Source organism: Pandoraea commovens (assembly GCF_902459615.1).
GTDB classification, from domain to species: Bacteria; Pseudomonadota; Gammaproteobacteria; order Burkholderiales; family Burkholderiaceae; genus Pandoraea; species Pandoraea commovens.
Window position 1 is genome coordinate 632309 of record NZ_CABPSA010000002.1, and the last position, 55801, is coordinate 688109.

The window sequence follows — 55801 nt, forward strand, 5'->3', positions numbered from 1 at the left end:
ATCTCCAGGATCTTCGGTTTGAGACATTCAATAAAAATGCGGCTAAAGAGGTCGTTCGCGCACCCCGCCGTTTTTCCGTCGACCCCTTTTCCCGCACAGTTCAGGACATCGTCCGTCGATTCGTATTGACGATGACGCTGACCCCGGCATGTTTCGGACAGGGATTTATGGAATCTTCAATCGGAATCGTCACGCCGCAGCGGATGCATTTCGCTGAGCCGCTGGCACTGCAAAACGGCAGCACCCTCGCAGGCTACGACCTGATGGTCGAGACCTATGGCGAGCTCAATGCCGATCGCAGCAACGCCGTGCTGGTGTGTCACGCGCTCAACGCGTCGCATCACGTAGCGGGCATCGCTGCCGACAACCCCAAGGACATCGGCTGGTGGGACAACATGGTCGGTCCGGGCAAGCCGCTCGACACCAACCGCTTCTTCGTCATCGGCGTGAACAATCTCGGTTCGTGCTTCGGCTCGACCGGGCCGATGAGCCTCGACGAAACCACCGGCACGCCGTACGGCGCGCGCTTCCCTGTCGTGACGGTCGAAGACTGGGTCAATGCGCAGGCCCGCGTGGCCGACGCCTTCGGTATCCGCAAGTTCGCCGCCGTGATGGGCGGCAGTCTGGGCGGCATGCAGGCGCTGGCGTGGAGCATCATGTATCCCGACCGGGTGGGGCACTGTCTGGTCATTGCGTCCACGCCCAAGCTCTCGGCGCAGAACATCGCCTTCAACGAGGTTGCACGCTCGGCAATTCTTTCCGATCCCGATTTCCACGGCGGCGACTATTACGCGCACGGTGTGGTGCCGCGTCGAGGCTTGCGCGTGGCGCGCATGATCGGGCACATCACCTATTTGTCCGACGAGGACATGGCGACCAAGTTCGGCCGTGCGCTGCGACGTGCCGAAGCGCTGGTCGACGAGGTGAAGGACGGCAGCGGTAACGGTAATGGCAACGGCAAAGACGACGGTTATCGCTTCAGCTTCGACGTGGAGTTCGAAGTTGAGTCGTACCTGCGCTATCAGGGCGACAAGTTCGCCGAGTACTTCGACGCCAACACCTACCTGCTGATCACGCGCGCGCTCGATTACTTCGACCCGGCGCGCACGGTCGGTGGCGATCTGGCGAAGGCGCTATCGCACACGTCCGCGAAATATCTGATCGTGTCGTTCGCGACCGACTGGCGTTTCGCCCCGGCGCGTTCGCGCGAGATCGTCAAGGCGCTGCTCGACACGCGCCGCACCGTGAGCTACGCCGAGATCGACGCTCCGCACGGTCACGACGCCTTCCTGCTCACCGATGCGCGCTATCACAATCTGGTGCGCGCTTACTACGAACGTATCGCTCAGGAGGTCGGCGTATGAGCCAGTCCACCGCCCCGATCGACAGTGCGCAGGCCGCGCAACTGGCGGCGTCGCGTCATCGCATTTCGGCCTCGCTCGCGGATCGCCCCGACTTTCGTGTCATCGCGCGATGGATCGAGCCGTCCTCGCAAGTGCTGGACCTCGGTTGTAGCGACGGGTCTTTGCTGCGTCTGCTGACCGACGAACTCGACGTGAGCGGCTACGGTATCGAGATCGACGACGCGGGCGTGCTGGCGTCCGCGCAGCGCGGCATCAACGTCATTCAGCAGAACATGGAAGACGGCCTGAAGCTGTTCGAAGATCAGAGCTTCGATACCGTCATCCTGTCGCAGACGTTGCAGACCATTCACCGCACGGCGGACATTCTGCGCGAGACGGTGCGCGTGGGACGCGAAGCGATCGTGTCGTTCCCGAACTTCGGCTACTGGCCGCATCGGCTGTCGGTGTTGCAAGGACGCATGCCGGTGTCGAAGAGCCTGCCGTTCCAGTGGCACAACACGCCGAACGTGCGGGTGCTGACGATCAAGGACTTCGAAGCGCTGGCGCCGGACGTCGGTGTGAAGATTCTGGATCGTGCGGTCCTGCACAATGGGCGACTGGTCTCGGTGGGGGCGAACTGGCGTGGTAGTCTTGCGGTCTATCGCGTCAAGCGTTCCTGAACCGACGGCAGCTTGCGGGGCAGCGTAGCGCCGGACCCCGCGTAGCCATAGACGTCGGGGGGCCGGGCGCCGTGCATCGCAGGCGGCTGGCCCCAATTGTCCTTTCCATGACCGATTCGCTGCGGCCCGACGACGGGCGCGTCTTCCACCCCACGCGGATGCTCATCTGCGTGATTCTCGGTTTTACCTCCGGCTTGCCGCTCTTCATCCTGCTCAATCTGGTGCAGGCATGGTTGCGCAGCGAGCACGTGGATCTCAAATCGATCGGCCTGTTCGCGCTGATCCAGTTTCCTTACACGTGGAAGTTTCTGTGGGCACCGCTCATGGACCGCTTCGCGCCCAATTTTCTGGGATGGAAGCCGGGGCGGCGTCGCGGGTGGATGTTCGTCACGCAATTGCTGGTGGCGGGCGCGGTCGCGATCATGGGCACCTATTCGCCGCAGCGCGATCTGATGACGATTGCTGCACTGGCGGCGGCGCTGGCGTTCTTCAGCGCGAGTCTGGACATTTGTCTGGATGCCTACCGACGCGAGTTGCTGTCCGATCGCGAGCAGGGGCTGGGCACGGCGATGCACGTGAACGCGTACAAGGTGGCGGGGCTGGTGCCGGGGTCGCTAGCGCTGATCATGGCCGACCATCTGCCGTGGTCGCAGGTGTTCTTCGCGACGGCGGCGTTCATGCTGCCGGGCATCGTGATGACGCTGGTGGTGAAGGAGCCGGAGATTCGCGGCACGCCGCCGAAGACGTTGCGCGAGGCGGTCGTGGAGCCGTTCCACGAGTTCGTGACGCGCGGCGGCTGGTCGCAGGCGTTGCTCGTGCTGGCGTTCATCTTTCTGTACAAGCTGGGCGACTCGATGGCGACGTCGCTGGCCACGTCGTTCTATCTGGATCTGGGCTTTACGAAGACGCAGATCGGCGTGGTGGCGAAGGCGACGAGTCTGTGGGCGAGCGTGGCGGGCGGCATCATCGGCGGGATCTGGCTGATCAAGCTGGGCATCAACCGTGGGTTGTGGGTGTTCGGGGTGTTGCAACTGGTGTCGGTGCTGGGCTTCGCGTGGCTGGCCGAGGCCGGTGCGGTGGTGGCGGGACTGGGCGCGGTGATCGCGTTCGAGGCGTTCACGGCGGGGCTGGGAACGGCGGCGTTCACGGCCTACATTGCGCGCACGACGGACCCGCGTTACACGGCGACGCAGTTCGCGCTATTCACGAGTCTGGCGTCGGTGCCGCGCACGTTCGCGAACGCGGGGACGGGCTACATCGTGGACGGCGTCGGCTGGTTGACGTTCTTCCTCATCTGCACGGTATTGGCCGTTCCGGGCATGCTCCTTCTGCCCAAAGTCGCGCCGTGGGGCGCCGACGACGACGGCGGCGATGGCGTGCCTGCTGCGGGTGGGGCGCGGTAAAACCCCGTTCGGCGTCGACAAAACAAAAAGGCCAATCCCTCATCAAGGATTGGCCTTCGCTTTTCCGGCTTCTACGACGTGCCGTGCTTACAGCGCGTGGTCGTAATCGACGATCAGCGGAGCGTGGTCGCTGAACTTGATGTCGCGGAACACCGAGGTCGTCTTCGCCTTGCCTGCGATGCCCGGCGTGGCGATCTGGTAGTCGATGCGCCAACCGACGTTCTTCGCATACGCCTGTCCGCGATTGCTCCACCACGTGTACTGCTCCGCACGCTGATCCAGCGTGCGGAAAACGTCCACGTAGCCGTGGTCGTCGAACAACTGCGAGAGCCACGCGCGCTCTTCCGGCAGGAAGCCCGAGTTCTTCAGGTTGCCCTTCCAGTTCTTGATGTCGATTTCCTTGTGCGCGATGTTCACATCGCCGCACAGCACGACTTCGCGTCCCTCGGCCTTGAGCGCCAGCAAGTGCGGCATGAAGTCGGCCATGAAGCGGAACTTGGCTGCCTGACGCTCTTCGCCGCTCGACCCCGACGGAATGTATACCGAGATCACCGACAGATTGCCGTAACGCACTTCGACATAACGCCCCTCGGCGTCGAACTCGCTGTTGTTCCAGCCGATCACGATGTCGTCGGGCTCGCGTCGCACGTACACGCCGGCGCCGCTGTAACCCTTCTTCTCCGCATAGTGGAAGTAGCCCTGATAGTCGTGCGGCTTGAGGAAGTCCGGCGTCATGTCCGGCAATTGGGCCTTGATTTCCTGAACGCAGAGGATGTCGGCGTCCTGATTGCCGAACCACTCGAAAAAGCCCTTCTTGGAGGCGGATCGCACGCCGTTCAAATTCGCGGTAATGATGCGCATGAGTCTCGATGTGTCGCGCCGCTCTCGCGCCCGTGGAACGCGATGCAACGGCAAAAGGGGGAAATTTATCAGCGGCAAGGATACCGCAATCGCCGATTCCCGTCGGATGACAGCCACGTCCGCTATCCGCGAATCACTTGCGTCGCGCACCACCTGCGATAGCCGCCTTCGTTTCGCCGTCGCCACCCGGCCCGAGGATGTCGCGCGCCAGCGCGAGCCAGCGTCGCGCCGCATGCGACAGATACGAGTCGCGTCGCCATGCCATCGCCAGATCCCACGGAATTTCCGGATCGCGTACGTCCGTCATCACGAAACGTTTCGGGTCCAGCCGCGCGCAGAACGGCTCCGGTAGCAGTGCGATGCCTACGCCGTTGTCCACCATCGACGCAATGAAGTCCCACTGACTCGAGCGTCCCGCGATCTTCGGCGTGAAACCCGCGCGCTGACACGCGGCGATCACCAGCTCCGATAACGCAAACCCCTCGCCATAGAAGACGAAGGGCTCGTCGCGCAGCTCGCCGAGGCCGACAGAGGCGCGGCCCTCCCAACGCGATTCCCGGGGCGCGATCAGACGCAACTGGTAATGACAGACAGGCAGCACATCCAGCACGGTCGGGTCGATGGGCAGCAGCACCGCGCCCAGCTCGATCTCGCCCGCCAGTAACGCCTGCTCGATGGCCCGCGAGCCGGTCTCGAACAGCTTCATCTCGATATCGGGGTAGTGCTGATGGAACGCGCCGATCACCGGGATGAACAGGTCGCCGCCCAATGGCGGGATGCCGATCGACAGCTCGCCGCGCGACACCGTCTCCAGATCCGCCAGCTCCTGTTGCAGACGGGCATGGGCAGCGAGCACGTCCTGACCGCGCTCGAAGACGACGCGTCCAGCGTCGGTTAACTGAAGCCGTCGACCCATACCGCGCTCCTCGCGCAACATGAGCGGTGTGCCCAGTTCGTCCTCCAGCGCCTTGACCATTTTGCTCACCGTCGGCTGGGTGACAAACAAGGCTTCGGCCGCCGCCGTGAAGCTCTGCTGTCGCACAACCTCCACAAATCCTCGCAACGCACGCAGTTCCATTTTGGTTCTCTCGTCTGCACCTCAATGGTGCAATTCCCCCAAAAGCCTCGTCCAGCAAGGCTTTCTTATGCACTATTAGGGTTAATGCTTAAATTATTCCAATTTGGAATCGTTTTAATACGACTAATTCATTATATTTATGTTGCGCCGCTTCCTATACTGCTTTCCATATCCAGGAAAACCCTTAGGGAGTCAGCCATGACCAAGATGATCGCCAGCCGTCTGTACAGCCGTAGCAAAGGCGTCGTTGGTGTGCTTTGGCAAATTGCGCTCCTGACGGGAATCTATCTGGCGGCCGATGCTGCGTCGCGTCATTTTCATCTGCCCCTGCCGGGTGGCGTGCTGGGCTTGCTCGTCGTCGTCGCGCTGCTCATGAGCGGCGTGCTGAAGACGGAGAAGATCAAGCGTGGCGCAGACTGGTTTCTGGCCGAGATGATTCTCTTCTTCGTGCCGCTGGTCGCCGCCGTCATGCAATACACCGATCTGCTGCGTCAGGAAGGCCTGCAACTGCTGGCCGTGATCGGCGTCGGCACCACGCTCGTGATGATCTCGACCGCGCTGGCCGTCGACTTCGCCTGCCGCGCCGAGCGCCGTCTGAAGCTGGCATTCGCCCGTATTCCGGCCCGCCGTGCGCATGCGCACGATGGTCGCTGATGTATTACGTACCCGACGCCGTTCGCGCCGCTATTCAAGCCGATCGCACTCGCAGGGAATTGTCATGAATCATACGGCGCTCCTGCTGCTCGCTCTCACCGTCTTCTTCTATTACGTGTCGAAGCGCCTTTATGCGCGCTTCGGCAAGGTGTGGCTCGGCCCGGCGATTCTTGCGCCGATCCTCGTCATCGGCGTAATGATTGGCGGCGATATTTCGTATACGACGTACATCGCCGATTCCCGCTGGCTTGTGTGGCTGCTGGGGCCGACGACCATCGCCTTTGCGGTGCCGATTTACGAGCATCGCGACATCATTCGCCGCCATGCCTTCGCGTTGACGTTCGGCGTGCTGGTCGCGATGGTCGTGGCGGTGGGTAGTTCCTATGTCCTCGCGAGGCTGTTCGAATTGCCGCCGGAGATGGCGCGCAGTCTGCTTGCCCGTTCGATCTCGACGCCGTTCGCGCTCGTTGTGTCGGATCAGGTCGGCGGTTCGCGCGATCTGGTCGGCCTCTTCGTCATCATCACTGGCCTGATCGGCATGTTGCTGGGCGAGGCGCTGCTGTCGTGGCTGCCGTTGCGTACGCGTATGGCGCGCGGTGCCCCGTTCGGCGCGGGCGCTCATGGCTTCGGCACGGCCAAGGCGCGCCAGATCGGTGGCGAAGAAGGCGTTGTCGCCAGTCTCGTCATGATGATCAACGGCGTGCTCATGGTGCTTGCCGCCCCGCTGATTGCCCATCTTCCCGTCTGACAAAAATAACCCTTCGGACGTCGCTTCTGCCGTAACTTCGCGCATCAGTTTTGCTACAATGCCGGGGTCTTGAGGAGCGTTGCGACAGCCGAAGTGCTGCCAGGCTCAAGATCCTTCCTATTGGCCCCGCCGGCCGCCGGATTACCCCCCGGATCGTTGGCGCGTGGGCCCCAAGAACGGCGCTCACGTCCCAACTATCTAGACTTTAGAGAAAGGAGGCGTGATGAACGCCGTAGTCGATTCGAAATTCTCCGATTTCCACGTTGCCGATATCAATCTGGCGGCATGGGGCCGTAAAGAGCTGACCATTGCCGAGAGCGAAATGCCCGGTCTGGTCGCTACGCGTGCCGAATTCAAGGCCAGCCAGCCGCTCAAGGGCGCGCGCATTGCCGGCTCGCTGCACATGACCATCCAGACGGGCGTGCTCATCGAGACGCTGACCGCGCTGGGCGCCGAAGTCCGCTGGGCTTCGTGCAACATCTTCTCGACGCAGGACCACGCCGCCGCCGCCATCGCGGCCGCTGGCATTCCGGTCTTCGCGTTCAAGGGCGAGTCGCTCGACGAATACTGGGAATACAGCCATCGCATCTTCGAATGGCCGAACGGCGAGTTCGCCAACATGATTCTCGACGACGGCGGCGACGCTACCTTGCTGCTGATTCTCGGCAGCAAGGCCGAGAAGGATCTGTCGGTCGTGGCTAACCCGACCAACGAAGAAGAAGTCGCGCTGTACGCCGCCATCAAGCGTCACATCGAAATCGATCCGCAGTGGTATAGCAAGCGCCTGTCGCAGATCAAGGGCGTGACCGAAGAGACGACCACCGGCGTGCACCGTCTGTACCAGATGGAAAAGGACGGCACGCTGCCGTTCCCGGCCATCAACGTCAACGACTCGGTCACCAAGTCGAAGTTCGACAACCTGTACGGCTGCCGTGAGTCGCTGGTCGACGGTATCAAGCGCGCCACCGACGTGATGATCGCGGGCAAGATCGCCCTCGTGGCCGGTTACGGTGACGTGGGCAAGGGCTGCGCGCAAAGCCTGCGCGGTCTGGGCGCGACGGTGTGGGTCACGGAAATCGATCCGATCTGCGCACTGCAAGCCGCTATGGAAGGCTACCGTGTCGTGACGATGGAATACGCAGCCGACAAGGCCGACATCTTCGTGACGGCGACGGGCAACTTCCACGTGATCGATCACGACCACATGGCCGCCATGAAGCATCAGGCCATCGTCTGCAACATCGGTCACTTCGACTCGGAAATCAACGTGGCGTCGACCCGCAAGTACGAGTGGGAAAACATCAAGCCGCAAGTCGATCACATCATCTTCCCGGACGGCAAGCGCATCATCCTGCTGGCTGAAGGCCGCCTCGTGAACCTTGGTTGCGCCACGGGCCACCCGTCGTTCGTGATGAGCAACTCGTTCACGAACCAGACGCTCGCCCAGATCGAACTGTTCGTGCACGGTGCCAAGTACAAGAACAGCGTGTACGTGCTGCCGAAGCATCTGGACGAGAAGGTCGCGCGCCTGCACCTGGGCCGTATCGGTGCCGAACTGACCGTGCTGAGCGACGATCAGGCGAAGTACATCAGCGTCGACAAGAACGGTCCGTTCAAGCCGTCGCACTACCGTTATTGATCGATTGACGTTGCCGCGCGGGTCGTCGGCACGTTGCATGGAGGAATGCGACGTACCGACCCGGCGCGGTAACGCGTGGTGAAGCCACGGCGGTGCGATGGCGTCAGTTGCCGTTGTGTCCGCCGGAGCTCGCCGGACTCGAATTTCCCACCGCCGGTGCGGGCATGAATGCCGTGCACCGGCAAGTTTTACGGAGCTTGCCATGCGTTTGCTGCTGATTTGGCTCATCAATGCCATCGCGCTTCTCGTTTTGCCGTACATCGTGTCGGGCGTTCAGCTCAAGGGCATCGGCACGGCGCTGATCGTCGCGGTCGTGCTTGGCCTGATCAATGCGTTCCTGCGCCCGCTGCTCGTCGTGCTCACGCTACCGGTCACGGTCGTGACGCTGGGGCTGTTCATCTTCGTCATCAACGCACTGTTGTTCTGGCTTGCGTCGCATGTCGTCAAGGGCTTCGAAGTCTCCGGCTTCTGGGCGGCGCTCTTCGGCTCGCTGCTGTACAGCCTGATTTCGTGGATTCTCTCGGCGCTGGTGTTCGGCGACCGCGTCTCCAACGTGTAAGTGTCGACGGCCTCCCGTCGACGGTTCTTTGCAGGAAATTCGTAGTCATGTCGCAAGCTCTTCGTGCCGATCAGGCCCTCGTCTCCCGAGGGCTGGCGGCGTCGCGCACTGTCGCTCAACGTCTGATCGATGCCGGACGCGTGTATTACACCGGCACCGAGACGGCGCTCAAGAAAGCCAGCCAACCGGTGGCGAGCGACGAAGAACTGGAAGTGCGTGCGGCGGCGGACGGATTGCCGGACGAAGACCGTTACGTGTCGCGCGGTGGCCTCAAGCTGGCTGGCGCACTGACCACGACGGGACTCGACGTGACAGGCCGCGTGGTGCTCGACGTCGGTCTGTCGACCGGTGGCTTTGCGGACTGCCTGTTGCAGGCGGGCGCGGCGCAGATCGTCGGCGTCGACGTGGGGCACGGACAACTGCATCCGCGTTTGATGGGCGAGCCCCGGCTCGCGTCGCTCGAAGGGATCAATGCGCGGCATCTGTCGCGCGAGATGCTAGACGAGCGTTTGACGGACGTTGTATCGGATGGCGGACTGAATGCTGTCCCCGAGGCAGGTTTCGATCTGATCGTGGGCGATGTGTCGTTCATCTCGCTCACGCTGGTGTTGCCCGCTGTAGCGCCGTTGCTTGCGCCGGGGGGCGACCTGCTGATGTTGGTGAAGCCGCAATTCGAAGTGGGACGGGAGCACATCGCACGCGGTGGCCTCGTGAAAGACACCGCGCAGTATGCGCAAGTGGAGACAAAAATCCGCACCGCCTGTGAGGCGCTCGGACTGACGGTGGCCGCGTGGCTCGACAGTCCCATCGCCGGCGGCGACGGCAACCGGGAGTTCTTCGTGCACGCCAGACGCGCGGCATGAACGGCTCCGACGATAACAAGACGATCATGACGCAACCTTCCTTCAGTTTCGAATTCTTCCCGCCCAAGACCGCCGACGGCGCGGAGAAGCTGCGTGCGACGCGTGAGCAACTGTTCCCGCTCGGCCCGAAGTTCGTCTCCGTGACGTTCGGCGCGGGCGGCTCGACGCAGCAGGGCACGCTCGACACCGTCATCGAAATCCAACGCGAAGGCGTGGACGCCGCACCGCACTTGTCGTGCGTCGGCTCGACCCGCGACAACATCCGCGACATTCTCACGACGTACCGCGATCACGGCATCCGTCACATCGTGGCGCTGCGTGGCGACCTGCCGTCGGGCATGGGCGAGATCGGCGAGTTTCGCTACGCGTCCGAACTGGTCGAATTCATTCGCGCCGAGACGGGCGACTGGTTCCACATCGAAGTCGCGGCTTACCCCGAATACCATCCTCAGGCGAAATCGCCGCGCCACGATCTCGAGCACTTCGCCAACAAAGTGAAGGCGGGCGCGAACGCGGCCATCACCCAGTATTTCTTCAATGCGGATGCTTACTTCCGCTTTGTCGACGACGTCGCCCGCCTCGGCGTGAACGTGCCGATCGTGCCGGGCATCATGCCGATCACGAACTACTCGCAGATGATGCGGTTCTCGGAAATGTGCGGTGCGGAAGTGCCGCGCTGGATCGCCAAACGGCTGGAAGGCTTTGGCGACGACCGCGAAGCCATTCGCGCCTTCGGTCTCGACGTGGTGTCGGCACTGTGTGAGCGCCTGCTCAAGGAAGGCGCACCGGGCCTGCACTTCTACACGCTCAATGCGGCGGCAGCGACCAAAGCCATGTGGCAGCGGCTCGGCCTGTAAGGACGGATGGCAAGGAGCGGAAGGGCAGAAATGGGCTAAGGGGCGCGCAATCTTTTCTGCCCGATGACCGATCGGGAAGTCAATCCTAATCAAAATTGAGTGATTTCCTAATCAAAAACGCCACAAATACGCGGTTTAGTAGGGATTTGGCGTGTTGTTACGTAGGTGAAGGTTAAGTAATATCCCTCGTGGGCCCGGTGGCTGATCGTTGCCGGGCGTCAACTCAAAAATACGAGGAGCCTATGAAACAGACTCACACCCTGCGTTTGCTGTTGGCTGCAACCGTGCTCGCCGGAGCGGCAGTGATCCCGCCCGCGGCAGCCGTCGAGCTCCCGAACAAGACCCTCGTCTACTGCTCCGAGGGCAGCCCTGCCGGTTTCGATCCGGGACAACTGACCACCGGCACCGACTTCGATCCCGCCGACGCCATTTACAACCGCCTCGTCGCCTTCGTGCCGGGTGAGACGGGCACGATGCCGTCGCTGGCCGAGAAGTGGGACATCTCGCCGGACAACAAGATCTACACCTTCCACCTGCGCAAGGGTGTGAAGTTCCATACCACCGAATACTTCAAGCCCACGCGCGACTTCAACGCCGAAGACGTGAAGTTCACGTTCGACCGCATGGGCGACCGCGAGATGCCGTTCCGCAAGGCTTACCCGGCGGAATTCCCGTACTACGTGGACATGGGCTTGCAGGCCGACATCGAGCGCATCGAGATCGTCGATCCGTACACCGTGCGCTTCGTGCTCAAGAAGGTCGACGCGCCGTTCATCCAGAACCTGGCCATGTCGTTCGCGTCGATCCTCTCGAAGGAATACGCAGACAAGCTGATGGCGGCGAACAACCCGCGCGACATCGCACTCAAGCCGGTCGGCACCGGCCCGTTCATCTTCCGCAGCTACACGAAGGACGCCACGCTGCGTATGGACGGCAACAAGGAGTACTGGAATACGAACTTGCCGCCGAAGGTGGGCAAGCTGGTGTTCGCCATCACGACGGACGCCAACGTGCGTATCCAGAAGCTCAAGCGCAACGAATGCCAGGTGGTGACGTATCCGCGTCCGGCAGACGTCGACGCGCTCAAGGCCGACATCCAGGCGCAGGGCAAGGCATCGAAGATCAAGATGCCGGACCAGGTGGGCTTCAACCTCGGCTACGTGGCGTACAACGTCAAGAAGGCACCGCTCGATCGCGTGGAAGTGCGTCAGGCGCTCGACATGGCTATCAACAAGAAGGCGATCCTCCAGTCCGTGTACGGCTCGGCCGGACAGTTGTCGAACGGCGCGCCGATGCCGCCGACGCAATGGTCCTACGACAAGAACATCAAGTCGGCCAGCTACGATCCCGAGAAGGCCAAGGCGCTGCTCGACAAGGCAGGCGTGAAGGGTATCGAGATCACGCTGTGGGCCATGCCGGTGCAACGTCCGTACAACCCGAACGGCAAGCTGATGGCCGAGATGATTCAGGCCGACTGGGCCAAGATCGGCGTGAAGGCGAACATCGTCACGTACGAATGGGGTGAGTACATCAAGCGTGCCAAGGCGGGTGAACACGATGCCATGCTCATTGGCTGGACCGGCGACAACGGCGATCCGGACAACTGGCTCGGCGTGCTGCTCGGCTGCGACTCGATGAACGGCAACAACTTCTCGAAGTGGTGCTACAAGCCGTTCGACGATCTCATCAAGCAGGCGCGTCAGACGACCGACGTCAAGGAGCGCACCAAGCTCTACACGCAGGCGCAGGACATCTTCGCGCAGCAACTGCCGTTCTCGCCTATCGCGCACTCGACGCAGTACAAGCCGATGGCCACGAACGTGAAGGGCTTCAAGCTCAGCCCGTTCAGCCGTAACAGCTTTGCTGGCGTATCGCTTGATTAAGCTTGATTGAGCTTGATTAAGCGCGACTAAGCCAGATCACGTTTCAACGACAAGAAGAAAGCCGACTGGCCCGGCCGCCGCGCCCGGGCCAGTTCGCAGCACCCGGACGGAAGATCGTCCATGACTGACAAGATTCACTAACGCGGCAATGCGCCACTTGTCCCTGCGCCGGGGACGGGCGGCGCGCGACGCCCCCACGGAACATTCCTATGCTGAGATTCGTCCTGAGACGACTAGGCATGGTGATCCCGACGTTCATCGGCATCACCGTCCTCGCGTTCGCGCTCATTCACCTTATTCCTGGCGATCCGATCGAAGTGCTGGTGGGCGAGCGCAATCTCGATCCCGTCATGCACGCCGAAGCGATGAAGCGGCTCGGGCTCGACCAGCCGCTCACCACGCAGTATTTCGTCTACCTGAAACACGCCGCACAGGGCGACCTCGGTCGCTCCATCGTGACCAACGAAGGCGTGCTGCATGAGTTCTTCGCCCGCTTCCCGGCTACGCTTGAACTCGCCCTCTGCGCGATGATTTTCGCGCTCGCCGTCGGGTTGCCGGCAGGCGTTGCTGCTTCGCTGCGGCGGGGGAAGATGCTCGACCATACCACCATGGGCGCTGCGCTCACCGGCTACTCCATGCCGATCTTCTGGTGGGGGCTGCTGCTCATCATGCTGTTCTCCGTCGATCTCCAATGGACGCCCGTGTCCGGGCGCATCGGCGTGGAATACGACGTGCCGAGCGTGACCGGCTTCATGCTCATCGACACCTTGCTCTCGGGAGAGGAGGGTGCGTTTGCCTCGGCGGTCAGCCACCTGATTCTGCCGACCATCGTGCTCGGCACCGTGCCGCTCGCGGTGATTGCCCGCATGACGCGCTCCGCGATGCTCGAAGTGCTGCGTGAGGATTACATCCGCACGGCACGCGCGAAGGGGTTGTCGCCGTGGCGCGTGATCGTTGTGCATGCGCTGCGCAATGCGCTGATTCCCGTCATCACGGTGATCGGTCTGCAAGTCGGCACGCTGCTCGCAGGCGCGGTGCTCACCGAGAACGTCTTCTCGTGGCCCGGCATCGGCAAGTGGCTGATCGATGCGATTCTCCGACGCGACTATCCGGTGGTGCAGGGCGGCATTCTGCTCATCGCGACGGGCGTGATTCTGGTTAACCTGCTGGTCGACGTGCTTTACGGCGTCGTCAACCCGCGCATCCGGCACTGAAGGAGGTCAACAATGAGTGACACGCCTGCTACGCTGCCGCCTCCCGCCGCCGTCACGGCCACGCCGCGCGCGCGCCTGATCCGGGAGTTCCTGCGCAGCTTTACCGCTAACCGTGGCGCAACTGTCGCGGCCATCATCCTGTTGCTGATGTTCGCGGCTGCGCTGCTTGCCCCGCTCATCGCCCCGCACAGCCCCATCGAGCAATACCGCGACTTCGTGAAGATTCCGCCAGCGTGGTTCGAGGGCGGCAACGCACGTTTCCTGCTCGGCACCGACGAAGCGGGACGCGACATTCTTTCGCGCCTGATTTACGGCGCGCGGCTGTCGTTCTGGATCGGTCTGTCGTCGGTGGTGCTGTCGCTGATTCCGGGCATTCTGCTCGGGCTGCTGGCGGCGTTTTTCCCGCGCTGGCTCGACACGCCGATCATGCGTCTGATGGACATGATGATGGCGCTGCCCTCGCTGCTGCTGGCGGTCGCCGTGGTGGCCGTGATCGGCCCGGGTCTGGCCAATACGACTATCGCGATTGCGATCGTGACGTTGCCCGCGTACGTGCGTCTGACGCGCGCGGCCGCCATCGGCGAATTGCAGCGCGAGTACGTCGTCGCCTCGCGCATGGCGGGGGCGGGCACGCTGCGCCTGATGTTCTCGACGGTGCTGCCGAACTGCGCGGCGCCGCTCATCGTGCAGGCGACGCTGAGCTTCTCGGTGGCCATTCTCGACGCAGCGGCGCTCGGCTTTCTCGGCCTTGGTGTGCAGCCCCCGCTCGCGGAGTGGGGCTCGATGCTCGCGTCCGCACGCGACTATATGGAAAGTGCCTGGTGGATTGTGACGCTGCCGGGACTTGCGATCGTCATCTCGGTCCTTGCCATCAACCTGGTCGGCGACGGCCTGCGCGATGCCCTAGACCCCAAACTGAAACGCATCGCATGAGCCTGCTCTCCATTCGAAATCTATCGGTCGACTTCGACGGCGCACGCGCCGTCGACGCCATCGACCTCGACGTCGGCCAGGGCGAAATTCTCGGCGTGGTCGGCGAATCCGGTTCCGGCAAGAGCGTGACGATGCTCGCGCTCATGGGCCTGATCGACGCCCCTGGTCACGTCACTGCCGACGAAGTGCGTTTCGACGGCCGCGACTTGCTTCACGCGTCCAAACGCGATCGCCGCAATATCGTCGGGCGCGACGTCTCGATGATCTTTCAGGATGCGCTCACCAGTCTGAATCCGAGCTTCACCATCGGTTATCAGATCGGCGAGGTACTGCGCCGTCACATGGGATTGCGCGGACGGGCGCTGCGTGAGCGGATCGTCGAACTGCTGGAACAGGTCGAGATTCCCGACGCCGCCAACCGGCTCGGCGCTTATCCGCACCAGCTGTCGGGCGGGATGAACCAGCGCGTCATGATCGCGATGGCGATTGCGTGCCGTCCCAAACTGCTGATTGCCGACGAGCCGACGACTGCGCTGGACGTCACCATTCAGGCGCAGATCATGGCTTTGCTGCTGCAACTGCAAAAGGACTACGGCATGTCGCTCGTGCTGATTTCCCACGATCTCGCGGTCGTGGCGGAAGTCGCGCACAAGGTGGCCGTCATGTATGCGGGGCAGGTCATCGAAGTCCAGCAAGTGCCTGCGCTGTTCGATGCGCCGCATCATCCTTACACGGAGGCGCTGCTCTCCGCGATTCCGGAACACAACCGGGGTGTGCGTCGTTTGCGTACGCTTGCGGGCGTGGTGCCGGGGCGCGACGACCGGCCGGCGGGCTGTCTGCTGTCGCCGCGCTGTCCTTATGCCGACGATCATTGCCGCGCAGTGCCGCCTGCGCTGACGCCCTATGTCGGGCCGAGCGCGGTGGGTTCGCCGATGGTGCGGTGTTTCAAGCCGTTGCCGCATGGCACGGGTGAAGTGGCGATTGGACAGTCGACGGGAGGGGCGCAATGAGCGAAACGGTATTTGCGACGCCTCCGGCCAGTCCGCAGGCGAGTGCGCCGGACAACCGCGTGGTGCTGGCTGCGCAGGATCTGACGCGTTTTTACACGGTTAACCGTGGGTTGCTGCGCGGGCAGGCGAGCGTCAAGGCGCTGAACGGGGTGTCGTTCGAGCTGAAAGCGGGGCGTACGCTGGCGGTGGTTGGCGAGTCGGGGTGCGGCAAATCGACGCTGGCGCGGGTGCTGACGTTGATAGAGACGCCCACGTCCGGCAGACTCTTTGTCGACGCGACCGAGACCACGGCGGCGTCGGCGGGCGAGCTGGCGCCGTTGCGCACGCGCATCCAGATGGTGTTCCAGAACCCGTACGCGTCGCTCAACCCGCGCAAGACGGTGGGGCAGGCGCTCGACGAGCCGCTGGCGATCAATACGTCGCTCAGCCGTGCCGAGCGCGGCGAGAAGATCGCCGCGATGATGCGCACCGTCGGCCTGCGTCCGGAACATGTGGCGCGATATCCGCACATGTTCTCGGGCGGCCAGCGTCAGCGGGTGGCGATTGCCCGGGCGATGATCCTGTCACCGGCGATTGTGGTCGCCGACGAGCCGGTTTCGGCCCTGGATGTCTCAATTCAGGCACAGATCCTGAATCTTTTCATGGATTTGCAGGACCGATACGCGACGAGTTACGTATTCGTGTCGCATAATCTCGCGGTGGTCGAGCATGTGGCCGACGACGTCATGGTGATGTACCTCGGCCGCGCGGTCGAACACGGTCCCAAGGCCGCCGTGTTCGGCAAGCCGCTGCATCCGTACACGAAGGCATTGATGTCGGCGACCCCGGCTATCAAGGCGTCCGAGCGGCGGGTGAAGATTCCGCTGATCGGCGAATTGCCGTCGCCGCTGCGCCCGCCTCCGGGGTGTGCGTTTGCGCCGCGCTGTCCGTATGCCGTCGACCGATGCCGTCAGGAAGTGCCGCAATTGCGAGAGATCGAAGGACGTCGGGTGGCGTGCCATCGGGTCGAAGAGATAGAGGGATAAAGAGATTGGGTGGACCACCACGCGCGACGTATGTGCGCCGGGGCGTTGCATTGACCGGCTGGCTGCTGGGTTGCTTGCTGATGACGCTGGCCGTCACGCTGGACGCGGCGACGACTGCCGTTCCGCGCGCGGTGGCGCCGCGAACGTTCCCGTTGGTGGTGCCCGAGCCCGGCGAGCCGCCGCCGGGTGCCAATCTCCCGTTCTACGAAGCACGCAAGGGCGACATGACCATCTACGTGATGGGCACGTTGCACGTGGGCAAACCCGACGACTATCCGTTCCGCAAAGTGGTGGTCGATGCGCTGCGCGTGTCGAAGGTGGTGGCGTTCGAGCTGTCGCCCGACGACCTGACGATGTCGCAGGACGACGTCCAGAAATACGGCATGTGCTCGAGGGCCTGCCTGCCGAAGCTGATCCCTGCGCCGCTCTGGCGTCAGTTGCGTGACCGTCTCAAGGGCAATCCGGCGATGCTTGCCGAGATTCGCCACATGCGCCCGTGGCTGGCGGCGCTGCTCGTCGAGACGCTGGATTCGATGGGCGCCGACCTCCAGACCGAGTACGGCACGGAAAACCAGTTAGAGAACATCTATCGTGGCCGCATTGTCGGCCTCGAGTCGCTTGCCGAGCAGATGGACGCGTTCACCGGCCTGACGGCGGCGCAGCAGAACGAGTTGCTGGCGCAGGAGCTGGTGCTCACGCCGAAGAAGGCGACGGCGCAGGTGGAGGAGTTGCACCGCTTGTGGCGTGCGGGCGATGCCGAGCTGGTGTTCGACTGGTCGCAGAGCAAGGCGCTGCAAGTGCGACGCAATGCGACGTTGGCGGACGCGATCGACGAGCGCATTCTCTACTCTCGCAACCGCCGCTTTCTGGCGCGGATGCTGTTCCTGGCGGATCCGGGCAAGCCGGTGTTCGTCGCGGTCGGCACGTTGCATCTGGGCGGCCCGCACGGGATTCTCCAGCTGCTTCGCGAACACGGGTTTTCGGTCGCGCAGCGATAACTCGGTCGGGTCATCAGAAGAACGGGCGATCCGCTTAGGAATCGCCCGAGAAATCTCCCGCCCCGATTGACTCGCCCCCTTCCTGACGATTAATTTGGCAACACTCGCGTGAGTGGCCCCCCGCCCAAATCCTAGTCAGGAATCACGATGCAGATTGTTGAACAGTACGATGCTCCCTACCCGATCGGTCGCAGGAATTCGAATTACACACCTGTACCTGCGCCGGAAATCCACCCGCTGAGCGCCGAGGAAGAAGCGCAACTCTGGCGTGAGGCGCAAATTCTCCACGACGCGACAGTTCAAGGTCTGGCGGATGTCGCCTCGGGACGAAAGTTGCCGAATGAGGTCATCAAGACCGGATGCTCGATTGATCTCAATCCTGAGTACTTCGAAACGCCGCATGATCCCGATGAAATCGATGTCGAAGAAATCTTCGGGGTGCTCATGGGACTGCGAGATATCGAAGCCGGGCGTACGGTGCCGGATGAAATTGTTAGTGCTGAAGCCGAGGCGTGGGTGCGAATGCTCGAGGAGGAATTGTGTGCGTAACGATTCTTTGGTCGACGCTCGCCCACCGGGACCGCGTCATGGCCAGAACGGGCTTGCTGAATTTCAGTGCGAGGGCCGCGATTGCTTTTGAGAAGTCCGTGGCGCGCACATTGAACATGCTTCGTACCTTTCCCGCGATTGGGCGTCTCGGCCACATTCCAAACACCCGCGAACTTGTCTCACACAAGCGTTACCGACTGATCTATCGACTTAAGGAAAGAGAAGTGACCATCATCAAACTGCATAACGTGAGCCGACCCTGGCCGCCCAAGAACCATTATTTGCACGACTGACATTGAGGTCCAAGTGGCGGCCCGAGTCTCACCTCACGCCAGCATTCCTCGCGCTTCGATGAAGCTGATGATCTCCTGAAGGCCTTTGCCTTCTTTCATGTTGCCCATCACGAACGGACGCATGCCGCGCATCTTCTGGGTGTCGGAGCGCATGATGTCGAGCGACGCGCCGACATAAGGTGCAAGGTCGGTCTTGTTGATCACCAGCAAGTCGGACTTCGTGATGCCCGGGCCGCCTTTGCGGGGAATTTTCTCGCCGCCAGCCACGTCGATCACGTAAATCGTCAGGTCCGACAACTCGGGGCTGAACGTTGCGGCCAGATTGTCACCGCCGGATTCGATGAACACGACGTCTGCGTCCGGGAAACGATCCAGCATGCGCTCCACGGCTTCGAGATTGATTGACGCGTCCTCGCGAATCGCCGTGTGCGGACAGCCGCCCGTCTCCACGCCGAGAATCCGCTCAGGCTCCAGTGCACCGGCGACTGTGAGCAGTCGCTGATCTTCCTTCGTGTAGATGTCGTTGGTGATGACAACGAGATCGTAGCGATCGCGCATCGCTTTACAAAGCATCTCGGTCAACGTGGTCTTGCCGGAGCCGACCGGGCCTCCGATGCCGACACGCAGCGGCGGATTCTTTTTGGTGCGACGGGCGTTGGCGGATGTCGTCATGGCGTATGTCGTGGTGGCAGTGATTGAAAGATGACGCAGGAAATGACGAATAGGGCGACGCGAAAACCTGCGTCTCAAGAACGGAACAGCCGTGAATACTGTGTTTCGTGACGCGACGCCAGAATGGCGAGCGCCGGGGAAAACGTGTTGATCTGATCGTCCGGCAGCGACGCGGCTCGATGGGCGGCGTCGACCACGCGCGGACGCAATGCAACGATGACCCGCTGCGCCGCCAACTGCCCGAGCGGCACCGCCTTGAGCGCACCGGCGACCTGATTCTCCAGCCAACTGAATGCGTAAGCGACGAGCGTGTCGGGCAGCGGTGCGCCATGCGTCAGCGCGGCGAAGGCGAAGGCCGTCGGTAGCGCAATCGGCTTGAGCGACGACAGATGCTCGCGTTGCTCGGCATCGCCCCATTCGAGCGACACTGCCAGTTGGGTGAGTGACCAGCCCATCTGCTCGGTCTCGGCGCGTAGCTCTGCGGTCTCACGCGTGGCGAGCAACCAGTCGTTGATATGGCGTAACGCCGCGACGTCGCGCGCCTGCCAGTGACGCCACTGACGCGCGAGCAGCGCCATTTCACCCGTCGTGAAGACGCCGTCGAGCTGATTGGCGATCCAGCGCTCGGCGCTGGGGGCGTCGTGAATGATGCCGTGCTCGACCGCCGCTTCGAGGCCCTGTGAATAGCTGAAGGCACCGATGGGTAGCGCAGGCGAGGCGAGATGAAGCAGCGCCGCAAGCGATTGCAGCGACGCCGCCGCGACCGGCTCAGTGAGAGGGCTGGGCAGGCTTGCCGTCATCGGTCGGACTCACTGAAGCGGGTTCGTTGCCGCTGCCGCTGCCGCTGCCGGTGCGGGCGGCATGGTCGTGGCCACAATCCGGGCCATGCACATGGTCATGGTCGTGCGCATGGTCGTGACCATGCGAGTGACCATGACCGCAGCCGGGTCCGTGCACATGACCGTGATCGTGGTCGTGACTATGCGAATGCGAGTGATCGTGACCGCAGCCCGGACCATGAACATGTCCGTGGTCATGGCCGTGATCATGATCATGACCGTGATGCTCGTGAAACACGCGCTGTGCGAGTTCGAAGTCTTCGGCGTAGGTCGCGTCGTGACCGTGCTTGTGACCGCCGCCGTACGCACCGGCTTCCGGCTCGAAGGGCATCAATGCTTCGGCGACGTCGACATCGAGGCGCAGCAGCATGTCGCGCAAGACCGGGTCGTATTCGAGCTTGAGGTATCCGTCGCCCACTTCCACCGGGGTATGACGATTGCCGAGGTGATATGCCGCGCGGGTGAGCGCGAGGGCGGTCGGCGCGCTCACGAGCAGCACGGTTTCCGCCGCCGCTTCTACGCGGATGAACTTACCGTCGTCTGCGACGAGCACATCGCCCCCGCGCAACACGGTGCCACGCGGCAAAAACAGCGCGACCTCTTCACCGGTCTCCAGCGTCGCACGAAGACGGCTCTTGCTGCGCGCGTCGAACGGCAGCACGAGCGCCGGGGCGCGGCGCGCGAGCGGGGCGGCGATGTGTCCCGCTTCGAAGCGCTTCTCGACACGACGCAAAGCCGTGGTCGACGACGGAGGGTTCTCGGATGCGGAGAGTTCGGAATCTTGCGACATGGCTCGGCAGAATCAGAAAAGAAAGTAGCGTTGGGCCATGGGCAACACGGTGGCGGGCTCGCACGTCAGCAGTTGTCCGTCCGCGATGACCTGATAGGTCTCGGGATCGACGCTGATGTTCGGCAGCCAGTCGTTATTGATCATGTTGGCCTTGGTCACCTGCCGGATATTGCGCACCGGCACGATGCGTTTGGCCAGCCCGAAACGACCGGCCACGTCGCCATCGTACGCTGCTTGCGAGACGAACGTCAGCGACGTCCGCGCCAGCGCGCCTGCCCGTGCGCCGAACATTTCGCGGTAATGCACCGGCTGCGGCGTCGGAATCGACGCGTTCGGGTCGCCCATCAGCGCCGTCGTGATCATGCCGCCCTTGAGAATCAGCGACGGCTTCACGCCGAAGAACGCCGGTTCCCACAACACCAGATCGGCCCATTTTCCGACTTCGATGGACCCGATTTCATGCGCCATGCCGTGCGTGATCGCCGGGTTGATCGTGTACTTCGCCACGTACCGCTTCACACGGAAGTTGTCCGACGCCGACGGGTCCGTTCCCAGCGCGCCGCGCTGCACCTTCATCTTGTGCGCCGTCTGCCAGGTGCGCATCACCACTTCCCCAACGCGCCCCATGGCCTGCGAATCCGACGAGATCATCGACAGTGCGCCGAGATCGTGGAGGATGTCTTCGGCCGCAATCGTCTCGCGACGAATGCGCGACTCGGCAAACGCAATGTCCTCTGCAATCGCCGGATCGAGGTGATGGCAAACCATCAGCATGTCGAGATGTTCGTCGAGCGTGTTGACGGTGTAAGGCCGCGTCGGATTGGTGGACGACGGCAGCACGTTCGGTTCGCCGCAGACCTTCAGAATGTCCGGCGCGTGGCCGCCGCCCGCACCCTCGGTGTGATACGTGTGGATCGTACGGCCCTTGATGGCCGCAACCGTTGCTTCGACGAAGCCGCCTTCGTTCAGCGTGTCCGTGTGAATCGCGACTTGCGTGTCGGTGGCGTCGGCCACCGAGAGGCATGCATCGATGGCCGCAGGCGTCGAGCCCCAGTCCTCGTGCAGCTTCAGACCAATCGCCCCCGCTTCGATCTGCTCCATCAACGGCTCGGGCTGACTGACGTTGCCCTTGCCGAGAAAGCCGAGGTTGATGGGCCAGCCGTCGGCGGCCTGCAACATGCGTTCCATGTGCCACGGCCCCGGCGTACAGGTGGTCGCGTTGGTGCCTGTTGCGGGCCCGGTGCCGCCGCCGAGCAGCGTCGTCACACCCGAGGACAGCGCTTCCTCGATCTGCTGCGGGCAGATGAAGTGAATATGCGAATCGATGCCGCCTGCCGTGACGATCATGCCTTCGCCAGCGATGACTTCCGTCGCGCCGCCGAGCGGGATCGTCACGCCGGGTTGGATGTCGGGATTTCCGGCTTTGCCGATGCCCCAGATGCGCCCGTCCTTCAGGCCGATGTCGGCCTTGACGATGCCCCAATGGTCGATGATGACGGCATTGGTAATGACGGTGTCGACGACGTCGGCACGCGTGCGTTGCGATTGCCCCATGCCGTCGCGAATCACTTTGCCGCCGCCGAACTTCACTTCTTCGCCGTAGATCGTGTAGTCGCGTTCGATCTCGACGATGAGTTCCGTATCGGCCAGACGCAACCGGTCGCCCGTGGTCGGGCCGAACATTTCCGCGTAGGCGCGGCGAGAGATCTTCATAGCGCCCCCATGACGCGACCCGCAAAACCATAAACGCGGCGGTCCCCCGCCAGCGCGACGAGTTCTACCGTGCGTTGTTGCCCCGGTTCGAATCGAACGGCGGTCCCGGCGGCGATGTTCAGCCGAAAACCGCGCGCTGCTTCACGGTCGAATTGCAGGGCGTCGTTGACTTCATAGAAGTGGAAGTGCGAGCCGATCTGAATCGGACGGTCGCCGGTATTGGCCACGGTCACGCTGACGGTCTCACGCCCCTCGTTGAGCGTGATGTCGCCAGCGGCGGGGAGCAGTTCTCCGGGAATCATGAGCGTCTCCTGGCGGCAGCAACCGGCGTCAGGCCGCTGCGACGAGCAGCGTCACGCCATAGGCCAGTACGCCTGCACCCAGCACGCGCGGCGCCCACACCGTGCGATGGCGCAGCGCCACACCGGCTGCGATGCCGAGGCAGTGCAGCATGCCGGTCGCGACGAGGAAACCGGCCATGTAATGCATTGCGCTCGCTTCGGTGGGCAGCTCGGCACCGTGGGCGAAACCGTGGAAGACGGCAAACGTGCCGACGACCGCTGCGCCTGCCCATCCCGGCAGTTGCGCACGCGTCGCGAGCATCAGACCGAGGACGAGCAACGAGACGGCGATCATCGGCTCCACGCCGGGCAGGGAGAACCAATGCATCATGCCGAGCAGGCCACCGGCCGCGAGCATGGCGACGAACGCGAGCGGTGCCGCCCAGACGCGTTTAGACGTCAGCGAACTCCACAGCCCCACGACGATCATCGCGCAGAGGTGATCCGCGCCGGTCAGCGGGTGCACGAAACCGGCGGCGAAGCTGCTCACGGCGTCGTGACCCGGATGCCCCGGGTGGGCCAGCGCGACACCCGATGTAGCGAGCAACGCAAGGCCGGTCGCCACGCGGGCGCGGACCGCATGGTGGCGAGGACGACGAGCGCCGGTTGAGCGGGCAGAGACGGGGAGCGCAACGTGCGCGTCAATCGAGTTTTCGAGGCGGGCCATGGGGGGCATCCTTAAAGTGCAGCGAAGTGTTGTTGTCTATGGTTACCGATGACAGGCGAAGCGATCGAGGCGGACCGTCACGTCATGGAATCGGGTGATGCACGGTGACGAGCTTGGTGCCGTCTGGAAACGTCGCTTCGACCTGAATGTCGGGAATCATCTCGGGCACCCCTTCCATGACGTCGTCACGCGTGAGCAGCGTTGTTCCGTAGTGCATGAGGTCGGCGACGGTGCGACCGTCGCGTGCGCCTTCCATCAGCGCGGCGCTGATGAACGCCACGGCTTCCGGATAGTTCAGCTTCAGGCCGCGCGCGCGTCGGCGCTCGGCCAGCAGGGCGGCGGTGAAGATGAGCAGCTTGTCTTTTTCGCGAGGAGTGAGCTTCATCTTGACGAGTGAATTTCAGTGCGAACGTTGGGTAAAGGGTGGAACGTCATTGCGCGATGAACCGCTGCAATTCCGGCGTTGCGGGCTGCGTGAAGAGCTGTTCCGGGTCGCCGGACTCCCAGATCTTCCCCTGATGCATGAACACCACGCGATCCGACACATGACGTGCAAAGCGCATCTCGTGCGTGACGAGAATCAGCGTCATGCCTTCGGCGGCGAGGTCCTCCAGCACCTTGAGCACTTCCGCGACCAGTTCGGGATCGAGCGCCGAAGTGATTTCGTCGCACAGTAGCACCGAAGGATGCATCGCGAGCGAACGGGCAATCGCCACGCGTTGTTGCTGACCGCCCGAGAGTTGCGACGGGTAGCTGTCGAACTTGTCGGCCAGCCCCACTTTGGCGAGCATCGTGCGGGCGACTTCGCGGGCGTCGTGCTTCGTCGTCTTCTTGACGACCTTCTGCGCGAGCATCACGTTCTCACCCGCCGTCAGATGCGGAAACAGGTTGTACTGCTGAAACACCATGCCGACCTTCAGACGCAGCGCGCGAAGATCGGTGTCGCGTGCGCCGACCAGCACGCCGTCCACGTCCACGCTCCCCGCATCGAATCGCTCCAGACCATTGAGTGTGCGCAGCAGTGTGCTCTTGCCCGAGCCGCTTTTGCCGATGATCGACACGACCTGACCACGCTCGACTTCCATGTCGATGCCACGCAGCACGGGGTTCTCGCCGAAGCGCTTTTGCATGCCCCGGACCTTAATTAGCGACATGGAGTTTCCTTTCGAGATGACGCGCCCACAGCGACAGCGGGTAGCAGGCAGCGAAGTAGAGCAGCGCGACGAGGCCATACACGGTGAACGGCTGGAACGTCGCATTGGTGAGCATGGTGCCGGTCTTGGTGAGTTCGTCGAAGCCGATGATCGATGCGAGCGCAGTGCTCTTGACGACCTGCACTGAGAAGCCGACGGTCGGCGCAATGGCGATGCGCAGCGCCTGCGGCAGGATCACGTGACGCAACTGTTCGCCGTAACGCATCGCCAGACTGGACGACGCTTCCCACTGACCGTGCGGGATGGCGTCGACGCAGCCGCGCCAGATTTCCGTCAGGTAAGCGCTGGTGTAAAGCGTGAGACACACGGTTGCCGCTACCCACGGCGACACTTCCAGCCCGAGCAACGGTAGCCCGAAGAACACCAGAAAGAGCTGCATGAGCAGCGGCGTGCCCTGAAACACTTCGATGTACAGCGCCACGGCGCGCGCGGCCCATTGCACGCGTCCGACGCGAATCACCAGAAGCAGCAGCGCGACCAGTCCCCCGCACACGAACGCGATAGCTGAGAGTGCGAGCGTCCAGCGTCCGGCAAGGATCAACCCGCGCAGCATGTCCGCTATCGAAAACTCGATCATCGTGCGCCTCCCTTCACCATGCCGCGAAACAGACGGCGTGCGGCACGCATCAGCACACGACGAAGCGCGATGGCGAGTACCAGATAGAGCGCGGTGACGATCAGATAACTCTCGAAGGCGCGGAATGTGCGCGACTGCACGAAGTTGGCTGCATACGAGAGATCGGGGACGGAGATTTGCGAGACGACGGCCGAGCTGAGCATCACGATGACGATCTGGCTGGCGAGCGCCGGGAACACCTTGGCGAATGCTTGCGGCAGGATCACGTGACGCAGGATCTGCCCGCGCGTCATGGCGAGCGAGAGGCCGGCTTCGGACAGTCCGCGCGGCACAGCGCGCATGCCTGCACGAATGATCTCGGTTGCGTACGCACCGAGGTTGAGACTCATGGCGATGATGGCGGCGCTCGTCTCGTCGATATGAATGCCGACGCTGGGCAGCCCGAAGAAGATGAAGAACAACTGAACGATGAACGGCGTGTTGCGGAACAGCTCGACGTACAGTCCGGCGAAGAACCTGAGGCCGTTCGAGCCCTGCTCGCGCGCAGCGGCGCACAGCGCACCGATGACCACGCCGATGACCGTGGAGACGGCCGTGAGCGCAATCGTCAGCGCGGCACCGCGCACGAACAGCGCGAAGTACTGCCGCAGGTCGGCGAAATCAAGGACGTAATGCATTAGGCGGCATGAGGTGAAAGGGGGGGATGCAAAGGATCGGCGCGTCTGGTCAGACCGGTCGATACAGTGAGGTAGCAGGATTCGTGCCTGACCCCATCGAGTGGTGTGCCGCTTTGGCGGAAGTCGCGGCGGGGTCCGTCGGCCAACGCAGCGACCGATGCGCAGACGGACTGGCGACTTTTCGGTGTGCCCGATGTTGGTGCGAAATGGACGGTGTGCTGACGATGCGACCCGGGGTTATCACCGAAATGGTGCGAAATGGTGCGTCGAGGCGGTGTGTGACGCGCATCGCCGCGATGACTTGACGCAGGCGAGCGGGGCGAAGACAGTGACGGCGTTGCGACTTGCTCGCGCGCAGAACTTACCGGAGCTACGAAGATGTCGACGCTGTCATCCCCCCTTCACCTCGATCCCACGAAGACCGCCTTGCTCGTGATGGATTACCAGCACTTCATTCTGCAAAACAATGTGGCCGCCGAGCGTCACGCCGAAGTCATCGGCAAGACGGCGCAACTACTGGGGGCCGCGCGCGCGGCGAAGATGACGGTCGTCTACGTGATGGTCGGCTTTCGCACCGGACATCCGGAGGTCAGCGCGCGCAATCGCATCTTCTCCGCGATCAAGGCCAACGGCGTGCTGACGCTCGATCAGCCCGCCACGGCCATCCATCCCGACGTCGCGCCGCAGGACGGCGAGGCCGTCGTCGTCAAGAAGCGCATCGGCGCGTTCAGTGGTACCGACATGCAGACGCTGCTGCGCTCGGCCAATATCGACACGCTCGTGCTGGCGGGCGTGACGACCAGCGGCGTCGTGCTATCGACCACGCGTCAGGCGTTCGATCTCGACTATCGCGTCGTCATCGCTCGCGACTGCTGCCCGGACCCGGACGGCGAGGTCGAGCAGGTGCTGCTCGATAAGGTGCTGACGCGTAACGCGGATATCGTGCGGTCGCAGGACGTGCTGGCTGCGCTGTCGGCATGACCTTGCATCGGTGATGTGTGTGCGTGTAGCGGCCTCACGTCGCCCAGATTCGAAGCGGCTCGGCCGGTGCTCCATGCACGATCGGGCGCAGCTTGAGCCAATGCGCGATCAGCAGTTGGCGCACCGCCTCCATCTCGCGGCCGAGCACGCGCAGGACGAGGACGTTGCCGGGCAGGCACGTAATACCGGCACGGATGTCCTCGCTGAACGGCAGTCCCTCGGCCAGGGACTCGGCCAACTCGCGCGTACACGCCGGTCCGACCGCCCAGAGCGCCGCGAAGACGGGGAAGCTTGCAAGGCCGGTCGCGCCGGTGCGCTGTGGATCGTCCGCCCCGAGCACCGCCTGCTCCGCCCACAGCAGACGATCCTGCGCGTCGCGCAGTGCGAAGTTCGAACGCCAGCGGCCTTGTGTCCACTGCTCCCCTGCCGCCTGACGGCCGAGCAGCGTCGCGTCCCAGCCGATGACGGTCGCGTTCTCGCCAAGACGCACGGTCACGCGCTGACGCGCATCCGCATGCTCGAACACGATGTTCTCCAGCGGCAGCCAGTCAAGCTTCGCGCCGTCGTGCACCGTCAGCGTAATGTCCTGTGTGCCGAAGCGGCCTTGCGACTTGTACCACTTCGTCGCACCGGGCGTCGTCAGCACGGCATGGCTATCACGACCGACGTCGATATCGATGGACAACGCGTCGCCGCCCGCGATGCCGCCGGGCGGATGCACGACGACCGCATGGCAGATGCCGGGGCCTTCCGGATGTAACGACTTCTGTACGACGAGCGGTCCCTGATGTCGGCGCGTTGCGAGCACCGTGCGGGCGTCATGGCGCTCGAAGCCGAGCGTCAGCTCGGCGTGCCAGCCGGTTTCCGTCGACGCCATCACACCGCCACCATGTGCCGCACGCCGTCGGCTTCCATGTCCTTGCCCAGCCCGCTTGCGACGATGGCGCCGCGGCTCATTACGCGATAGTGGTCAGCGAGTTCGAGCGCGAAGTCGTAGTACTGCTCGACGAGCAACACCGTCATGCCGCGCTCGTCCACCAGACGTCGCAGCGTGCGACCGATGTCCTTGATGATCGACGGTTGAATGCCTTCCGTCGGTTCGTCCAGAATCAGCAGTTGCGGGTCGCTCATGAGCGCGCGCCCGATGGCGAGTTGCTGCTGCTGTCCGCCGGACAGGTCGCCGCCGCGCCGCTGCTTCATGTCGCGCAGCACGGGGAACAACTCGTAGATGTCGTCCGGCACGCCGCGCTTCGCCTCGCGCGACGGGCGGCTCGCGGCACCGATCAGCAGATTCTCTTCGACGGTGAGACGCGGAAAGATCTCGCGACCTTGCGGCACGTACGCCATGCCGCTCGATACGCGCGCATAGGACGGGGCCGACGTCAGCGTCTTGCCGCGCCACGCGATGCTGCCCGACTTCACCGGCACCACGCCCATGAGGCATTTGAGGAGCGTGGTCTTGCCCACGCCGTTACGCCCCAACAGCACGGTGAGTTGCGCGTCGGGCACCGTGAACTCCACGTTGCGCAGGATGTGACTGCCGCTGTAGAACTGATTGAGTGCGTGAATTTCCAGCATGGTCAGCGTCCCAGATACGATTCGATCACGCGTTCGTCGCGTTGCACCGCGTCGAGCGTGCCTTCGGCGAGCACCCGGCCTTCGGCCATCACGGTGACGAGACCGGTCTCCCCCGCTAGCGCGGCGACGAACGCCATGTCGTGCTCGACCACCATCATCGAACAATGCCCTCGCAGACGGTTGAGCAACTCGGCCAGTTGCGCCGTCTCTTCGTCGGTCATGCCAGCGGCCGGTTCGTCGAGCAGCAACAACTGCGGCTGCTGCATCAGCAACATGCCGATCTCCAGTCGCTGCTTTTGCCCGTGCGACAACTGCCCCGCACGCACATGCGCCTGATGTTCCAGGTGCGTGAGCGCCAGCACTTCCTCGACACGACGTTTGATGGTCGGCGTCAGCACGGCCCACAGCGCACGGAACCAGCGCTTATCCCCCGCACACGCGAGTTCGAGATTTTCCCAGACGCTGTGATGCTCGAACACCGTCGGCTTCTGAAACTTGCGCCCGACGCCCGCCTGCGCGATGGCCGGTTCGTCCAGACGCGTGAGGTCGAGCGTCTGACCGAGGAAGGCGCGTCCCGAGTCGGGGCGCGTCTTACCCGTGATTACGTCCATCATCGTCGTCTTGCCTGCGCCGTTGGGGCCGATGATGCAGCGCAGTTCGTTGGTCTTGATCGATAGCGACAGATCGTTCAGCGCGCGAAAGCCGTCGAACGAAACGCAGATGTTCTCCAAATAGAGGATGAGGCCGTGCGACGTGTCGATTTCGCCGGGCACCACGAGGTGCGACATGCCCGTCGCGTCGCCACTGACCGAGACGGAAGCCTCCGGCGCATCGGCCTGTTGCCAGCTGATGTCGTAGTCGGGTCTCATGCGCGGTCTCCGGAAACGGAATGGGGTACGTCGCCTTCCGCAGCGATAGGGGCGTGGCGGTCGCGCTTACGCGTGAGTTGCGTGACCAGACCCATCACGCCCTGCGGCAGCAGCAGCGGCACCAGCACGAACATCGCGCCGAGGAAGAACAGCCAGTATTCGGCGAAGTAGGCGGTGAAGAAGCTCTTCGCGCCGTTGACGATGAACGCACCGGCAATCGCACCGACGAGCGAGCCGCGTCCGCCGATGGCGACCCAGATCGCCATTTCGATGGAGTTGACCGGGGCCATCTCGCTCGGGTTGATGATGCCGACCTGCGGCACATAGAGCGCACCGGCAATGCCGCACAGCATGGCCGACAGCGTCCAGACGAACAACTTGTAGCTGAGCGGTCGATAGCCGAGGAACATGGCGCGGGACTCGCCGTCGCGAATCGCGGTGACGACGCGTCCGAACTTCGACACCACCAGTGCGCGGCACAGCAGGAACGCGCCGACCAGCACAGCGAACGTCACCAGAAACAGCACCGTACGCGTGTTCGCCGAGGTGATCGAGTAGCCCAGAATGCGCTTGAAATCGGTAAAGCCATTGTTGCCGCCGAAGCCGGTCTCGTTGCGATAGAACAGCAGCATGGCGGCGAACGTGAGCGCTTGCGTGATGATCGACAGATAGACGCCCTTCACGCGCGAGCGGAACGCCAGATATCCGAAGAGCCACGCGACCACACCCGGCAGCGCCACGACGAGGAACATCGCCCAGGCGAAGTGCTCGGTGCCGGTCCAGTACCAGGGCAGTTCTTTCCAGTCGAGGAACACCATGAAGTCGGGCAGATCGCTGTGATACACGCCGTCGCGACCGATTCCGCGCATGAGGTACATCCCCATCGCATAGCCGCCAAGCGCGAAGAACAGGCCGTGACCGAGGCTCAGAATGCCGCAGTACCCCCACACGAGATCGAGCGCCAGCGCGGCAATCGCGTAGCACATGATCTTGCCGACGAGCGTCATGGCGTATGCCGACAGATGCAACGGATGTGTGGCGGGCAACACCAGCGCACACACCGGCACGATCACCATCACCGCCAGCACGAACGCCAGCAGCACCGGGGCGACGTGTTTCGGCAGCAGACGGGCGCGTGCGGGCACGTCCAGTGGCATCGTCGGGGCGACACCTTCGGGAAGAAAGTTCGACGTCTGCATTCAGGCCTCCGCACTGCGCCCTTTGAGCGCAAACATGCCCTGCGGGCGTTTCTGGATGAACAGCACGATCAGGATCAGCACGGCGATCTTCGCAAGCACGGCACCCCACACGGGTTCGAGCAGCTTGTTGGCGATGCCCAGACCGAATGCGCCGACGATCGTCCCCGCGAGTTGGCCCACGCCGCCCAGCACCACGGCCATGAACGAATCGATGATGTAGCTCTGACCGAGGTCCGGGCCGACGTTACCAATCTGCGAGAGGGCGCAGCCGCCGAGACCGGCGATGCCTGCGCCGAAAGCGAAGTCGTAGCTGTCGACGCGTCCCGTCTTCACGCCGACGCACGCCGCCATCGAGCGGTTCTGCGTCACGGCGCGAATGAATAGACCCAGGCGCGTGAGATTGAGCACCGACCATGTGAGCGCCACCACGACCAGCGCGAACACCAGAATCACGATGCGGTTGTACGGCAGCATCAGATTCGGCAGTACGGCGACGCCGCCACTCATCCACGACGGATTGATGACTTCGACGTTCTGCGCGCCGAACAGCGTGCGCACCGCCTGAATCAGGAGCAGGCTGATACCGAACGTGGTGAGCAGCGTCTCCAGCGGACGTCCGTACAAATGCTTGATGACGGTGCGCTCCAGCACGAAACCGAGCGCGGCGGCCACGACGAACGCGGCGGGCACGGCGGCGACGAGATAGAAGTCGAACGCCCCCGGCAGGAAGCGCTGGAACAACGTTTGCACGACGTAGGTGGCATACGCGCCGACCATCAGAAACTCGCCGTGCGCCATGTTGATGACGCCGATCAGGCCGTAGGTAATCGCCAGCCCGAGTGCCGCGAGCAACAGCACGCTGCCGAGCGACAGACCGGCGAACACCGTCCCGAAGAACTCGCTGCGGCGCTGTGCGGCGGCCAGTTGCGTGAGCGCGATGTCGGCGGCGCTGCGCACGGTGGCGTCGGGCTCGGCGTAGGTGCCGTCGGCCTGCTTGGCGACGATGGGCAGCAGCAGATCGCGCATCTGCGGATCGCCCGCAGAGGCAATCAGATCGATGGCTTCACGGCGCTTCTTCGGATCGGTGTCGTGCAGCGCCGACTGCGCCCAGAGCTGATCGAGACGTTTGCGCAACGCAGGATCGGTTTCCTTCTGGCGCGCTTGTTCGATCAGCGTCTTGAACGCGGGCGACGGGTTCTGCAACATCGTGTCGATGGCTTGCGCACGCGCGTCGCGATCGGTCGACAGCAGCGTACCGGCGGCGGCGGCCGTCGCAACCTTTGCGCGCAGCACGTTGTTCAGCGTGAGCGACCCGGCGTCATCGGCTTTGACCGGCGCACCCGTGATCGGGTCGACGTACTTGTCGTCCTTCTGAATCGCGAGGCGCTCGCCCACGGTCACGGCCGAGTCGTCGGCGAGTGCCTTGAGGAGTGCGGCCGCCTGCGGCGAACCGTCGGCGGCGAGGTGATCGATGGCTTGTGCCTTGGCGTCGAAGTCGTCGCCCGCGAGGGCGGTGAGGTCGGCGTCGGTGACGGCGGCACGGGCGGGGTGGGAGATTGTCAGCGCAGCGCCCAGCGAAAGCAGGACAAGGGCGGCAGCGGTCCAGCGTCTTATCGTTATCATGCGAAACCTCTGCATGCGCCGGAAGCGCGGTGTGCGGCTCCGGCGCAAGGAATGGAAGGAAGATCAGACCTTGTCGGGCTTGCCTTCGTTACCCGCGATGAACGGGCTCCACGGCTGGGCACGCACAGGCGCCTTCGTCTTCCACACCACGTTGAACTGACCGTCCGGGCGGATTTCGCCGATCATCACCGGCTTGTGCAGGTGGTGATTGCCGTCCATGACCATGTCGAAGCCGTCCGGCGACTTGAACGATTGACCGATCATGGCGGTGCGAACCTTGTCGACGTCCACGCTGCCCGCCTTCTCGACGGCCTGCTTCCACATATGCATGCCCACGAAGGTGGCTTCCATCGGGTCGTTCGTCACGCGCTTGTCGCCGCCGGGCAGACCCTTGGCCTTCACGTAGGCAAACCATTCCTTCTTGAACGCTTCGTTGGTCGGGTTCTTGACCGACATGAAGTAGTTCCATGCGGCCAGATGCCCCACGAGCGGCTTGGTGTCGATGCCGCGCAGTTCCTCTTCGCCGACCGAGAACGCCACGACCGGCACGTCCGTTGCCTTGATGCCCTGATTGCCGAGTTCCTTGTAGAACGGCACGTTCGAATCGCCGTTGATCGTGGAGATGACGGTGGTCTTGCCGCCCTGAGCAAACTGTTTGATGTTGGCGACGATGGTCTGGTAGTCGCTGTGGCCGAACGGCGTGTAGACCTCCTGAATGTCCTTGTCGGCGACGCCCTTCGAGTGCAGGAAGGCGCGCAGGATCTTGTTGGTCGTGCGCGGATAGACGTAATCGGTGCCGAGCAGGAAGAAGCGCTTGGCGCTGCCGCCTTCCTTGCTCATCACGTATTCCACAGCGGGGATCGCCTGCTGATTCGGTGCAGCGCCCGTGTAGAAGACGTTCTTCGACATCTCTTCGCCTTCGTACTGCACCGGGTAGTAGAGCAGACCGTTGAGTTCTTCGAAGACGGGCAGCACCGACTTGCGCGACACCGACGTCCAGCAGCCGAATACGGCGGCGACTTTGTCCTTGGTGAGCAACTGACGAGCTTTCTCGGCGAAGAGCGGCCAGTTCGAGGCGGGGTCGACGACCACGGCTTCGAGCGGTCGGCCCATCACGCCGCCTTTGGCGTTGATGTCGGCAATGGTCATGAGGGCGACGTCCTTGAGCGACGTCTCCGAGATGGCCATCGTGCCCGAGAGCGAATGCAGGATACCGATCTTGATGGGCTGCTTGCTTTGCGCGAACAAGTTGGGCGCCATGCCGGTGAGCGATGCGGCGCCCGAGAGGGCCGCCATCTGGAGTAGCGTGCGTCGTTTCATGGTACGTCTTCCCCTTTCCTGGTTAGACCGGTCGATCCGGTATAGGGGGAATTAACGCAAGGGTCGTGCCAGCGTGCTGCCATTAGGGGCGCAAGGCGTGTCGACGGGGGCGGGGGGATGGATTTTCAGGAAGCCCGCTATGGGCGCGAGACACGGTGGTGCGACGGCGCGCCGTATTGGTGCGCACCGACTTGGCGCGCGAACCTGTCCGTTCGCGCGTGAGAGGGTCAGGCTTTGGGCGGCGAATCTAAGGGCGGTGTGCCGTCATGAAAGAGGGATGTCAGAAGCGAACGCAGTTCCGCCGAATCGGTGTGCTTGTGGACCGTGACCGCGTGCTGCACGGCCGCCTCCAGCAATTCGTTTTCGGAGTCTGCGCAAAGCGCGACCGAACAGTTCATTTCGCTGGGGAATTCCCGGCAATCGATGAATTTGCGAGCCATGATGCTCTCCTCGCACAAACAGACAGATGACGCATGCATGAACCACAGCGAGCGATGAACGCCACGCGAAGTGGTTCAAAAAGTATAGGCCGCAGGGGATAAGGCGACGGTAACGAGACGGGTTTCCCCAAGGGGTAGTCACGCGCCAGGTGCGCACCTTAGATCGAGGTGCGGGAATGCCCCCACCGGGGGGTGTCCGACATGCCGCTCTGGCATTTTTTGATGCATGATTGGCATTCGTGCCAAATTGGCTGACGGCAAGATGACGGCGTCCGAAGACTTCTCACCGACTCGACATCACACCATGACCGATACCGTTGCCGGGCGCACCGCGCCACCTTCCGAACCCGCCGGGCATCAGCGCCGTCGACTGGGCCGACGCTATGCCGCCGTCCTCGCGGCCTGTCAGGCGCTCTACACGGCGGCGTTGTCGGTCGACCTCACGCTGACCGGCCTCGTCGGCTACATGCTGGCGTCCGACAAGGGGTATGCGACGCTGCCGTTCTCGCTCATTACCGTCGCTTCGGCAATTACAACGATCTTCGCGTCGATGCTGATCCAGCGCTTCGGCCAGCGGCTCGGCTTCGCGCTGGGCGCGCTGTTTGGCACTGTGGGCGGTCTGGTGTCGGTGATGGCGATTTACGAGAAGCACTTCGCGATGTTCTGCGCGGGGACGGCATGTGTGGGCGTGTTTCAGGCGTTTGCGCGTTACTACCGGCTTGCGGCGGCGGATGTCGTGCCCGTCGAAGACAAGCCGCGCGCCATCTCCGTCGTACTCACGGGCGGCGTGCTGGCGGCCGTGATCGGACCGGCGCTCGCGGCGGGCAGCAAGGACTGGCTCGCGCCGGTGACGTTCGCCGGTTCGTATCTCGTCGTGACGATCCTCTCGGGCATCTCGTTGCTGCTGCTCGTCGGCTTTCTGCGTGACTTGCCGGTGCACGCAGCGGGTGGGGCGGCGGGCGGTGCGACGGAGCTTCCGGCGCGTCCGCTGGGCGAGATCATGCGCCAGCCGATTTACGTCGCGGCGCTCGCGAACAATCTGATCGGCTTCATGGTGATGATGTTCGTGATGACGGCGACGCCGATTGCAGCAGTCGCGTGCGGTCACAGCATCGACGATGGCGCACACATCATCGAGTGGCATCTGGTCGGCATGTACGCGCCGTCGTTCTTCTCCGGTCATCTCGTGAAGCGTTGGGGTGTGGTGCCGGTGCTGCTGCTCGGCATCGGCATGTCGGCGCTGTGCGGTGTGCTCGCGCTGATGTCGACGAGTCTGGCGTACTTCTATGCGGCGCTGGCGTTTCTCGGCGTCGGCTGGAACTTCATGTTCGTGGGCGGCACGACGTTGCTCACGATGTCGTACCGTCCGGCCGAGCGTGCACGCGCGCAGGCCGCGAACGAATTCATCACCTTTGCGGGTACTGCGCTGGCGAGTCTTTTTGCCGGGCAATTGCTGGCGCGTTTCGGCTGGGCCACGATCAATCAGGCGACGTTCCCTTTACTGACGATCGCGGCGCTGGCGACCGTGTGGTACGCCGTCGATGCGAAGCGTCGTCCGGCGCACGCGACGGCTTGATATCGACTGACCGTTCACCATGAGCCAACCTCGTCTCGTCGCGTTTCTTCTCGTGCCGCCGTTCGTTCTGCTGGATCTGGCGGGGCCGCTCGACGCGTTTCACGCCGTCGTCCGCAACTTCACGGAGCTGGGGCAGGAAGCACCGTACAAGACCATCGTTGTGTCGGAGCATGGCGGCCCGGTGGAGACGGGGTCGGGTATCACGTTGCACACAGAGCCGATGCGGGCGCTGGATGCGATGCAAGTCGACACGCTGATCGCGGTGGGCGGTGCGGTGGCGCATCGTCCGGCGGTGCCGGGGCCGGTGGGTGAATGGTTGCGTGGCTACGCACCGCGTGTGAGGCGCGTGTGTTCGGTGTGCGTGGGCGCGTTCGTGCTTGCGTCGGCGGGGCTGCTCAATGGGCGGCGCGCCACGACGCACTGGCTGGACACGGCGATGTTGCAGGCGTGCTATCCGGAGGTGCTGGTCGAGTCCGATCCGATCTACGTGCGTGCAGACCCGGTGTGGACGTCGGCCGGGATCACGGCGGGCATCGATCTCGGGCTGGCGCTGATCGAAGACGATTGCGGCGTGGATGTCGCGTTGCAGGCGGCGCGTCGGCTGGTGGTGTTTCTCAAGCGCGCGGGCGGGCAGTCGCAGTTCAGTCCGCCGTTACAGGAGCAGGTCGCGGCGGGCGCGCCGTTCGGCGATTTGCATGCGTGGATGTCGGAGCGGCTGGACGGCGATCTGTCGGTGATGCGGTTGGCGGAGCAGGCGAACATGAGTCCGAGAACGTTCGCGCGCAGCTATCTCGCGCGCACGGGGTCGACACCTGCGAAGGCGGTGGAGCGCATGCGTCTGGAAGCGGCGCGTTTCGCGTTGCTCGATTCGGATGCGTCGCTCAAACGCATCGCCGCGCGCGTGGGCTTCGGCGACGAACAGAATCTGCGCCGCGCGTTTCAACGTCAGTACGGCGTGACGCCGGTAGCGTATCGGGAGCGGTTTGGGGTGGGGTTTGAGGCGTAGGGATCCGCCCCGCGCTAATCAAGCCGCCAACTTCCCCGCCGCCGCCTTATCCAGAAACCGGAACAGACGTGCGTCGTCCGAGTATGCGACGTTGAAGCGGAACCAGTGGCAGGGTTCGTTGTGGGCGAGGAAGAACTCGCCCGGGGCGAGCATGATGCTCTCCAGTAGCGCCGCTTCTGCCAACTCGCGGGCGGGTTGGGTGGCGTCCGGCAAGCTGCCGCACACGAACATGCCGCCTTCCGGCTGCGCTAGCAGCGTCACGCCGTGCGATTGCAATTGGGTGATGAGACGTGCACGGGAGCGCGTCAGTCGATCCGACAGACGTTCGATGTGCTTACGGTGGCGTCCTTCGGTCAGGATCGCGTGCACGATGCGCTCGTTGATCTCGGACGACGTCAGCCCTGCGACCATTTTGCTGCGCGCGATCTCATGTGCCAGATCGCGCGAACACGCCAGATACCCCACCCGCACCGACGGTGAGATCGTCTTCGAAAAACTGGAAACGTAAATCACGCGCGACAACCCGTCCATCGCCGCCAATGACGGTGTGCCCGCTGGCGCAAGCTCACGATAGATGTCGTCCTCGACGATCCAGAAACCATGCTGCTCGGCGCACTGCAAGATGCGATGCGCCGACGCCGGTGTGAGCGACGTACCCAACGGGTTCTGCAACGCCGGATTCACGAACAGCGCGCGCGGGCGATGCGTCTGCGCCGCCTGCTCCAGCGCCGCGAGGTCCAGCCCGGCTTCCGTGCGGGGGATGCCCACGACGTTCAGTCCCGCCAGACGCAACACCGCCAGCAGATTGCAGTACGCGGGGGCTTCGACCAGCACCGTGTCGCCCGGCTTGAGCAATGTGCGCACCACGAGATCCAATGCCTGCGTTGCGCCATGCGTGAGCACGATCTGCTCGGGCGGCGCTTCAATGGACAACTCACCAAGGCGGCGCGCGAGCCACTGACGCAACGGTCCATAACCGTGCGGATGCCCGTAGTGCGCGAAATGCGCGCCCGGTCCCTTCGACAGCGAACGCAGCGCGCCATGCAGACCGTCCTCGTCGAGCCAACTGTCGGGCAACCAGCCGCAACCGCTTTTCACCGCGATGGAGTCGTCCGCGAAGATCTCCGAGAGCAACCAGGCGTTGGTGACTTCGCTCGCGGCGGCCCCCATCGACAGACTCCCGCCGAGAGTGGACGAACCGGCCTCGCGCGCGTCTGCCGCACCCGCCACGAAGAACCCCGCGCCGCGCCGGGCCACGAGCGTGCCGTGTGCGACGAGACGGTCGTACGCCTCCACCACCGTGAACGTGCTGATGCCGTGCGCCTTCGCCAGCGACCGGATCGACGGCATGCGCATGCCCGCGTGCAAGGTCTGACGCTGCAACGCCCGCTCGACCTCCCGCACGATCTGGTCGACGAGGGCTTCGGGTTGCGCGCGGTTCAGGGTAAAGGCGAGCGGCTGGACCATGGTTTGACGAAAGTACGGGTAAGGATGGCGAGCGAGCGTGCGGATTACGCACTCCGTCGAACACTCAATCTGCGGTGTACGGGTAAATCCCGAGCGGCATCACATCCGGCCCCGGCCCGCGTGGTGCGGGGCGGGCGGGTGTCCGCTCCATCGGCTGTTGCCAATACAGTTGAGGCAATTGACCGATACAGAATAACCATTTTCCGGGAGACTGTACATGTCTGTACCGGTTCGCCTCTCGTAGCATCCATTCCATCCACCCGTGGAGCGGCTTCGCGTCGCCAACCCGGGACCTCCTGATCGTGACATGCCCCTGGGGAGACCCCGCGATGAACATGAAAGACCTGAATCTCGATATGACGGCGTTCTGGATGCCGTTCACCAACAACCGTCAGTTCAAGAGCTCGCCGCGCCTGTTGGTCAAGGCCGAAGGCATGCACTACACGTCGTCGGACAATCGTCAGATTCTCGACGGCACCGCCGGTCTCTGGTGCGTGAACGCTGGTCACTGCCGCACCGAGATCGTCGAAGCGATCCGTCAGCAGGCCGGTGAGATGGACTTTGCACCGACGTTCCAGATGGGACACCCGAAGGCGTTTGAAGCGGCGGCCAAGATTGCCGAGATCACGCCGCAGGGTCTCGACCGTGTGTTCTTCACGAACTCGGGGTCGGAGTCGGTCGACACCGCACTCAAGATCGCGCTCGCCTATCACCGCGCACGCGGCGAAGGCCAGCGTACGCGCCTCATCGGTCGTGAGCGCGGCTATCACGGCGTGGGCTTCGGCGGAATCTCGGTCGGCGGCATCTCGCCCAACCGCAAGGCGTACTCCGGCCAACTGCTGCCTGCCGTCGACCATCTCCCGCACACGCTCAACATCAAGGAAGCCGCCTTCACCAAGGGGCAGCCGACGTGGGGCGCGCATCTGGCCGACGAACTGGAGCGCATCGTCACGCTGCATGACGCGTCGACCATCGCTGCCGTGATCGTCGAGCCGCTGGCCGGTTCCACCGGTGTGCTGGTGCCGCCGCAAGGCTATCTGCAAAAGCTGCGCGAGATCTGCGACAAGCACGGCATCCTGCTGATTTTCGACGAAGTCATCACCGGCCTGGGCCGCCTCGGCAAGCCGTTCGCCGCGCAGTACTTCGGCGTGACGCCGGATATCATCACGATGGCCAAGGGCGTGAACAACGCGGCCGTGCCGATGGGCGCCGTCGCTGTGAAGACGTCTGTGCACGACACCATCGTCGACGCCGGTAACACGGGCGCCATCGAGTTCTTCCACGGCTACACCTACTCGGGGCACCCGCTGGCGGCCGCCGCTGCCTGCGCTGCACTCGACGTCTACAAGAACGACGGCCTGTTCGAGCGCGCCGCCAAGCTCGCCCCGCACTTCGAAAAATCGATCCACGGTCTGCGCGACCTGCCGAACGTCGTCGACATTCGCAACCTCGGTATGGTTGGCGGCATCGAACTGTCGACGCGCGACGGCAAGCCCGGCGCCCGTGCGCACGAGATCTTCGTCAAGTGTTTCGAGAAGGGCGCGCTGATCCGTTACACCGGCGACATCCTCGCGTTCTCGCCGCCGCTCATCATCAGCGAAGCGCAGATCGACGAGTTGTTCGGCATCGTCGCGGAAGCCATCCGCGAGACCGCATAAGCGGGCCCCCCGCAACACCTGAATTCACAAAGTATTTACGGAAATCGACATGAACCAACGAGTCAGCACCGAACGTATCGAGCATTGGATTGGCGGCGCAAGCGTCCCATCGGGTGAAGCCGAACTGCGCTTTGGCGAAGTGACGAACCCGGCGACCGGCGAAGTGATTCGTCAGGTGGCGCTGGGCGGTACGAAGGACGTCGCAACGGCTGTCGCCGCCGCGCGTGCTGCGCTTCCGGGCTGGCGCGCCACGCCGCCGATGAAGCGCGCTCGCGTGATGATGAAGTACCGCGAACTGCTTGAGACGAACCGCGAAGCGCTTGTGCAACTGATCACGCAGGAACACGGCAAGACGCTCGACGACGCCCGTGGCGAAGTCACGCGTGGCATCGAAGTGGTCGAGTTCGCCATCGGTATCCCGCATCTGCTCAAGGGCGAGATTGCACCGCAGGTCGGCACCGGCGTCGATACGTACTCGATCCATCAGCCGGTGGGTGTGTGCGCAGGCATCACCCCGTTCAACTTCCCGGCCATGGTGCCGCTGTGGATGTTCCCGATGGCTGTGGCGTGCGGCAACACGTTCGTGCTCAAGCCGTCGGAAAAGGTGCCGTCGGCGGCGCTGCTGCTGGTGCGTCTGGCCAAGGACGCCGGTCTGCCCGATGGCGTGCTGAACGTGGTGAACGGCGACAAGGCCGCGGTCGATGCGCTGCTTACGCACCCGGACGTGAACGCCGTGTCGTTCGTCGGCTCCACGCCGATTGCGCAATACATCTACAGCACGGCGTCGGCACACGGCAAGCGCGTGCAGGCGCTTGGCGGCGCGAAGAACCACGGCGTGGTCATGCCGGATGCCGATCTCGATTTCACCGTCGACGCACTGATCGGCGCAGCGTACGGTTCCGCTGGCGAGCGCTGCATGGCGATCTCGGTGGCCGTTGCGGTGGGTGATGTGGCCGACCAGTTGGTGGCTCGTCTCGCACAAGCCGCGAAGGCGCTGCCGGTCGGCGATGGCACCGACCCCGTCGCGCAAATGGGACCGCTCATCACGCGTGTGCATTGCGACAAGGTGAAGGGCTTCGTCGATGCCGGTGTGGACGAAGGCGCGAAGCTCGTGGTGGACGGTCGAGGCCTGAAGGTCGCCCAGCGCGACGACGGCTTCTTCATCGGCCCGTGCCTGTTCGATAACGTCACGCCGGAAATGTCGATCTATCGCAACGAGATCTTCGGGCCGGTGCTGTCGGTCGTGCGTGTGAACACGCTGGAAGAGGCGATTGCGCTCATCAACCGCAATCCGTATGCGAACGGCACGGCAGTGTTCACGACGTCGGGTGGTGCTGCGCGTCGCTTTGAGGACGAAATCGAAGTCGGCATGGTCGGCGTGAACGTGCCGATTCCGGTGCCGGTCTCGTACTTCTCGTTCGGTGGCTGGCGCAATTCGCTGTTCGGCGATCAGCACATTTACGGGCCGGAGTCGGTGCGCTTCTACACGCGCTCGAAGGTGGTCACGCGTCGCTGGTCGGAGGGACGTCCGGCGAACGCCACGTCGTCGCTCGTCATGCCGACGCTCGGTCAGTAAGTCGTCAGCTTCAGCGCGATGCAAAAACGCCGTCCCGGGGCGCCCGGCGACGGCGTTTTTTAAGCGTCGACGATGATTGTGTGAGCGATCAGCGCACCGGCGCGATCTCGATGCCTTCGTCCAGCAGGAAACTACGGATGCGCTGCGCGAATTCGAGCGCGTGTTCGCCGTCGCCATGCAGACAGACGGTCTGCGCCTGGATCGGGACGAGCGTGCCGTCGATGGCGCGCACGCGCTGCGCCTGCACCATCATTAGCGTTTGCGCGAGGGCGTCCTCTTCGCGCTCGATCAGCGCGCCGGGGGTGCCGCGTTTGACCAGCGAGCCGTCCGGGTTGTAGCCACGGTCGGCAAACACTTCCTCGACGGCTTGCATGCCCGCCGCGCGTGCCGCCTTCACCAGTTCGCCGCCCGCCAGACCGTAGACGGCGAGATCGGTGTCGAAAGCGCGAATCGCTTCGACCAGTGTTTCGGCCAGCGCGGGGTCGCGCGCCGCCTGATTGTAGAGTGCCCCGTGGGGCTTCACGTGCGTGAGCCAGCCGCCTTGCGCGCGCACCATCGCCGCGAGCGCGCCGATCTGATACAGCATTCCGGCACGGATTTCGTCGAGCGGTAGCTGCATTTCGGTGCGTCCGAAATTCTCGCGGTCGGGGAAGCTGGGATGTGCGCCGATGGCCACACCGTTCTCCAGCGCCCAGCGCACCACTTGCTGCATCGTGCCAGCATCGCCCGCATGCCAGCCGCACGCCACATTGGCCGAGCTGACCAGCGCGAGCAGCGCTTCGTCGTAATCGCAACCTTCTCCGAGGTCGACGTTCAGGTCGATCTTCATCATGCGTTCTCCCGCGGGGACAGCCTGTCCTGCGTGTTCAAGTCTGCGTATTCAAGTGCGTTTGCGCGTAATGGCCGGTACCTTCGGCGTACCCAGAATGCCGCGGTCGTGCCAGGCGAGTGCGCGTTCGATCTGGTCAAGATAGCGCAGTTGCTCACGCAACGCTTCACGTGCCTCGGCAGCGGTGCATTCCGAAAAGTAAAGCGTGCTGCCGAGCCGTGCCTGCCCGAGCCGCCAGAGGTCGGCCGTGATGACCGTGCCGATCTTCGGATAGCCGCCGGTCGTCTGCGCATCGGCCAGCAGAATGATCGGCTGGCCCGACGGCGGTACCTGAACCACACCCGGCAACACGCCGTGCGAGAGCAGGTCGTGCATGCGATTCTTCTTGCGCGCAAGCGGCTCCGGGCCGGACAGGCGATAACCCATGCGGTTGCTGTTGGGCGTGACCTGCCACGGGTTCTCCCAGAAGCTTTTGTGCGTGACGGACGTGAAGTCGTCGTATTCCGGGCCGGGCAACACGCGCACGCGGTGTGCGAGCGGGTCGGACAGCCACAGCGGCGGGCGCACGCCCAGCGGTTCGGCCTTGCGTGCGGCGGCGCTCGGGTGGCCGATGGCGATGCGGTCGCCGTCATGCAGCGCGCGACCCTCGAAGCCGCCGAAGCCACCGTTCAGATCGGTGCTGCGCGAGCCGAGCGTTTCGGGCACGTCGATGCCACCGGCCACGGCCAGATAGGTTCGCATGCCGAAGCGCGAGGGGCGCAACGTCAGCGTCTGGCCTTTTGCGACGGGGAAGCGCCACCACGACCATACGGGGGTGCCGTCGAGATCGGCGTGGCAGTCTGCGCCTGTCAGCGCCACGAGGGTGGCCGATGTGAAACGCATCGCGCACGTCCCCATCGTGATTTCGAGGGTGGCGGTGTTCTGGTCGTTGCCGACAAGCCGGTTGGCGACGGCGCAAGCGAGCGGGTCGAGGGCGCCGCCGCTGGCGACGCCGAATGCCCGCTGATGGGTTCGGCCCAGGTCCTGAACGGTGGTGAGCAGGCCGGCACGCTGGATGTCGATCACAGGTCGAGACTCGCGATAGTGAAGCGCACGCGGTCGCCCGGCGCCAGCAGGGCGGGGGGCGTCGCAGCAGGGTCGAACAGGGCGCTGGTGGCGTGGCCGATGATCTGCCAGCCGCCGGGCGATTTGAGCGGATAGATGCCGGTCTGATTGCCGCCGATGCCCACCGAACCGGCGGGCACGGACAACCGGGGCTCTGCGCGACGCGGCGCGGCAATCGAATCGTCCAATCCGCCCAGATAGGCGAAGCCCGGCTGGAAGCCGAGGAAGTAGACGATGTACTCCGGCGCAGTGTGGCGCTGCACGACCGTTTTCGGTTGCAGGCGCGCATGCTTGGCGACGTCTGCGAGATCCGGGCCGTGCTTGCCGCCGTAGTGGACGGGAATCTCGATGTCGCGTCCGACTTCTCCGGCGACCGGCTGCGTCTGCCAGGCCTCGCGCAACCGCTCGCTCAGCACGTCGATATCGGTGGCGAGCGGGTCGAAGAGCAGTGTGAGGTTGTTCATGCCGGGTACGACTTCACGCACGTCGGGCCAGTCGCGGGCCAGCGTCGCTACGTGCCAGACGCGGCGCTGCGTAGCGAGATTGGCCGAAGTGGGGCTGGTGCCCGCTTCACACACGAGCGCGCTGTCGCCGAGCGGCAGGATCTTGAGCGTTGTCATGAATTAGCGTGAGTTGCCGGGAGGGCGGGCGTAGGTGGCCGATTCCGTCACGATGACGTCGAGCGCCAGATCGTGCGCTTCGGCGTTGAGGTCCTGAACTTCGAGCAGGTCGTAGGCGACGCCGAGCGTTTGCGGGGCGGGCTTCATCGCGTGCAGGGTGCGGTCGTAGAAACCCCCGCCGTAGCCGAGACGCAGGCCGTCGCGCGTGAAGCCGACACAGGGCACCAGGAGCAGGTCGGGAACCAGCACTTCGGTGTCGCGCGGGACCGGAATGCGGTAGCGGCCTTCCATCATGGGCGTGTCGGGTGTCCAGCGATGGAAGACGAGCGGCGAGGCCGGGGCGGTGACGACCGGTAAGGCGGCGAATCTGGGCGTATCGGGCGACGCAGCGGCCAGCCATGCGGCGACGACGTCGCGCGCGTCGAATTCGTCCTGAATGGGCCAGTAAAAGCCGATGCAGCGCGGGGCGCAGTGCGAAAGTTCTTCGGCCAGCCGGGTGGCGAGTGCAGCGTCACGCCCGGCGCGTGCGTCGAGGGTGCTGCGGGCGTCGAGCAACGCGCGGCGCAACAGGGCTTTCGCGCGTGCGTTCTCAGACGTTGCGTCCGCCCCATTTCCAGACGTCTGGGCCGCCGATTGGGCGGGGTCCCGTGCTATGCTTGAATTCACTTTTTACCCGACGCTCCACGAAGATGTCCGAACGTTTGACCCGAGTATATCGCGCCGCCGCGCTCGCCCTGACCGCTGCCGCGCTGGTGGCCTGCAGCACGACCCAGGCGACAGGGCGTCCCAAGGCTCAGTCGGCGGCAAGCCGCTCGGCGCCGTCGGCCGATGCGCTGTCGCAGCGCTCGCCGGACGACATCTTCGTCCAGCTGCGCGAAGCGGCCCGTAGCAACGACGCACCGCGCGCCGCCGCACTCGCGGCCATGCTCACCGACTACGACGTGCCGTCGTACGTCCAGTATTTCCAGATCAAGCCGCGCATGTTCGACCGTTCGGGCAAGGCGCTGCTCGATGCACCCGACGACGATATCCGCGCCTTCTTGCGCACGTATGACGGTCAGGCCATTGCCGATCGCATGCGCAACGACTGGCTGCTCGTGCTGGGCAAGCGCCACGACTGGCGCACGTTCGACGCCGAATATCCGAAGTTCGCCCTCGACGACGACACCCAGGTCAAGTGCTATGCGCTGATGTCGCGTGCCTCGCGCGGGGAGAACGTCACGCAAGCCGCCATCGATCTTCTGACCACGCCGAAGAACTACGGCGAGGGTTGCATCGACATGATCAATACACTGGCCGCGAGCGGCCAGTTGCCGCGTCAGGAAGTCTGGCATCAGATTCGTCTGGCGTACGAGGAGAACTACACCTCGCTGGGCAAGCAGATTGCCGATGCGCTGGGTACGGCGCGTCCGGACGACTCGCTGCTCGACATGGCGGCTTCGCGTCCGGCGCAGATTCTGGCACGCGGCGTGGATGGCTCGGAGGCGTCGCGTCAACTGGCGCTACTCGCCACCGTGCGCATGGCCCGCTCGGACGCCATGCTCGCCGCGAGCAGCTTCAGCAGCATCGCGGGCAACCTGTCAAAGGACGAACGTGCCATCGGCTGGGGCGCGATCGGCATGCGCGGTGCGCTCTCGCAGAACCCGATGGCGATCAGCTGGTATCGTCAGGCGGGCAACGCCAAGCTCTCGAACACGGCCCAGGAATGGAAGATTCGTGCCGCATTGCGCGCAGGTGACTGGAATCTCGTGCGCACGGGCATCGAAGCGATGCCGGCCGCGTTGCGCGACGACGGTGTCTGGACTTATTGGTACGGTCGCGCGCTGCGCGAAGCCGGGCAGGGCGACGCCGCGCGTGCACAGTTCCAGAAGATCGCGTCGCAACCGAACTTCTACGGTCAACTGGCGAACGAGGAACTGGGTAACAAGACGATGCTGCCGCCGAGTACGGTGGTCACGCGTGCCGAGATTGACGCCAACCGCTCGAACGCCGGTTTCCTGCGCGCCGCCAAGTTCTACGACATGGGGCTGCGCTTCGAAGGCAACCGCGAGTGGAACTGGGAATTGCGCAACATGACCGACCGTCAGTTGATCGCTGCGGCTCAGTACGCCAACGGTATCGAACTGTTCGACCGCGCGGTGAATACGGCGGATCGCACGAAGGTGGAACACGACTTCTCGCTGCGCTATCTGATGCCGTTCCGCGACAAGGTCGATCGCTTCTCCAAGATCGTCGATCTCGACGAAGCATGGGCATACGGCCTGATCCGTCAGGAATCGCGTTTCATCATCAATGCCCGTTCGTCCGCCGGCGCCGGTGGCCTGATGCAGGTAATGCCCGCCACGGCGAAGATGGTCGCCAAGCAGATCGGCATCGACTACAGCCCGGGCATGATGCACGACATCGATACCAATATCCGTCTGGGTACGAGCTACCTGTCGGATATTTATAACAAGTTCGACGGCTCGGCCGTACTCGCGTCGGCCGGATACAACGCCGGTCCGGGACGGCCGCGCACGTGGCGCTCCACCCTCGACCGCCCGGTCGAAGGCGCGATCTTCGCTGAGACGATTCCGTTCAACGAGACGCGTCAGTATGTCGAGAACGTGTTGTCGAATACGACGTATTACTCGGCCATCATCACGGGCCGTCCGCAATCGCTCAAGGAGCGGCTCGGCGTCATCCTGCCCCAGTGACGGCCAATGGCTGTCCTCGGGGTATGGCCGGGTCCGCGAACCCATAGTCATAACGCGGAGGTGACGCATGCGCTATAACGTTTGTGTCGTCGGTGGCACCGGCTTCATCGGCAGCCATCTGGTGGCCCGGCTGGTCACGCTGGGACACGCCGTGCGTCTGCCGACGCGGCGTGTCGAAGCCGCCAAGGCGCTCGGTGTGCTGCCCGGCGTGGAACTTGTCGAGTGCGACGTGCACGACCCGCGCGCCCTTGAGCGCGTGATCGCGGGCAGCGACGCTGTCATCAATCTCGTCGGTATTCTGCATAGCGACCGTGGCACGCCCTACGGCCGCGCGTTTGCACGGGCGCACGTGGAACTGCCACGCAAGATCGCGCAGGCTTGCAACGACCGTGGCGTTACCCGGCTGATCCACATGAGCGCGCTCGGCGCGGATTCGAACGGCCCGAGCATGTACCAGCGCTCGAAGGGCGACGGCGAGGCGGTCATTCGTGAGTCGGGCATTGCGGCGACGATCTTCCGTCCGTCGGTGGTCTTCGGCCCCGGCGACCATTTCCTGAATACGTTTGCGAAGCTCCAACGGCGTCTGCCGGTGGTGCCGCTGGCCAGTGCGAACGCGCGCTTCCAGCCGATCTATGTGACGGACGTTGCGCAAGCGTTCGCACGAGCACTGGAATGCGACGCCACCATCGGCAAGACGTACGAACTCGGTGGGCCTGAGGTGTACACGCTCGAAGCGCTGGTGCGTTTCGCGGGTGCGGCCTGCGGCTGCGAGCGTCCCATTCTGCCGCTGCCGGACAGCACCGCACGGCTTCAGGCCGCGCTCTTCGAAAAGCTGCCGGGCGAGCCGATCATCACGCGCGACAATCTCGATTCGATGACGGTCGATAACGTGCTGACCGGCCCGCTGGCCCCGGAACTCGATCTGACGCCGAACGGTCTGGAAATCGCCGTCGACTATCTCAACGGCGGCAACTGGGAAAAGCGGATGGCGGACTATCGCCGCTTCGCCGGACGCTAGCGCCTACGCAACGCCGACGTTGCGCCGTCATACGCAACATCGCTTCATCGATTCGCCATCACAAGCCAACGCGCGGCGCTCAGGCGCTGCGCGGGCAAAGAAGGTCCTCATGCAACTCATCATCGCCAACAAAAAATACTCCTCGTGGTCGATGCGTCCCTGGGTGCTGCTCAAGCACTTCGGCATCGCGTTCGAAGAGAAGAACGTGTGGCTCGCGCAGCCCGATTCGCGCGAGCAGATCCTGCGCTATTCGCCCACGGGCAAGGTGCCCTGTCTGATCGATAACGGCATCACCGTCTGGGATTCGCTCGCCATCTGCGAATATCTGGCCGACGCCTATCCGCATCTGCCGCTGTGGCCGAAGTCGCTGGGCACCCGCGCACATGCCCGCAGCATCTGTGCCGAGATGCACAGCGGTTTCACCGCATTGCGCACCAATATGTGGATGAACGTCGCAGCCCACTGGCCCGGTGCCGGTGCGACGCCCGAAGCGCTCGCCGACGTCCGTCGCGTCGAAGCGATCTGGGAAGACTGCCTCGCGCGCTACGAAGGTCCGTTCCTCTTTGGTGACTTCTCGATTGCCGACGCGTTCTATGCCCCCATCGTGATGCGCTTCACGACGTTCGAGCCTACGTTGTCGGCGCATGCGCAGGCGTATGCCGAGCGCATTCGCGAAGTGCCTGCCGTGCAGGCGTGGGTGGCGGCCGGTCGCGCGGAGACGCAGAGCGTCGCTTTCTACGACGTGCGCCCATGAAGATTTACGCCGTCGGCGGCGCGATTCGCGACGCCATGCTGGGGCTGCCGGTGAAAGACCGCGACTATGTCGTGGTCGGTGCGACGCCGGAAGAGATGGTGCGACAGGGCTTCCGTCCGGTGGGCCGCGACTTCCCGGTGTTTCTGCATCCCAAGACACAAGCCGAGTACGCGCTGGCGCGCACCGAGCGCAAGACGGCGCGCGGTTACCATGGCTTCTCGTTCTACTTTGCACCGGAAGTCACGCTGGAAGAGGATCTGATACGGCGCGACTTCACCATCAATGCCATGGCGCGCGAAGTGCTGCCGGACGACAGTCTGTCCGACGTGCTGGTCGACCCCTACGGTGGCAAGCGCGATCTGGAAGCACGCGTGTTTCGTCATGTCGGCGAGGCGTTTGCGGAAGATCCGGTGCGCATTTTGCGCTGCGCACGGTTTGCCGCGCGCTTCACCGACTTCACCGTCGCCGCCGAGACGATGGCGCTGATGCAGACGATGACGGCCAACGGCGAGGTCGATGCGCTGGTGGCCGAGCGCGTATGGCAGGAGATCTCGCGCGGGTTGATGGAGCATCGCCCGTCGCGCATGTTCGACGTCCTCCGTGAGGCGGGGGCGCTCGCGCGCATTCTGCCGGAGGTCGCCCAGTTGTGGGGCGTGCCGCAACGTGCCGACTTCCATCCTGAGGTGGACACCGGCGTGCACGTGATGATGGTGCTCGACTACGCCGCACAGCAGCGCTATTCGCTACCGGTGCGTTTCGCCGCGCTTACGCATGATCTCGGCAAGGGCACGACGCCCGAGGACGTCCTGCCGCGTCACATCGGACACGAGGGACGCAGCGTCGGCTTGCTCGGCCCGCTGTGCGCGCGCTTGCGCGTGCCGGTTGAGTGTCGTGAACTGGCGCAGGTCGTGGCGCGCGAGCACGGCAACATCCACGCGAGTCAGAAGTTCGGCGCGGGTGCGTTGGTGCGTCTGCTGGAGCGGTGCGATGCGCTGCGCAAGCCGGAGCGCTTCAATGAGGTGCTGCAAGCGTGCGAAGCCGATGCACGTGGACGTGGCGGCGACTTCGCGACGGCGCCGTATCCGCAACGCGAGCGCTTGCTGGCGGCGCTGGAAGCTGCGCGCAGCATCGATGCCGGGGCGGTGGCAGGTCAGTATGCAGACAATCCGGGGAAGATTCGCGAAGCGGTTCAGGCCGCGCGCATCGATGCCGTCGAAGCGGCCGGGTTAGGCGGCGACGACAGTTAAGCCATTCGCCGGACCGTACGACAGAGGGGCATGCGAGACTTTCAAATCTCGCATGCCCCTCGTCGTTTGCTTCGCTATCGCGTCGCTTTCCCGCCGCCCGCGTCTGAATTACTCGAACGCCTTGTCGTTCGGGTTCGCGTAGAGCTGCTTGAGCTGCTCGCTCATCGGGAAATTGAAGTTGATGTTCTTCGGCGGCACCGGCGTCTCGAACCACTTCTTGTACATGGCGTTGATCTCGCCGCTCTTCATCACACCGGCGAGTGTGTCGTCCACCAGCTTTTTGAACTCGGTGTCGCCGTGCTTCATCATGAAGCCGTACGCTTCGAACGACTGCGGCTTGCCCGTCACGATCCAGTCGTCGGGATTGCGGCCCATCGTGCGCGCACCGGCGAGCAACACGTCATCCATCATGAATGCCTGAACGCGTCCGCCCTGAAGCATGGTGAACGACTCGCCGTAGTCCTTGCCGGAAATGACGTTCATGCCCATCTTCTTCTCGTTGTTCATCTTGTTGAGGATGCGCTCCGAGGTCGTACCGGCATTGGTCACGACCGGCTTGCCCGCCAGATCCGGGAAGTCCTTGATGCCCGAATTTTTGTTCGTGAGCAGGCGCGTGCCCGCGACGAAGAACGTGTTCGAGAAGTTGACCTGCGACTGACGCGCCGTGAGGTTCGTCGTCACGCCGCACTCGATGTCGACCGTGCCGTTCTGCACGAGTGCGATGCGGTTCTGCGATGTGACGGGGATAAAGCGGACTTGCAGATCGGGCTTCTTCAGACGCGTTTTGACCGCGTCGACGACCTTGTTGCACAGATCCTGCGAGTAACCGATGACGTTGTGACCGTTGTCGTAATACGAGAACGGAATCGACGATTCGCGATGACCGATGGAAATCACGCCGCTGCTCTCGATCTTTTGCAGCGTCTCCGATGCGCCCTGCGCCAGCGCCGCACCGGCAGCCAACGTCATCGCTACGGCCAGCGCCCCGTGCATCACCCCGGTCAATCGCGTCTTGATCATGTCCTGCTCCTGAAATGGTCTTCCCGTGATTCATGATTGAATCATTTGTTTCATGTTAATTTTTTTGCAACAAATGATCAAATCATAGTTAACCCGCAAAAACGACAGCGGCATACCCCAGGTCGTGAGACGTGACGGTGCGGCGAACCGATGGCGGGGACTTACGGGGGAAGACGAGACGGTGCGGTGGGAACGAGCGAGGCGCCGCTGACGTGCGGCGTTGCAACGGGTGTTGCGACGGTTGCGGAGTGTGGCGACTGCTACAGCAAACGAATCAGCAGGTTGAAGACGAGCGAGAGCAGCACGGTCGAGGCAAACGGGAAGACCATTTCCTTCCCGCGCCAGCGCAGTCGCACGTCACCGGGCAGGCGGCCGATGCCGAGTTTGGTCAGCCAGGGCGCAGCCGCCGAGAGGACGCAGATCGCGAAGAAGATGGTGAACATCCAGCGAAACATCGGGGCGGCCTCTCGGTTGGGCGTGATCAGAGCGCGTGACTGCGGTCGCCGTTGACGAAGCCGACCAGACCGGCCCATTCGTCCATCGCGCGTCCGAAGGCGATGACCTTGAAGAGCTCGCCCATCTCGGCCTCGGAGAGCAGCTTCTGTGCGGCGGCGGCCGCAGGCAGGAACGTCTTCTGATCGGTAGGGTCGAGCGTGCTCATCAGATCGATGATGCCCGCATTCATCAGGAAACGCGCCTGCGACGTGAAGCCCAGCAGGTCGAGACCGGCTTCCACACCGGCGTCGGCGATGCCCGAAAACTCCACATGCGCGGTGATGTCCTGCAAGCCGGGGTAATAGAAGGGGTCGTCGTGCGCGTGGTGGCGGTAGTGGCACATGAGCGTGCCGCCTGCGCGCTGCGGATGGTAGTACTCGCGTGCGGGGAAGCCGTAATCGATCAGCAGCAACAAGCCACGCGCCAGCAAGGGGGCGACGCTGCGCACGAAGGCCGCGGCAGCTTCGTGCGTTTCCGTCAGATATTCCTGCGTCGGGGGCAGATCGGCCAATGCGTCGAGCGCTTCCGGCAGCGGGCCGGTGTATAGCCGCTCTTCCCACGCGAAGCCTTCCGGTGTGAGCACGACGCCGCGCTCGAACCAGACCGGCTGACCGTTGGCATCCGGACGGCGTGCCCACAGGCGCACGGGCATGGCGTCGAGGACTTCGTTGCCGATCATCGTGCCGTGGAAGGCGTCGGGCAATTGATCGAGCCACGTCACGCGATCCAGCAAATGCGGTGCCGCTTTCTCGATGGTGTCGCGCTGGCGGGCGCGAAGTTCGCCCGAGAGCTCCATGATCGAGTACTGCTCGCAAGGCGTACCTTCGGCTTCGAGGGCGAGCAGCAGATCGGCGGCGAGGCGTCCGGACCCGGCACCGAACTCCAGTACCTGCGCGTCGCCCGTCTGTTCGAAGACTTCGCCGAGCTGGCGCGCGAGCGTGCGCGCGAAGAACGGCGTGAGTTCCGGCGCGGTGACGAAGTCGCTGCCATCGGCGGCGAGGCGTCCGAACTTGGCGGCGCCGGCGGCGTAATAGCCGAGGCCGGGCGCGTACAGGGCCAGTTCCATGAAGCGATCGAACGGCAACCATCCGCCGTCCGCTTCAATGGCGTCGGCAAGATATGCCGTGAGGCGGCGCGAGTGTTCGAGCGCGTCCGTCTCCGGAACGGGTAAACTATGGGGTTTCGGTGCGGCCTGATTCATGCGGGCATTGTAACGGAGACGGTGCAGACTGGCTGCTATGGTTGAGATAGTGCGTCTGTGGGCGAATTCAACGTGTTTTGCGCCGATTTTTGCTGGTTTTCGATTGTTTTTGCGTGTTTTTCGCCAGTTTGCGCAACGCTCGGCCTCCGCCAGGAGCCCTGTCTAAGGTTCGCAGGCTGTCGTGTCCCGCTACCGCTGAAGCCTCAAGCCGCCCGAAGTTCGTTCATCCGCCCGCTGTGAAACAGGAATTCGCCGCATGACCGTTGCATCGACGCCACGCCCTGCCCACGACGCAAATGACGCCGCTCGCACGTCCGACGTGCTGCACGCGTCGCATGCATCGCGCGTTGCGTTGGTGACCGGCGGCGCGCGCCGCATCGGACGCGCCATCGCGCTGAAGCTCGCGAGCCTGGGCTGGGACGTTGCCGTGCACTACGAGCGCTCGCACGACGAGGCGCTTGAAACCGTAGCCGCCATCGAGGCGATGGGTCGCCGCACGCTCGCGTTGCAGGCGTCGCTCGCCGACGAGGCCGCCACCGTCGCCCTGATCGGGCGTTGCCGCGAGGCGCTGGGCGTGCCGACGTGTCTGGTGAACAATGCGTCGCGCTTCGAGTACGATTGCGCCGACGATTTCGGCTATCAGGCGCTGGAGCGTCACATGCGCGTGAATGCAGGCGCGCCGCTGGTGCTAGCGCGCGAGATGCACGCGGCGCTCGGTGAGTCGGGGCGAGGGGTCGTCGTCAATCTGCTCGATCAGAAGCTGGCGAATCCGAACCCCGATTACCTGTCGTATACGCTGTCGAAAGCGGCGCTCGATGTCGCGACGACCTTGCTGGCACAAGCATTTGCACCGCGCTTGCGTGTGGTCGGCGTCGCCCCGGGCGTCACGCTCCTGTCCGTCGACCAGACGCCAGCGGGCTTTGCCGCCGCTCATGCGTCGACGCCGCTGGGCGCGTCGTCCACGCCGGAAGACATCGCCGAAGCCGTCGCCTATCTGGCGCAGGCGCCCGCCGTCACCGGCACGGTGTTGTATGTGGACGGTGGCCAACATCTCGCGAGTTCGTCGCGCGACGTGAAATTTCTGACCGAGCCGGCCGATGCCGACCGGTCTCGTTGATTGTCATTACGAGTCTTCAAAATGCATAGCGCTCTTTCCCACCCCCGCCTGATGGACTGCCGTCGCATGTTCCTGCGCGACTACGAGGTGTTCATCAACATCGGCGTGCACGATCACGAAAAGCGTGGCGAGCAGCGCGTGCTGATCAACGTGCAACTGTTTGTGCCGCTCGCCGAGAGCACGCCCACGGAAGACAAGCTCGACGAAGTCGTGGATTACGACTTCATGCGCGAGACCATCGCCAAGCGTGTGGGGCAGGGCCACATTCACTTGCAGGAAACCCTTTGCGACGACGTCGCGCGTGCGCTGTTGGCGCATCCGCGCGTGCGCGCCGTGGGGGTGTCGACCGAGAAGCCCGACGTCTACCCCGATTGCCACTCGGTCGGCATCGAAGTGTTTCAGATGAAGGATGCCTGACATGAGTGCCGTCATGCCCGAGACCGGCGCGCCGCTGGCCGCGACCGGCAATGCCGCCGCCGCCGACAGCGTGAAGAAAGCGCAGAAGCTCGCGTTCGAGAACAACAAGCTCGAAAAGCGCCTGTTCCGTCTGACGGGGCAGGCCATCGGCGACTACAACATGATCGAGCAGGGCGATCGCGTCATGGTGTGCATGTCCGGCGGTAAGGACAGCTACGCCATGCTCGACATTTTGCTCAAGCTGCGCGAGCGCGCGCCGATCGACTTCTCCATCGTCGCCGTCAACCTCGATCAGAAGCAGCCCGGCTTCCCCGAACACGTGCTGCCGGATTACTTCCGTTCCATCGGCGTGGATTTCCACATCGAAAACCAGGACACGTACTCCATCGTCAAGCGTGTGGTGCCCGAAGGCAAGACCACCTGCTCGCTGTGCTCGCGTCTGCGTCGCGGCATTCTGTATCGCGTGGCTGGCGAACTCGGTGCGACGAAGATCGCGCTGGGCCACCATCGCGACGACATCATCGAGACGCTGTTCCTGAACATCTTCTACGGTGGCAAGCTCAAGGGCATGCCGCCGAAGCTGCAATCGGACGACGGCAAGAACGTGGTGATCCGACCGCTCGCGTATGTGCGCGAACCGGATCTCGAACGTTACGCCGAGTACAAGCAGTTCCCGATCATTCCGTGCACATTGTGCGGCAGCCAGCCGAACCTGAAGCGCGCCGAGATGAAGTCGCTCATCCGCCTGTGGGAAAAGCAGCACCCGGGGCGCATCAAGTCGATTTTCAGCGCGTTGTCGAACGTGGTGCCGTCGCATCTGATGGACACGAACCTTCACGACTTCCGGAATTTGCGTGCGACGGGGCAACCTGATCCGCTCGGCGATATTGCGTTCGACGAAGCGCCCTGCGGCGACGAGGACGATGCGGGCATCATCCGCATCAATCAATTGACGCAATTCGACGACTGATCGACATCGACGGCTGACGCACGACCGGCGCGTATTTTGCGAACCGAATCGTGCGCCAGACGGCATCTTCAGCGATCCCCGTGCTGACATCGGCCGGGGACGCGAGATCCCGACACACTGACAAACGCCTCCCACTTTCGAATCGTCACGACGCCATGAATATTGTGATTCTCGCCGCCGGCATGGGTAAGCGCATGCGCTCGAAGTTGCCCAAGGTGTTGCAGCCGCTGGCCGGTCGCCCGTTGCTCTCGCACGTGATTGCGACAGCGCGTCAACTCGCGCCGGGCAAGCTCATCGTAGTGATCGGGCACGGTGGCGACGCCGTGCGCGAAGCCGTTTCTGCGCAGGACATCCTGTTCGCAGAGCAGACGCAGCAACTGGGGACCGGGCATGCCGTGCAGCAAGCGGCGTCGCAGCTCGACGAATGGGTGCCGACCCTCGTGCTCTATGGCGATGTGCCGCTCACGCGCGTCGAAACGTTGCAAGGGCTGCTCGATGCGGCGGGCAACGACAAGCTGGGTGTGCTCACCGTCGATCTCGACAACCCGACGGGCTATGGTCGTATCGTGCGCGACGCGGCAGGTAACGTGCAGCGTATCGTCGAACAGAAAGATGCCAATGAGGCCGAGCTGGCGATTCGCGAGATCAATACCGGTATCGTCGTCGCCCCGACGCGCGCGCTCAAGGGATGGCTCGGCGGTCTGAAGAATCAGAATGCGCAGGGCGAGTACTACCTGACCGACGTGATCGCCTGCGCGGTGGCGGACGGCGTGCCCGTCGTCACCACGCAGCCGGCGTTTGCGTGGGAGCCGAACGGCGTGAACGACAAGGCGCAACTGGCCGCGCTGGAGCGCGACTATCAACGTAACGCGGCGGGTGCACTGCTCGCGGCCGGCGTCACGCTGATCGATCCGGCGCGCTTCGATGTCCGTGGGGAGAT

General features: G+C 63.8%; 56 protein-coding genes, 1 pseudogene and 1 riboswitch (1 of these 58 only partly in view). Of the genes and pseudogenes, 30 read left to right on the top strand and 27 right to left on the bottom strand.

Features of this window, described 5'->3' with window-relative positions; translation table 11 throughout:
• The first annotated feature begins 167 nt into the window (after nt 1-167).
• The 3 genes from metX to PCO31010_RS09020 all read left to right on the top strand — a co-directional run bounded on the left by metX (nt 168) and on the right by PCO31010_RS09020 (nt 3426).
• A complete protein-coding gene (gene metX / locus PCO31010_RS09010; protein ID WP_150663943.1) occupies nt 168-1364 on the top strand; it encodes a homoserine O-succinyltransferase MetX in 1197 nt (398 codons plus the stop codon).
• Nucleotides 1361-2023 carry a methionine biosynthesis protein MetW gene (gene metW, locus PCO31010_RS09015; RefSeq protein WP_246184518.1) on the top strand — a complete coding sequence of 221 codons (663 nt, stop codon included), beginning with the start codon at nt 1361-1363 and terminating at the stop codon, nt 2021-2023. The genes metX and metW overlap by 4 nt, the downstream gene beginning before the upstream one ends.
• A gap of 107 nt (nt 2024-2130) precedes the next feature.
• Nucleotides 2131-3426, top strand: a complete 1296-nt coding sequence (locus PCO31010_RS09020; RefSeq protein ID WP_150663944.1) for an AmpG family muropeptide MFS transporter — start codon at nt 2131-2133, stop codon at nt 3424-3426.
• 87 nt (nt 3427-3513) lie between these two features.
• On the opposite strand, the gene PCO31010_RS09025 is transcribed toward PCO31010_RS09020, so the two are convergent.
• Nucleotides 3514-4287, bottom strand: coding sequence for an exodeoxyribonuclease III (locus tag PCO31010_RS09025; protein ID WP_150663945.1), 774 nt, complete (start codon nt 4285-4287; stop codon nt 3514-3516).
• 133 nt (nt 4288-4420) lie between these two features.
• Nucleotides 4421-5365: a LysR family transcriptional regulator gene (locus PCO31010_RS09030; RefSeq protein ID WP_150663946.1), complete on the bottom strand. Its 945-nt coding sequence runs from the start codon at nt 5363-5365 to the stop codon at nt 4421-4423.
• Between the two features lie 198 nt (nt 5366-5563).
• On the opposite strand from PCO31010_RS09030, the gene PCO31010_RS09035 reads away from it, so the two are divergent.
• The 14 genes from PCO31010_RS09035 (at nt 5564) to PCO31010_RS27185 (ending at nt 18590) form a co-directional block, all read left to right on the top strand.
• A complete protein-coding gene (locus tag PCO31010_RS09035; protein WP_150663947.1) occupies nt 5564-6019 on the top strand; it encodes a CidA/LrgA family protein in 456 nt (151 codons plus the stop codon).
• Nucleotides 6020-6083: 64 nt separating this feature from the next.
• Nucleotides 6084-6767 carry an LrgB family protein gene (locus tag PCO31010_RS09040; protein ID WP_150663948.1) on the top strand — a complete coding sequence of 228 codons (684 nt, stop codon included), beginning with the start codon at nt 6084-6086 and terminating at the stop codon, nt 6765-6767.
• 65 nt (nt 6768-6832) lie between these two features.
• Nucleotides 6833-6959: riboswitch (S-adenosyl-L-homocysteine riboswitch) on the top strand.
• A 31-nt stretch (nt 6960-6990) separates the two neighbouring features.
• Nucleotides 6991-8406: an adenosylhomocysteinase gene (gene ahcY, locus PCO31010_RS09045; RefSeq protein WP_150575151.1), complete on the top strand. Its 1416-nt coding sequence runs from the start codon at nt 6991-6993 to the stop codon at nt 8404-8406.
• Nucleotides 8407-8608: 202 nt separating this feature from the next.
• Nucleotides 8609-8965, top strand: a complete 357-nt coding sequence (locus PCO31010_RS09050) for a phage holin family protein (protein WP_039394882.1) — start codon at nt 8609-8611, stop codon at nt 8963-8965.
• 47 nt (nt 8966-9012) lie between these two features.
• Nucleotides 9013-9828: a TlyA family RNA methyltransferase gene (locus tag PCO31010_RS09055; RefSeq protein WP_150663949.1), complete on the top strand. Its 816-nt coding sequence runs from the start codon at nt 9013-9015 to the stop codon at nt 9826-9828.
• A gap of 26 nt (nt 9829-9854) precedes the next feature.
• Complete coding sequence (gene metF / locus PCO31010_RS09060; protein ID WP_150663950.1) at nt 9855-10685, top strand: methylenetetrahydrofolate reductase [NAD(P)H]; 831 nt, start codon at nt 9855-9857, stop codon at nt 10683-10685.
• 242 nt (nt 10686-10927) lie between these two features.
• Nucleotides 10928-12568, top strand: a complete 1641-nt coding sequence (locus PCO31010_RS09065; protein ID WP_150663951.1) for an ABC transporter substrate-binding protein — start codon at nt 10928-10930, stop codon at nt 12566-12568.
• Nucleotides 12569-12777: 209 nt separating this feature from the next.
• On the top strand, nt 12778-13782 hold the full coding sequence (locus PCO31010_RS09070; protein ID WP_150663952.1) for an ABC transporter permease subunit: 1005 nt from the start codon (nt 12778-12780) through the stop codon (nt 13780-13782).
• 12 nt (nt 13783-13794) lie between these two features.
• Nucleotides 13795-14715 carry an ABC transporter permease subunit gene (locus tag PCO31010_RS09075; protein WP_039394894.1) on the top strand — a complete coding sequence of 307 codons (921 nt, stop codon included), beginning with the start codon at nt 13795-13797 and terminating at the stop codon, nt 14713-14715.
• Nucleotides 14712-15725, top strand: a complete 1014-nt coding sequence (locus tag PCO31010_RS09080) for an ABC transporter ATP-binding protein (RefSeq protein ID WP_150663953.1) — start codon at nt 14712-14714, stop codon at nt 15723-15725. The genes PCO31010_RS09075 and PCO31010_RS09080 overlap by 4 nt, the downstream gene beginning before the upstream one ends.
• Entirely contained in the window at nt 15722-16750 is a 1029-nt protein-coding gene (locus PCO31010_RS09085) for a peptide ABC transporter ATP-binding protein (protein ID WP_174984538.1), read from the top strand. Before PCO31010_RS09080 ends, PCO31010_RS09085 begins: the two co-directional genes overlap by 4 nt.
• Nucleotides 16669-17748 (top strand): TraB/GumN family protein, encoded by a 1080-nt coding sequence (locus PCO31010_RS09090; RefSeq protein WP_373275352.1) that lies wholly within the window; start codon nt 16669-16671, stop codon nt 17746-17748. The genes PCO31010_RS09085 and PCO31010_RS09090 overlap by 82 nt, the downstream gene beginning before the upstream one ends.
• Before the next feature lie 147 nt (nt 17749-17895).
• On the top strand, nt 17896-18297 hold the full coding sequence (locus tag PCO31010_RS09095) for a hypothetical protein (protein ID WP_150663954.1): 402 nt from the start codon (nt 17896-17898) through the stop codon (nt 18295-18297).
• Nucleotides 18288-18590, top strand: a complete 303-nt coding sequence (locus PCO31010_RS27185; protein ID WP_425495009.1) for a type II toxin-antitoxin system RelE/ParE family toxin — start codon at nt 18288-18290, stop codon at nt 18588-18590. Before PCO31010_RS09095 ends, PCO31010_RS27185 begins: the two co-directional genes overlap by 10 nt.
• A gap of 33 nt (nt 18591-18623) precedes the next feature.
• On the opposite strand, the gene ureG is transcribed toward PCO31010_RS27185, so the two are convergent.
• The 10 genes and pseudogenes from ureG to PCO31010_RS09150 form a co-directional block, all read right to left on the bottom strand.
• The gene (gene ureG / locus PCO31010_RS09105; protein ID WP_046290442.1) at nt 18624-19262 is read right to left on the bottom strand and encodes an urease accessory protein UreG; all 639 of its coding nucleotides are present in this window, start codon (nt 19260-19262) and stop codon (nt 18624-18626) included.
• Nucleotides 19263-19336: 74 nt separating this feature from the next.
• Nucleotides 19337-20062 carry an urease accessory protein UreF gene (locus PCO31010_RS09110; RefSeq protein ID WP_150663956.1) on the bottom strand — a complete coding sequence of 242 codons (726 nt, stop codon included), beginning with the start codon at nt 20060-20062 and terminating at the stop codon, nt 19337-19339.
• A gap of 112 nt (nt 20063-20174) precedes the next feature.
• Nucleotides 20175-20834: pseudogene (gene ureE / locus PCO31010_RS09115) on the bottom strand (urease accessory protein UreE); the annotation flags it as partial.
• Nucleotides 20835-20903: 69 nt separating this feature from the next.
• Complete coding sequence (gene ureC / locus PCO31010_RS09120) at nt 20904-22604, bottom strand: urease subunit alpha (protein ID WP_150575160.1); 1701 nt, start codon at nt 22602-22604, stop codon at nt 20904-20906.
• Nucleotides 22601-22906 carry an urease subunit beta gene (locus tag PCO31010_RS09125; protein ID WP_039394909.1) on the bottom strand — a complete coding sequence of 102 codons (306 nt, stop codon included), beginning with the start codon at nt 22904-22906 and terminating at the stop codon, nt 22601-22603. The genes ureC and PCO31010_RS09125 overlap by 4 nt, the downstream gene beginning before the upstream one ends.
• Before the next feature lie 28 nt (nt 22907-22934).
• Nucleotides 22935-23612: a HupE/UreJ family protein gene (locus tag PCO31010_RS09130; protein WP_174984541.1), complete on the bottom strand. Its 678-nt coding sequence runs from the start codon at nt 23610-23612 to the stop codon at nt 22935-22937.
• A gap of 82 nt (nt 23613-23694) precedes the next feature.
• Nucleotides 23695-23997: an urease subunit gamma gene (locus tag PCO31010_RS09135; protein WP_039394912.1), complete on the bottom strand. Its 303-nt coding sequence runs from the start codon at nt 23995-23997 to the stop codon at nt 23695-23697.
• 46 nt (nt 23998-24043) lie between these two features.
• Nucleotides 24044-24766: an amino acid ABC transporter ATP-binding protein gene (locus tag PCO31010_RS09140; RefSeq protein WP_150663958.1), complete on the bottom strand. Its 723-nt coding sequence runs from the start codon at nt 24764-24766 to the stop codon at nt 24044-24046.
• Nucleotides 24753-25403 carry an amino acid ABC transporter permease gene (locus tag PCO31010_RS09145; RefSeq protein WP_150663959.1) on the bottom strand — a complete coding sequence of 217 codons (651 nt, stop codon included), beginning with the start codon at nt 25401-25403 and terminating at the stop codon, nt 24753-24755. The genes PCO31010_RS09140 and PCO31010_RS09145 overlap by 14 nt, the downstream gene beginning before the upstream one ends.
• Nucleotides 25400-26080, bottom strand: coding sequence for an amino acid ABC transporter permease (locus tag PCO31010_RS09150; RefSeq protein ID WP_150663960.1), 681 nt, complete (start codon nt 26078-26080; stop codon nt 25400-25402). Before PCO31010_RS09150 ends, PCO31010_RS09145 begins: the two co-directional genes overlap by 4 nt.
• Before the next feature lie 378 nt (nt 26081-26458).
• Between PCO31010_RS09150 and PCO31010_RS09155 the strand changes: the two genes are divergently transcribed.
• On the top strand, nt 26459-27061 hold the full coding sequence (locus tag PCO31010_RS09155) for a cysteine hydrolase family protein (RefSeq protein WP_150663961.1): 603 nt from the start codon (nt 26459-26461) through the stop codon (nt 27059-27061).
• A 34-nt stretch (nt 27062-27095) separates the two neighbouring features.
• Here the strand turns inward: PCO31010_RS09155 and PCO31010_RS09160 are convergent, their stop codons facing one another.
• The 7 genes from PCO31010_RS09160 to PCO31010_RS09190 all read right to left on the bottom strand — a co-directional run bounded on the left by PCO31010_RS09160 (nt 27096) and on the right by PCO31010_RS09190 (nt 34090).
• Nucleotides 27096-27938 (bottom strand): urease accessory protein UreD, encoded by an 843-nt coding sequence (locus PCO31010_RS09160; protein WP_150663962.1) that lies wholly within the window; start codon nt 27936-27938, stop codon nt 27096-27098.
• Nucleotides 27938-28639: an urea ABC transporter ATP-binding subunit UrtE gene (gene urtE / locus PCO31010_RS09165; protein WP_150575165.1), complete on the bottom strand. Its 702-nt coding sequence runs from the start codon at nt 28637-28639 to the stop codon at nt 27938-27940. Before urtE ends, PCO31010_RS09160 begins: the two co-directional genes overlap by 1 nt.
• 2 nt (nt 28640-28641) lie before the next feature.
• Nucleotides 28642-29508, bottom strand: coding sequence for an urea ABC transporter ATP-binding protein UrtD (gene urtD / locus PCO31010_RS09170; protein WP_150663963.1), 867 nt, complete (start codon nt 29506-29508; stop codon nt 28642-28644).
• Nucleotides 29505-30707 (bottom strand): urea ABC transporter permease subunit UrtC, encoded by a 1203-nt coding sequence (gene urtC, locus PCO31010_RS09175; protein WP_150663964.1) that lies wholly within the window; start codon nt 30705-30707, stop codon nt 29505-29507. Before urtC ends, urtD begins: the two co-directional genes overlap by 4 nt.
• The gene (gene urtB / locus PCO31010_RS09180) at nt 30708-32330 is read right to left on the bottom strand and encodes an urea ABC transporter permease subunit UrtB (RefSeq protein WP_150663965.1); all 1623 of its coding nucleotides are present in this window, start codon (nt 32328-32330) and stop codon (nt 30708-30710) included.
• A gap of 63 nt (nt 32331-32393) precedes the next feature.
• On the bottom strand, nt 32394-33590 hold the full coding sequence (gene urtA, locus PCO31010_RS09185; RefSeq protein ID WP_373275386.1) for an urea ABC transporter substrate-binding protein: 1197 nt from the start codon (nt 33588-33590) through the stop codon (nt 32394-32396).
• Nucleotides 33591-33877: 287 nt separating this feature from the next.
• A complete protein-coding gene (locus tag PCO31010_RS09190; protein WP_150663967.1) occupies nt 33878-34090 on the bottom strand; it encodes a DUF1059 domain-containing protein in 213 nt (70 codons plus the stop codon).
• A gap of 304 nt (nt 34091-34394) precedes the next feature.
• Between PCO31010_RS09190 and PCO31010_RS09195 the strand changes: the two genes are divergently transcribed.
• On the top strand, nt 34395-35666 hold the full coding sequence (locus PCO31010_RS09195; RefSeq protein ID WP_150663968.1) for an MFS transporter: 1272 nt from the start codon (nt 34395-34397) through the stop codon (nt 35664-35666).
• Nucleotides 35667-35685: 19 nt separating this feature from the next.
• Nucleotides 35686-36672, top strand: coding sequence for a GlxA family transcriptional regulator (locus PCO31010_RS09200; protein WP_150663969.1), 987 nt, complete (start codon nt 35686-35688; stop codon nt 36670-36672).
• A gap of 18 nt (nt 36673-36690) precedes the next feature.
• Here PCO31010_RS09200 and PCO31010_RS09205 read toward each other — a convergent pair whose 3' ends face one another.
• Nucleotides 36691-38139: an aminotransferase-like domain-containing protein gene (locus PCO31010_RS09205; protein WP_150663970.1), complete on the bottom strand. Its 1449-nt coding sequence runs from the start codon at nt 38137-38139 to the stop codon at nt 36691-36693.
• A 329-nt stretch (nt 38140-38468) separates the two neighbouring features.
• Between PCO31010_RS09205 and aptA the strand changes: the two genes are divergently transcribed.
• Both aptA and PCO31010_RS09215 read left to right on the top strand, forming a co-directional pair.
• Nucleotides 38469-39797, top strand: a complete 1329-nt coding sequence (aptA, locus tag PCO31010_RS09210) for an omega-aminotransferase AptA (protein WP_150663971.1) — start codon at nt 38469-38471, stop codon at nt 39795-39797.
• A 49-nt stretch (nt 39798-39846) separates the two neighbouring features.
• On the top strand, nt 39847-41373 hold the full coding sequence (locus PCO31010_RS09215) for a CoA-acylating methylmalonate-semialdehyde dehydrogenase (protein ID WP_150663972.1): 1527 nt from the start codon (nt 39847-39849) through the stop codon (nt 41371-41373).
• 88 nt (nt 41374-41461) lie between these two features.
• Here the strand turns inward: PCO31010_RS09215 and pxpA are convergent, their stop codons facing one another.
• From pxpA to PCO31010_RS09235, 4 genes are read right to left on the bottom strand one after another with little or no spacing between them, the layout of a single operon-like run.
• A complete protein-coding gene (pxpA, locus tag PCO31010_RS09220) occupies nt 41462-42202 on the bottom strand; it encodes a 5-oxoprolinase subunit PxpA (protein ID WP_174984601.1) in 741 nt (246 codons plus the stop codon).
• 51 nt (nt 42203-42253) lie between these two features.
• Nucleotides 42254-43267 carry a 5-oxoprolinase subunit C family protein gene (locus tag PCO31010_RS09225; RefSeq protein WP_150663974.1) on the bottom strand — a complete coding sequence of 338 codons (1014 nt, stop codon included), beginning with the start codon at nt 43265-43267 and terminating at the stop codon, nt 42254-42256.
• Nucleotides 43264-43926 carry a 5-oxoprolinase subunit PxpB gene (gene pxpB, locus PCO31010_RS09230; protein WP_150663975.1) on the bottom strand — a complete coding sequence of 221 codons (663 nt, stop codon included), beginning with the start codon at nt 43924-43926 and terminating at the stop codon, nt 43264-43266. The genes PCO31010_RS09225 and pxpB overlap by 4 nt, the downstream gene beginning before the upstream one ends.
• Before the next feature lie 3 nt (nt 43927-43929).
• Complete coding sequence (locus tag PCO31010_RS09235; RefSeq protein WP_150663976.1) at nt 43930-44592, bottom strand: 5-formyltetrahydrofolate cyclo-ligase; 663 nt, start codon at nt 44590-44592, stop codon at nt 43930-43932.
• A gap of 23 nt (nt 44593-44615) precedes the next feature.
• Between PCO31010_RS09235 and PCO31010_RS09240 the strand changes: the two genes are divergently transcribed.
• The 4 genes from PCO31010_RS09240 (at nt 44616) to PCO31010_RS09255 (ending at nt 49641) form a co-directional block, all read left to right on the top strand.
• Entirely contained in the window at nt 44616-46622 is a 2007-nt protein-coding gene (locus PCO31010_RS09240; RefSeq protein ID WP_150663977.1) for a lytic transglycosylase domain-containing protein, read from the top strand.
• A gap of 67 nt (nt 46623-46689) precedes the next feature.
• A complete protein-coding gene (locus PCO31010_RS09245) occupies nt 46690-47640 on the top strand; it encodes a complex I NDUFA9 subunit family protein (protein ID WP_150663978.1) in 951 nt (316 codons plus the stop codon).
• Nucleotides 47641-47749: 109 nt separating this feature from the next.
• Complete coding sequence (locus PCO31010_RS09250) at nt 47750-48394, top strand: glutathione S-transferase family protein (RefSeq protein ID WP_150663979.1); 645 nt, start codon at nt 47750-47752, stop codon at nt 48392-48394.
• Nucleotides 48391-49641: a multifunctional CCA addition/repair protein gene (locus tag PCO31010_RS09255; protein ID WP_150663980.1), complete on the top strand. Its 1251-nt coding sequence runs from the start codon at nt 48391-48393 to the stop codon at nt 49639-49641. The genes PCO31010_RS09250 and PCO31010_RS09255 overlap by 4 nt, the downstream gene beginning before the upstream one ends.
• Nucleotides 49642-49749: 108 nt before the next feature.
• On the opposite strand, the gene PCO31010_RS09260 is transcribed toward PCO31010_RS09255, so the two are convergent.
• The 3 genes from PCO31010_RS09260 to PCO31010_RS09270 form a co-directional block, all read right to left on the bottom strand.
• The gene (locus PCO31010_RS09260; protein WP_150663981.1) at nt 49750-50661 is read right to left on the bottom strand and encodes a glutamate/aspartate ABC transporter substrate-binding protein; all 912 of its coding nucleotides are present in this window, start codon (nt 50659-50661) and stop codon (nt 49750-49752) included.
• A gap of 260 nt (nt 50662-50921) precedes the next feature.
• A complete protein-coding gene (locus PCO31010_RS09265) occupies nt 50922-51116 on the bottom strand; it encodes a DUF2905 domain-containing protein (RefSeq protein ID WP_044453465.1) in 195 nt (64 codons plus the stop codon).
• Between the two features lie 26 nt (nt 51117-51142).
• Nucleotides 51143-52357: a class I SAM-dependent methyltransferase gene (locus PCO31010_RS09270; RefSeq protein ID WP_150663982.1), complete on the bottom strand. Its 1215-nt coding sequence runs from the start codon at nt 52355-52357 to the stop codon at nt 51143-51145.
• Nucleotides 52358-52613: 256 nt separating this feature from the next.
• Between PCO31010_RS09270 and PCO31010_RS09275 the strand changes: the two genes are divergently transcribed.
• The 4 genes from PCO31010_RS09275 to glmU all read left to right on the top strand — a co-directional run.
• Nucleotides 52614-53474: an SDR family oxidoreductase gene (locus PCO31010_RS09275; RefSeq protein ID WP_150663983.1), complete on the top strand. Its 861-nt coding sequence runs from the start codon at nt 52614-52616 to the stop codon at nt 53472-53474.
• Nucleotides 53475-53495: 21 nt separating this feature from the next.
• Nucleotides 53496-53891, top strand: coding sequence for a dihydroneopterin aldolase (locus tag PCO31010_RS09280; protein WP_039394985.1), 396 nt, complete (start codon nt 53496-53498; stop codon nt 53889-53891).
• A gap of 1 nt (nt 53892) precedes the next feature.
• Entirely contained in the window at nt 53893-54861 is a 969-nt protein-coding gene (ttcA, locus tag PCO31010_RS09285; RefSeq protein ID WP_373275353.1) for a tRNA 2-thiocytidine(32) synthetase TtcA, read from the top strand.
• Nucleotides 54862-55016: 155 nt separating this feature from the next.
• A protein-coding gene (glmU, locus tag PCO31010_RS09290; RefSeq protein WP_150663984.1) for a bifunctional UDP-N-acetylglucosamine diphosphorylase/glucosamine-1-phosphate N-acetyltransferase GlmU crosses the window boundary here: on the top strand, nt 55017-55801 show its 5' portion. It continues 577 nt past the right edge of the window; 785 of the gene's 1362 nt are visible here — the first part of the coding sequence; it begins with the start codon at nt 55017-55019; its stop codon lies off the right edge, out of view.

Bases quoted from the DNA above. Each gene is read 5' to 3' on its own strand.
- PCO31010_RS09255 (WP_150663980.1), top strand. From the start codon at position 48,391: ATGAAGATTTACGCCGTCGGCGGCGCGATTCGCGACGCCATGCTGGGG.
- PCO31010_RS09270 (WP_150663982.1), bottom strand. From the start codon at position 52,357: ATGAATCAGGCCGCACCGAAACCCCATAGTTTACCCGTTCCGGAGACG.
- PCO31010_RS09190 (WP_150663967.1), bottom strand. From the start codon at position 34,090: ATGGCTCGCAAATTCATCGATTGCCGGGAATTCCCCAGCGAAATGAAC.
- pxpB (WP_150663975.1), bottom strand. From the start codon at position 43,926: ATGACAACGCTCAAGATCCTGCCGCTCGGCGACAGCGCGCTCGTGTGT.
- PCO31010_RS09140 (WP_150663958.1), bottom strand. From the start codon at position 24,766: ATGTCGCTAATTAAGGTCCGGGGCATGCAAAAGCGCTTCGGCGAGAAC.
- PCO31010_RS09075 (WP_039394894.1), top strand. From the start codon at position 13,795: ATGAGTGACACGCCTGCTACGCTGCCGCCTCCCGCCGCCGTCACGGCC.
- urtD (WP_150663963.1), bottom strand. From the start codon at position 29,508: ATGAGACCCGACTACGACATCAGCTGGCAACAGGCCGATGCGCCGGAG.
- metF (WP_150663950.1), top strand. From the start codon at position 9,855: ATGACGCAACCTTCCTTCAGTTTCGAATTCTTCCCGCCCAAGACCGCC.
- ahcY (WP_150575151.1), top strand. From the start codon at position 6,991: ATGAACGCCGTAGTCGATTCGAAATTCTCCGATTTCCACGTTGCCGAT.
- urtC (WP_150663964.1), bottom strand. From the start codon at position 30,707: ATGCAGACGTCGAACTTTCTTCCCGAAGGTGTCGCCCCGACGATGCCA.
- pxpA (WP_174984601.1), bottom strand. From the start codon at position 42,202: ATGAAGATCGACCTGAACGTCGACCTCGGAGAAGGTTGCGATTACGAC.
- metX (WP_150663943.1), top strand. From the start codon at position 168: ATGGAATCTTCAATCGGAATCGTCACGCCGCAGCGGATGCATTTCGCT.
- PCO31010_RS09055 (WP_150663949.1), top strand. From the start codon at position 9,013: ATGTCGCAAGCTCTTCGTGCCGATCAGGCCCTCGTCTCCCGAGGGCTG.
- PCO31010_RS09160 (WP_150663962.1), bottom strand. From the start codon at position 27,938: ATGGCGTCGACGGAAACCGGCTGGCACGCCGAGCTGACGCTCGGCTTC.
- urtA (WP_373275386.1), bottom strand. From the start codon at position 33,590: ATGGCGCCCAACTTGTTCGCGCAAAGCAAGCAGCCCATCAAGATCGGT.
- urtB (WP_150663965.1), bottom strand. From the start codon at position 32,330: ATGATAACGATAAGACGCTGGACCGCTGCCGCCCTTGTCCTGCTTTCG.
- PCO31010_RS09110 (WP_150663956.1), bottom strand. From the start codon at position 20,062: ATGACGGCAAGCCTGCCCAGCCCTCTCACTGAGCCGGTCGCGGCGGCG.
- PCO31010_RS09020 (WP_150663944.1), top strand. From the start codon at position 2,131: ATGACCGATTCGCTGCGGCCCGACGACGGGCGCGTCTTCCACCCCACG.
- ureC (WP_150575160.1), bottom strand. From the start codon at position 22,604: ATGAAGATCTCTCGCCGCGCCTACGCGGAAATGTTCGGCCCGACCACG.
- PCO31010_RS09145 (WP_150663959.1), bottom strand. From the start codon at position 25,403: ATGATCGAGTTTTCGATAGCGGACATGCTGCGCGGGTTGATCCTTGCC.
- PCO31010_RS09265 (WP_044453465.1), bottom strand. From the start codon at position 51,116: ATGTTTCGCTGGATGTTCACCATCTTCTTCGCGATCTGCGTCCTCTCG.
- ttcA (WP_373275353.1), top strand. From the start codon at position 53,893: ATGAGTGCCGTCATGCCCGAGACCGGCGCGCCGCTGGCCGCGACCGGC.
- PCO31010_RS09035 (WP_150663947.1), top strand. From the start codon at position 5,564: ATGACCAAGATGATCGCCAGCCGTCTGTACAGCCGTAGCAAAGGCGTC.
- metW (WP_246184518.1), top strand. From the start codon at position 1,361: ATGAGCCAGTCCACCGCCCCGATCGACAGTGCGCAGGCCGCGCAACTG.
- PCO31010_RS09280 (WP_039394985.1), top strand. From the start codon at position 53,496: ATGCATAGCGCTCTTTCCCACCCCCGCCTGATGGACTGCCGTCGCATG.
- PCO31010_RS09200 (WP_150663969.1), top strand. From the start codon at position 35,686: ATGAGCCAACCTCGTCTCGTCGCGTTTCTTCTCGTGCCGCCGTTCGTT.
- PCO31010_RS09030 (WP_150663946.1), bottom strand. From the start codon at position 5,365: ATGGAACTGCGTGCGTTGCGAGGATTTGTGGAGGTTGTGCGACAGCAG.
- PCO31010_RS09195 (WP_150663968.1), top strand. From the start codon at position 34,395: ATGACCGATACCGTTGCCGGGCGCACCGCGCCACCTTCCGAACCCGCC.
- PCO31010_RS09275 (WP_150663983.1), top strand. From the start codon at position 52,614: ATGACCGTTGCATCGACGCCACGCCCTGCCCACGACGCAAATGACGCC.
- PCO31010_RS09135 (WP_039394912.1), bottom strand. From the start codon at position 23,997: ATGAAGCTCACTCCTCGCGAAAAAGACAAGCTGCTCATCTTCACCGCC.
- PCO31010_RS09065 (WP_150663951.1), top strand. From the start codon at position 10,928: ATGAAACAGACTCACACCCTGCGTTTGCTGTTGGCTGCAACCGTGCTC.
- PCO31010_RS09240 (WP_150663977.1), top strand. From the start codon at position 44,616: ATGTCCGAACGTTTGACCCGAGTATATCGCGCCGCCGCGCTCGCCCTG.
- PCO31010_RS09040 (WP_150663948.1), top strand. From the start codon at position 6,084: ATGAATCATACGGCGCTCCTGCTGCTCGCTCTCACCGTCTTCTTCTAT.
- aptA (WP_150663971.1), top strand. From the start codon at position 38,469: ATGAACATGAAAGACCTGAATCTCGATATGACGGCGTTCTGGATGCCG.
- PCO31010_RS09245 (WP_150663978.1), top strand. From the start codon at position 46,690: ATGCGCTATAACGTTTGTGTCGTCGGTGGCACCGGCTTCATCGGCAGC.
- PCO31010_RS09125 (WP_039394909.1), bottom strand. From the start codon at position 22,906: ATGATTCCCGGAGAACTGCTCCCCGCCGCTGGCGACATCACGCTCAAC.
- PCO31010_RS09085 (WP_174984538.1), top strand. From the start codon at position 15,722: ATGAGCGAAACGGTATTTGCGACGCCTCCGGCCAGTCCGCAGGCGAGT.
- PCO31010_RS09095 (WP_150663954.1), top strand. From the start codon at position 17,896: ATGCAGATTGTTGAACAGTACGATGCTCCCTACCCGATCGGTCGCAGG.
- PCO31010_RS09150 (WP_150663960.1), bottom strand. From the start codon at position 26,080: ATGCATTACGTCCTTGATTTCGCCGACCTGCGGCAGTACTTCGCGCTG.
- PCO31010_RS09155 (WP_150663961.1), top strand. From the start codon at position 26,459: ATGTCGACGCTGTCATCCCCCCTTCACCTCGATCCCACGAAGACCGCC.
- PCO31010_RS09025 (WP_150663945.1), bottom strand. From the start codon at position 4,287: ATGCGCATCATTACCGCGAATTTGAACGGCGTGCGATCCGCCTCCAAG.
- PCO31010_RS09260 (WP_150663981.1), bottom strand. From the start codon at position 50,661: ATGATCAAGACGCGATTGACCGGGGTGATGCACGGGGCGCTGGCCGTA.
- PCO31010_RS09130 (WP_174984541.1), bottom strand. From the start codon at position 23,612: ATGGCCCGCCTCGAAAACTCGATTGACGCGCACGTTGCGCTCCCCGTC.
- PCO31010_RS09215 (WP_150663972.1), top strand. From the start codon at position 39,847: ATGAACCAACGAGTCAGCACCGAACGTATCGAGCATTGGATTGGCGGC.
- PCO31010_RS09050 (WP_039394882.1), top strand. From the start codon at position 8,609: ATGCGTTTGCTGCTGATTTGGCTCATCAATGCCATCGCGCTTCTCGTT.
- PCO31010_RS09205 (WP_150663970.1), bottom strand. From the start codon at position 38,139: ATGGTCCAGCCGCTCGCCTTTACCCTGAACCGCGCGCAACCCGAAGCC.
- PCO31010_RS09250 (WP_150663979.1), top strand. From the start codon at position 47,750: ATGCAACTCATCATCGCCAACAAAAAATACTCCTCGTGGTCGATGCGT.
- PCO31010_RS09070 (WP_150663952.1), top strand. From the start codon at position 12,778: ATGCTGAGATTCGTCCTGAGACGACTAGGCATGGTGATCCCGACGTTC.
- PCO31010_RS09080 (WP_150663953.1), top strand. From the start codon at position 14,712: ATGAGCCTGCTCTCCATTCGAAATCTATCGGTCGACTTCGACGGCGCA.
- urtE (WP_150575165.1), bottom strand. From the start codon at position 28,639: ATGCTGGAAATTCACGCACTCAATCAGTTCTACAGCGGCAGTCACATC.
- PCO31010_RS09090 (WP_373275352.1), top strand. From the start codon at position 16,669: ATGCCGTCAGGAAGTGCCGCAATTGCGAGAGATCGAAGGACGTCGGGT.
- ureG (WP_046290442.1), bottom strand. From the start codon at position 19,262: ATGACGACATCCGCCAACGCCCGTCGCACCAAAAAGAATCCGCCGCTG.